This is a genomic window from Kitasatospora sp. NPDC001261, assembly GCF_042896795.1.
In the GTDB taxonomy this organism is placed as follows: Bacteria; Actinomycetota; Actinomycetes; order Streptomycetales; family Streptomycetaceae; genus Kitasatospora.
In genome coordinates this window covers 1-55,990 of record NZ_JBIAXP010000029.1, presented here as the reverse complement: position 1 = coordinate 55,990, position 55,990 = coordinate 1, and the positions used below count along the sequence as shown (strand labels likewise).

Below are 55,990 nucleotides of genomic sequence, written 5' to 3'. Positions count from 1 at the left end.
CCCGGCGCGCTGGTTCGCCGTGCTGGCGGCGGCCTTCGTCGCCGTCTGGCTGGCCTGGACGATCATCGTCAACCCCAACCTGCACTGGGACATCGTCGCCCGGTACCAGTTCGACGGCGTGATCCTGGAAGGGCTCTGGGTGACGGTCCAACTCACCCTGATCTCCCAGGTGGTGGGCATCGTCATCGGCGTGGTGGTCGCGGTGATGCAGCTGTCCGACAGCCCGGTGCTGCGGACCACCGCCGGGGCGTACACCTGGTTCTTCCGCGGCACCCCGCTGCTGGTCCAGCTGATCTTCTGGTTCAACCTGGCGCTGCTCTTCCCGGAGATCAGCATCGGCATCCCGTTCGACGGGCCCAAGCTGGTCAGCTGGCAGTCCAACACCCTGATCACCGGCTTCGTGGCGGCACTGCTCGGCCTGTCGATCAACGAGGGCGCCTACATGTCCGAGATCGTCCGGGCCGGCATCCAGAGCGTCGACCCCGGGCAGCGCGAGGCCGGCGCCTCGCTCGGCATGTCCAACCGGCAGATCCTCACCCGGGTGGTGCTGCCGCAGGCGATGCGGGTGATCATCCCGCCGTTCGGCAACCAGTTCATCTCGATGCTGAAGACCACCTCGCTGGTCTCCGTCATCGCCGGCGCCGACCTGATGACCGTCTCCCAGCACCTCTACCTCGCCAACTTCGAGGTGATAGCGCTGCTGATCGTCGCGTCCCTCTGGTACCTGGTGCTCACCACCATCGCGAGCGTCGCCCAGCACGCGGTGGAGCGGAAGTTCAACCCGGCCGGCGCTCCGCCGGCCCTGCACCGCCGGGTGCTGGCCAACCTGCGGCCGGGGCGCGGCGCAGCACAGAAGCGCGTGAAGAAGGGGGAGGGCAAGTGACGGGTACGGATCCGGCGAAGCCGACCGCCGAGGTGGTCCTGTCGGCCCGGAAGGTGCGCAAGCACTTCGGGGAGCTGGAGGTGCTGCGCGGCATCGACCTGGAGGTCCGGGCGGGGGAGGTGCTCTGCGTGATCGGCCCCTCCGGCTCCGGCAAGTCCACCCTGCTGCGCTGCTTCAACCACCTGGAGAAGATCGACGCCGGGCGGATCGAGGTGGACGGCGAGCTGGTCGGCTACGAGCCGCACGGCGCCTCCGGCAGCAGGCTGCGCGAGCGCCGGCCGCGCGACATCCGCCACCAGCGCGAGCGGATCGGCATGGTCTTCCAGCGCTTCCACCTCTTCCCGCACCGCACCGCGCTGCAGAACGTGATGGAGGGCCCGATCGCGGTCAAGGGGCGCCCGCGCCAGGAGGCCGAGCGCCGGGCCCGCGAGCTGCTCGCCCGGGTCGGCCTGGCCGACCGCGCCGACCACTACCCGGCCCAGCTCTCCGGCGGCCAGCAGCAGCGGGTGGCGATCGCCCGGGCGCTGGCCATGGAGCCGACCCTGATGCTCTTCGACGAGCCCACCTCCGCGCTCGACCCGGAGCTGGTCGGCGAGGTGCTCGGCGTGATGCGCGACCTCGCCCGCAGCGGCATGACGATGATCGTCGTCACCCACGAGATGGGCTTCGCCCGCGAGGTCGCCGACCGGGTCGTCTTCATGGACGAGGGCGCCGTCGTGGAGGCCGGCAGCCCGGCCGAGGTGTTCACCGCCCCGCGGCACGACCGCACCCGGGCCTTCCTCTCGACGGTGCTCTGATGGGAGCGACAGGACTGATGGGAGCGGACGTGACCACGACCCCGGTCGACCTGCTGCTGCGCGGCGGCACCCTGGTGGACGGCACGGGGGCGCCCGGCCGCGCGGCCGACCTCGCCGTCGCGGGGGGCCGGGTCACCGTCCTGCCGCCGGGCACCGCGGTGGCCGCGGCCGAGACGCTGGACGTCACCGGACGGGTCGTCACCCCCGGTTTCATCGACGTCCACACCCACTCGGACGCGCTCGCCGCCCCCTTCGGCGGCGGCACCCACACCGACGGCGACGCCCTGGACGAACTGCGGCTCGCCCCGCTGCTCCAGGGCGTCACCACCGAGATCAGCGGCAACTGCGGGATCAGCCTGTTCCCCGCCCTGCCCGAGCGGCTGCCCGAACTGGCCGGGCACCTGCGGGTCTCCTTCGGCCTCGGGCCGGTGCTGCCCGCCGAGGACTTCGACGCCTTCGCGGCCGGCCAGCGGCCCGAACTGCGCCGCAACCACATCGCCTCGCTGGTCGGCCACGGCACGCTGCGCGCCGGGGTGATGGGCTTCGAGGACCGACCGCCCACCCCCGAGGAGCTGGCCGCCATGTGCGACCTGCTCGACCGGGCGCTGGCCCAGGGCGCGGCCGGCCTCTCCACCGGCCTGATCTACCCGCCCGGCGTCTACGCGGACACCGAGGAGATCGTGGCCCTGGCCAAGGTCGCCGCGCGGCACGGCAAGCCGTACGTGACCCACCTGCGCGACGAGATGTCCCAGGTGGAGAAGGCCCTGGAGGAGGCGCTGGAGATCGCGGTGCGCTCCGGCGCGGCGCTCCAGGTCTCCCACCACAAGACCGCCGGGCGGCACGCCTGGGGCGCCACCCTGCGCACCCTGCCGCGCCTGGAACAGGCCCGCGCCGACGGCGTGGACGTGCTCTGCGACGTCTACCCGTACACCGCCGGCAGCACCGTGCTGCACGCGATGCTGCCGCCGTGGACCAGCGAGGGCGGGCCGGCCGCCCTGCTGGAGCGGCTGCGCAGCAAGGAGGTGCGGGACCGGATCCGGGCGGACATCGCGAACGGCGTCGAGGGCTGGGAGAACACCGTCGGCAACGGCGGCTGGGACCTGATCTCGGTGGCCGCCGCGCCCGCCCGCCGTACCGCCGAGGGCCGCCGGATCGCCGACCTGGCCGCCGAGCGCGGCGCCGACCCGGTCGACTACGTGAGCGACCTGCTGCTGGAGGCGCAGGGCGAGGTGACCATCATCAGCCACTCGATGCGCGAGGACGACGTCCGCCGGGTGCTGGCCAGCCCGCTGTCCATGATCGGCTCGGACGGCGTGCCCAAACCCGGCCGCCCGCACCCCCGTTGGGCGGGCAGCTTCGCCCGGGTGCTCGGCCACTACGGGCGCGAGCAGGGCCTGCTGCCGCTGGAGCTCGCGGTGCACAAGATGACCGGCCTGCCCGCCGGGCGGTTCCGGCTGGCCGGGCGCGGGGTGGTCCGGGACGGCGCCGTCGCCGACCTGGTGGTGCTGGACCCGGCGGCCGTCCTGGACGGCGCGACCTTCGAGCGGCCGCTGCTGGCGCCGGCGGGCGTGGAGACCGTCGTGGTGGCCGGCCGGGTCGCGGTGCGCGGCGGCCGGCCGACCGCGAGCCGGGCCGGAGAGGTGGTGCGGGTCCGATGAGCCTCGCCCAGGTGGCCGCCGCCGCGCGCAGCTCGGCGGCGCTCCCGCTGACCCTCGCGGTGGCCGCCGTCGACGTGGACGGCGGCGAAGCGGTCGGGGTGGACGACACCGTCGTGCTGCCCGTCGCCAGCGCCTCCAAGCTGCTCCTGCTCGCCGAGGTCGCCCGGCGGTTGGACAACGGGGAACTGGCGGCCGGGCAGCCGGCCGCGATCCTCCCCGAGGACGTCACCGGCGGCACCGGCCTGCTCGGCCGGCTCAGCCGCCCCGGCTGGACGGTGGAGGACCTGGCCTGGCTGACCGCCGCGGTCAGCGACAACACCGCCACCAACGCCCTGCTGCGGCTGGTCGGCCTGCCGGCCACCGCGCGGCTGGCCCGCGACCTCGGGCTCGAGCGGCTCACCCTGCACGACCGGGTGCGCGACGAGCGCGGGCCGGACGTCCCGCCGGTCTTCGCCACCGGCACCGCCCGCGACCTGGCCCGCCTGGTGGCCCTCGCGGTCCGGGGCACCATGGCCACCCCGGGGGCCTCGGCCCGGCTGCTCGGCTGGATGCGCGCCAACACCGACCACGGGCTGGTGCCCGCGCTGATCGACCACGACCCGTACGCCCCCGGCTTCCCCGAACCGCTGCCCGGCCGCCTGCTGGTGGCCAACAAGACCGGTACGGACACCGGGGTGCGGGCCGACGCGGGCGTCATCGTGGGCGCCCGGCGGGTGGCCTACGCGGTCGTCGCGCACTGGGACGTGGCGCTCGGGCCCAGCACCGAGCGGGCCGCCGTGCACGCCATCCGGGACGTCGGCGGCGCCCTCGCGGCCTGGGCCCAGCGGCCGGCCTGACGGGCTCCGGGCCGGGGAGGTCAGGGCCGGGCATGGTCCGGGCCGGGGGACGTCCGGGCCGGGGAGGTCAGGCCCAGCGCATGTCGAGCAGCGACCTGATCTCCCCGGCCGCCGCGCCGAGTTCGGCGAGGAAGGACCGCAGCACCGGGTTGCGGTTGGTGGTCCGGGTGGCCACCCCGATCCGGCGGTGCAGCTGCGGGTGGTCCAGCCGGCAGACGTGCACCCCGGCGCTGTCGGCCAGGCCGAGCGCCGGGATCAGCGCGACGCCCATGCCGGCCCGCGCGAGGTTGATGGTCACCTGGTAGTGGTCGCTGCGGCAGCGTACCCGGGGGCGGAACCCCTCGGCCGCGCAGGCGCGTTCGAGCACCGGCTCGCCGGTGCTGCCGCCATGGGTGCCGATCCAGCTCTCGCCCTCCAGCTCGGCCAGCCGCACCAGCGAGCGCCGCCCGAGCCGGTGCCGCAGCGGCACCACGACCAGCTGCGGCTCCTCGAAGTACATCCGCACGTCCACCGCCGCCTGGCGGCACCACGGGTCCAGCGGGTGCTCGAAGACGACGGCCGCGTCCAGCCGGCCAGCCTCCAGGTCCGGGACCAGCTCGTGCGGCTGGCCCATGATCAGCTCCAGCTCCACCTGCGGGTTCGCGGCGGAGAACGCGGCCAGCGCCCGGGGCAGCAGGTCCAGCCCGGCGGAGGCGAAGAAGCCGATCCGCAGCACCCCGGCCGCGCCCTCGGCGTGCGCCCGCAGGTCGTCCTGGGCGACGGCCATCAGATCGGCGATCGCCTGGGCGTGCTCGGCCAGCCGGACACCCGCGGGCGTCAGGCGCAGGGACTGCGGAGCCCGTTCCACCAGCGCGACACCCAGCTCCTGCTCCAGGCGGGCGAGCTGGTGCGAGATGGCGGACGGGCTCAGGTGCAGGGCCTGCGCCGCGGCCACGATGGTGCCCCGGCGGGCGATCTCCAGGAGGACGTGCAGTCGGGCGCTGTTCAGCATCGGCCCAGGTTAGACGGCATGCGACCGCTGCGCAGCCACCGGTTCCCCGAGGCCGTCGCCGGCGGCCACGTCCAGCCGGAGCAGGTCGTGCTCGGTCTCCCGGCGCACCACCAGGCGGGCCTCGCCGTTGCGGACGAAGACCACGGCGGGCCGCGGCAGCTTGTTGTAGTTGGACGCCATGGCGTAGCCGTAGGCGCCGGTCACCGGGGTGGCCAGCAGGTCGCCGACCCGCAGGTCGGCGGGGAGCGCGGCGTCGTCGATGATCACGTCGCCGCTCTCGCAGTGCTTGCCGACCAGCCGGGCGTGCCCCGGCCGGGGCGCCTCGGGGCAGCGCGGCAGGAAGGCCTCGTAGCGGGCGCCGTACAGCGCCGGGCGCAGGTTGTCGCTCATCCCGCCGTCCACGCTGACGTAGGTGCGCACGCCCTCGATCCGCTTGACGGTGCCGACCCGGTACAGCGTCAGCCCGGCCCGGGCGGCGATCGAGCGGCCGGGCTCGACGCCCACCTCGCCGCTCCAGCCCGCGCCGCGCACCGCCGCGCGGACCCGCTCGGCCCAGACCGCGAAGGAGGGGGCGCTCTGCCCGCTCAGGTAGGCCACGCCCAGGCCGCCGCCGACGGTCAGCCGGCGCAGGCCGTGCTCCACCGCGAACCGGGCCACCGCGGCGGCGCCGTCGGCCAGCTCGGCCGGGTCCAGCACCTGGGAGCCGACGTGGGCGTGGACGCCCTCCAGCCGTACGGCGGCGGAGCCCCGGGCCCGGCGCACCGCGGCCGCGGCGGCGCCGTCGGCCAGGCCGAAGCCGAACTTGGAGTCGTGGCCGCCGGTCTGGATGGCCTGGTGGGCGCCGGCCGCGACCCCGGGCGCCACCCGCAGCTGGACCCGGGCCGGGGGCAGGCCCTCCTCGCGGTGCAGCCGCTCGATCCGGTCCAGCTCGTCGAAGCTGTCCACCACGATGTGGCGCAGGCCGACGGTCAGCGCGGTGCGCAGCTCGGCCTCGTCCTTGTTGTTGCCGTGCAGCACGATCCGGTCCGGGTCGACCCCGGCGTACAGCGCGGTGCGCAGCTCGCCGCCGGAGGCGACGTCCAGCAGCAGGCCCTCCTCGGTGGCGAGGCGGGCCATCGCGGTGCAGAGGAAGGCCTTGGAGGCGTAGGCGACGTTGCCCCGGCCGAAGGCGGCCACCGCCTCCCGGCAGCGCCGGCGCAGGTGCTCCTCGTCGTAGACGAACAGCGGCGTGCCGTACCGGCGGGCCGCCTCGTCCAGGAGCACGCCGCCGACGGCCAGGCCCTCGGGGCGGAATTCGGCGGTGAGCGGCAGCAGGCCCGGGTCGACGGGCGGCAGGGCCGGGTCGAGGGGCGGCAGGGCTGGGGACACAGGGGACAAGGCTTCCTCCCGGCAGGCTGGTTGGCCCCGCCCATCCTCGGCCCTGCGGGAGGGGGTGAGAAAGCGCATTCTTCCGGCCCTGAGCAGTACCGAAACCGATGCTCCCGGCCCGGGTCACGGCTCTGTCCCGACTGTTGCATCTAAGCTTGCATCTATGGTGCTACGGTGTGGTCCATGGCCGACACCCCGCCCCCCGCCCGCGTCCCGGCCGCGGACCGCGCGTACGACCTGACCAAGGACCTCATCCTCGGCGGCGGCCTCCCCGGCGGCACGCTGATCAGCGAGGGCGAGATCGCCGAGCGCGCCTCGCTCAGCCGCACCCCGGTCCGGGAGGCCTTCCTGCGGCTGCAGGCCGAGGGCCTGCTCCAGCTCTTCCCCAAGCGCGGAGCCGTCGTGGTGCCGGTCGGCCCCGGCGAGGCCGAGGACGTGCTGGAACTGCGCGAGGCGCTGGAGAGTACTGCCGTCCGCCGGATCACCCGCCGCCCCGACGGCCTCGACGCGCTCGTCCGGCAGCTGTCCGAGCTGATCGACCAGCAGCGCGAACCCGCCCGCCGGGCCGACCTCGGCGCCTTCGCCGACGCCGACGAGGCCTTCCACCGGGGCATCGTGACGGCCTCCGGCAACGAGCTCGCCGAACGGTTCTACGGGGCGCTGCGCGACCGCCAGCGCCGGATGGCCGTCCAGCTGCTCCAGGTGCAGCCGGAGGGGCAGCGGCAGCGGCTGGCCTCGCTGGTCGAGGAGCACACCGTGCTCGTCGAACGGATCGCCGCCCGCGACGCCGAGGGCTTCACCGCCGCCCTGCACGCCCACCTGGACGCCCACCGCGCCGTCACCGACCGCTGACCTTCCCCCATCGCGCGCCGACGCGTTCGCGCACCGACGGGCGTTTCGCGCGCACAGCCCCGACGGACCGCCGGGACCTCCCATCCGACAAGGAGCAGCACCACCATGAGCACCACCCGGCCACCGTCCGCCGGTCCCGTCGCACCGTCCGGCCGGGGGCGGCCGTGGCTGCTCGCCGCCCTGGCCATGTTCTGCTGCGGGTGGGGCGGCAACCAGTTCACCCCGCTGCTGCTGATGTACCGCCACCTCGGCGGCTACTCGGAGGTCACCGTGGACGCCTTCCTGGGGGCGTACGTCCTCGGGCTGGTCCCCGGACTGCTGGTCGGCGGCGCCGCCTCGGACCGCTACGGGCGCCGCCCGCTGATGATCGGCGCGGTGGCCGCCTCGCTCGCCGCCAGCGGGGTGCTGTGCGGCGGTGTGACCGGTGAACTCCCCATCTACGCCGGGCGGTTCCTCACCGGCATAGCCGTCGGCATCGCGATGGCCGTCGGCACCAGCTGGGTCAAGGAGCTCTCCCAGGCCCCGCACGACCCGGCTGCCGACCAGGGGGCCGGCGCCCGCCGCGCCTCCCTCGCCCTGACCCTCGGCTTCGGCCTCGGCGCCGGGGTGGCCGGCGTGCTCGCCCAGTGGGGCCCCTGGCCGATGGTCACCCCGTACCTCGCCCACCTGCTGGTCACCCTGCCCGCGCTGTTCCTGCTCCCGAAGGCCGTCGAGACCCGGGCGCGGGCGACCGCCGCCGTCCGCGGCCTCTGGGCCGACCTCAAGGTCCCGGCGGCCGGGCACCGGCGCTTCGTCCGGGTGGTCCTGCCGATGGCCCCCTGGGTGTTCGGCTCGGCCGGCGTCGCGTACGCGGTGACCCCGCAGCTGGTCGGCGACCGGCTCGGCCACTGGTCGCTGGCCTACGCGACCCTGCTGACCGTCCTCACCCTCGGCACCGGCGCCCTCGTCCAGCCCTTCGCCAAGCGCCTGGACTCGCTCTCCTCGGCGCGCGGCGTCATCGTCTCCATGGTGCTGATGGCCTGCGGCATGGCCGTCTGCGCCGGCGACGCGGCGCTCCGCTCCCCGCTGCTCGGCCTGGCCGGCGCGGTCCTCCTCGGCGCCGCCTACGGCATCGGGGTGGTCTCCGGCCTGCTGGAGATCCAGCGCATCGTCACCCCCGACGACCTGGCCGGCATCACCGGCGTCTACTACGCGCTCTGCTACTCCGGCTTCCTGCTCCCCGCGGTGCTCGCGGCGCTCTCCTCGCTGGCCTCCTACACCGTGATGCTCAGCGTGGTGACGGCCCTCGCCCTCGCCAGCCTCGCCGTGATCACCCTCTCCTCCCGCCGCACCGCCCCCGCCGAAGCCTCCCGCTGACCCCACCCCCCGCCGCCGCCCCCGCCCATCCCCGGGGGGGGGCGGCGGCCTGCTGTCAGACCTTGGCGTCGTCCTTGGGGCGGGCGTGGGCGGGGAGGCCGTTGGCGAGGTCCTCGACCAGGAGGCGCCAGGCGATGGTGTCGGCGGCGGCCCTGAGCTGGGGGCTGCGGGGGCGGCCGGCGTCGGCGTCGAGGCGGGCGTTGAGCCAGTCGGACCAGGCGCCCGCGAGGGTGCGGACCTCGTGGGTGCCGGCCTCGGTGGGGGAGAGGCGGTCGCCGTCGCGGCGGAGGTAGCCCTCGGCGGCCATCCGGTCGAAGACCGGTTCCAGGACCTCGGGCGGGACGCGTTTGCGGGCGGCGATGAGGTCGAGCGAGGCGTGGCCGACGGCCTTCTTGTGGCCGGCCACCTCCATCAGCGCCCAGGCCCCGGCGAGGTCCACCCGGGTGTCGGCGCCGGAGACGATGGTGCGGACGGTGTCGAGGTCGACCCCGCGGACGATCTTGCAGACCGAGTACTCCAGGTGCGGGTCGGAGTCGGCGGTGGTCGGCTGGGCGAAGCCCTCGCCCATGTCGGTGGAGCCCGCCCGGGCGGTGTCGCGCAGCTGTACCTGCTTGAGGAAGAGCGCCACCACGAAGCCGACCACGGCCACCGGGATGGTCCACAGGTACACGGTGTGCAGGGCGTCGGAGTAGGCCTGGACGATCGGCGCGGCCTGGTCGGCCGGCAGGCGGTGCAGGCCCTGCGGGCTCTCCGCCGCGTGGGCGAGCACGGCCGGGTCGGCGCCGGTGAGCCGGGCGGCGGTGCCGATCCCGTGGGCGAGTTCGGTCTTCAGGCTGTTGGCGTAGATGGTGCCGAACACGGCGGTGCCGAAGGAGCTGCCGATGGTGCGGAAGAAGGTCACCCCGGAGGTGGCGGTGCCGAGGTCGGCGTAGTCGACGGTGTTCTGCACGGCGATGGTGAGGACCTGCATGCTCAGCCCGATGCCGGCGCCGAGCACGAACATGTAGAGCGAGGCCAGCGCGGTGCCGGTGCCGGGTTCCAGCCGGGAGAGCAGGTAGAGGCCGACGGCCATCACCGCGGTGCCGACGATCGGGAACAGCCGGTACTTCCCGGTCTTGCTGACGGCGTTGCCGCTGCCGACCGAGGCGATCAGCAGACCGATCACCATCGGCAGCGTCCGGACGCCGGAGACGGTCGCCGAGTCGCCGTCCACGTACTGGAGGAAGGTCGGCAGGAAGGTCAGCGCGCCGAGCATGGCGAAGCCGACGATGAAGCTGAGCACCGAGCAGACCGTGAACACCGGGTTGCGGAACAGCCGCATCGGCAGCATGGGTTCGACGGCCCGGGTCTCCACCCAGCAGAACAGGCCGAGCGCCAGCGCGCCGCCGACGAACAGGCCGATGATCACCCCGGAGCCCCAGGGGTACTCGTTGCCGCCCCAACTGGTCGCCAGGATCAGCGCGCCGGCGCCGACCGCGACCAGCACGATGCCCAGGTAGTCGACGACCGGGCGGGTCGCCGAGCGGACCGAGGGGATGGTCCGGGCGGCCGCGGCGACCACCACGACCGCGATCGGCACGTTGACGTAGAACGCCCAGCGCCAGGACAGGTGGTCGGTGAACAGCCCGCCCAGCAGCGGCCCGATCACCGTGGCCACGCCGAACACCGCGCCGATCGCGCCCTGGTACTTGCCGCGCTCGCGCAGCGGGATGACGTCCGCGATCAGGGCCATGGCGGTGACCATCAGGCCGCCCGCGCCGAGGCCCTGGACGGCCCGCCAGGCGATCAGCAGGGTCATGTTGGTGGACAGCCCGCACAGGAACGAGCCGCCGACGAAGACGATCGCCGAGATCTGGAACAGCAGCTTGCGCCCGTACAGGTCGCCGAACTTGCCGGCCAGGACGGTGGCCACCGTCTCGGCCAGCAGATAGGACGTCACCACCCAGGACATGTGCGCGGCCCCGCCGAGGTCCGAGACGATGGTGGGCAGGGCGGTGCCGACGATGGTCTGGTCGAGGGCGGCCAGCAGCATGCCGAGCACGATGGTGGCGAAGACGACGTTCCGCTGCCGGACGTCCAGCACCGGAGGGGCGGAGGGCGGGGTCTCGGTGGCGACGGTCATGCCGTCAGCCTCCGGGGTGCGGGCGGTGGCCGCGATCCGGTTCGGCCGTCCGGGTGAGGCCGGGTGACGAGGGCCCGGGCGGCCTTCCCGGCCGAGGCCCGGTCGAGGCCCGGCCGGTGACCCGGTGGCGGTCCCGGTGGCGGCCCCGGTGGCGGCCCCGGACGGGCCGGGCGACGATGAGCCGGACGAAGCCGAGCGAATTCGAACGAATCTGATTCGAAGCCGGTCGAAGCCGACCGACGTTCGTCCGGGTGCCACGACGCCCCGGCCCCCGGGAAGGGGCTCCCATGAACGCCGACCCCCCGCGCAGCACCGCGCACCCGGCGCAGCCCGGCGCCACCGCCGTGGGCGGCCGGGCCGCCGCCCGTCGCTGGCGGGCGCTCGCGGTCTGCCTGGTCGCCGGCTTCATGACCCTGCTGGACGTCAGCATCGTCAACGTCGCGCTGCCGACCGTACGGGCCGGGCTGCACATGTCCGACAGCGGCCTGCAGTGGGTGCTCAGCGGCTACGCGCTGGCCTTCGGCCTGGTGCTGGTGCCCTCCGGGCGGCTCGGCGACGCGCGCAGCCGGCGGGCCGTCTTCCTCGCCGGGCTCGCCCTGTTCACCGTGGCCAGCGCGCTCGCCGGGGCGGCGCAGAGCCAGGAGTGGCTGGTGCTGGCCCGGCTGTTCCAGGGCGCGGCCGGCGGGGTGCTGGTGCCGCAGGTGTCCGGCTTCATCCAGGTGCTGTTCCAGGGCCCCGAGCGCGGCCGGGCCTTCGGCGCGCTGGGCGCGACCATCGGGCTGTCCACCGCCGTCGGGCCGCTGCTCGGCGGGCTGCTGATCCACGTGGTCGGCCCGCAGGACGGCTGGCGCTGGGTGTTCCTGGTCAACCTGCCGATCGGCGTCGCCGCGCTGCCCGTCGCCTACCGGCTGCTCCCCGCGCCCCCGCCCGCCGGCGACCGGGCCGGGCACCGGGACTTCGACCCGGTCGGCGTGCTGCTGCTCGGCGCCGGGACGGTCTCGCTGCTGCTGCCGTTCGTCCAGGCGCAGCAGTGGCACGGCCCGACCCGCTGGCTGCTGCTGCCGCTGGCGGCGGTGCTGCTCGCCGCCTTCGTCGGCTGGGAGCTGCACTACGGGCGGCGGCGCGAACCGCTGGTGAGCATGGCGCTGTTCGCGGTGCGGCCGTACGCGGCGGGGGTGCTGCTGTCGCTGGTGTACTTCGCCGGGTTCACCGCGATCTTCTTCATCTTCACGCTCTACCTCCAGGCGGGCCTGCACTACTCGGCGCTGACGGCGGGCCTGGCGATCACGCCGTTCGCGGTCGGCTCGGGGGTGTCCGCGGCGGTGGGCGGGCGCCTGGTGAGCCGGCTGGGGCGGCGGCTGGTGGTGGCCGGGCTGGTGCTGGTGCTGGCCGGGCTGCTGGCCTCGGCGCTCGCGGTGCAGCTGTGGTCGGGGCCCCGGGTGGGCTGGACGACGGCGCTGCCGCTGCTGGTCGCCGGGGTGGGCAGCGGACTGGTGATCGCCCCGAACCAGACGCTGACCCTCCAGCAGGTGCCGGTGGCCCGGGCGGGCAGCGCGGGCGGGGTGCTGCAGACCGCGCAGCGGGTCGGCTCGGCGGTGGGCATCGCCGTCGTCGGCTCGGTGTTCTTCGCCCATGCCGCGGGGCCCCGCCCGGACTGGTCGCTGGCCTTCCAGTTGGGTGTGACGGTCGCGGCCGGGCTGGTGCTGGCGGCGCTGCTGGTGGCGGTCGCCGACCTGGCCTCGGGCCGGGGCGGCCGGCCGTAGGAGCGCACCGGGCGGCCGTGGCGCGCCGGCAGGGCGGCCCGGCGCGCGGATCGGCCGTCAGCGGTCCCGCCAGTGCTTCTGTCAGTGCTTCCGTCAGTGGTCCCGGCGGTGGACGGCGGCCGCCGCGACGGCGACCGAGGCCAGCGCCCACACCGCGTAGGTGGTCCAGGCCCCCGTGACGGTGGCCGGGTACTCGGACGGCCGCATGCCCACCATGGTGGTCCGGGCCAGGCGCTGCCAGGCGGACAGCGGCAGGGCGTGCAGCAGGTCGGCGCTCCACCGGTAGCGCTCGGTGACCAGCGAGGGGATGAAGAACAGCACCACGACGGTGCCCACCACGGCCCCCGCGCCGTGCCGGATCAGCGCGCCGAGGCCGAGCCCGGCGAGAGCGCAGACCGGGCCGAACAGCACCGCCGCCGCGACGTACCGCAGCGCGGCCGGGTCCGTGACGGACTGCCCGATGCCGGTCCCGGACAGGACCGCCTGGCTGATGCCGAAGGAGGCGCCGACGGCGAGCACGCCGTAGCCGGACAGCACGGCGGCCAGCACGCAGGCCTTGGCGGCGAGCACCGCCCGGCGGTCGGGCACGGCCGCCAGGGTGGTGCGGATCAGCCCGGTCGCGTACTCGCCCGTGATGACGAGCGCGCCGAGGCCGCCCGCGACCAGCATCAGGATGTCGGCGGAGGCGGCGCCGAAGGCGTTGTTGAGCGCCACCTGCGCCATCATCACCGGGTCGTCCTCGCCCGGTGTGTAGTGGTCGCGGGTGTACAGCGCGGACTTGAGGCCGGCGGCGACGATCGCCAGGGCGCTGAGGCCGAGCACCCAGGGGACGGAGCGCAGCGACCAGAACTTGATCCACTCGGCGGCCAGCAGGTCGCCGAACCGGGCGCGCGGCTCGGCGGCGCGGGTGCCAGTGCGGGGGTCGGTGCGGGTGTCGGCGGGAACGGTGTCCAGCGGGGTGTTCGAGGAGGTGTTCAACGGGGCTCTCCGGCGGGGTACTCGACGCTGTCGGCGGTCAGGTCCATGAACGCCTCCTCCAGGGAGGCGCCCCTGGGGGTCAGGGCGTGCAGCAACAGGCGGTGTTCCAGGGCGAGTTCGCCGATCCGGGTGGCGCCCACGCCGGTCACCGCGAGGGCGCCGTCCGGGCCGGGCCGCACGGTGGCGCCGGCCGCCGTCAACACGGCCGCCAGCCGGTCGGGTTCGGCGGCCCGGACGGTGACGGTGCCCCGGCCGGCCCGGGCGGCGAACGCGGTCAGGCTCTCGTCCGCGATCAGTCGGCCGCGTCCGACCACCACCAGGTGGTCGGCGGTGTGCTCCATCTCGGCCATCATGTGGCTGGAGACGAAGACGGTGCGCCCCTCGGCGGCGAGCCGGCGGAACAGCCCGCGCACCCAGAGCACGCCCTCCGGGTCCAGCCCGTTCAGCGGCTCGTCGAAGAGCAGCACCGGCGGGTCGCCGAGCAGCGCGCCGGCGATGCCGAGCCGCTGCCTCATGCCCAGCGAGTAGCCGCCGATCCGGCGCCCGCCCGCCTCGGCGAGCCCGACCTCGTGCAGCACCTGCTCGACCCGGGCGGCCGGGATCGCGTTGGTGCGGGCGAGCGCCCGCAGGTGGGCCCGGCCGGTCCGCCCGCCGTGGGCGTCGCCCGCGTCGAGCAGCGCGCCGGCGTGCCGCAGGCCGCGCGGCCTGCCGCGGAAGGGGCGGCCGTCGACGGTGACGGCGCCGGAGGTGGGGGCGCTCAGGCCGAGGACCAGCCGCAGGGTGGTGGACTTGCCGGCGCCGTTGGGGCCGAGGAAGCCGGTGACCCGGCCGGGCCGGACAGTGAAGGAGAGACGGTCGACGGCGGTGCGGACGCGGTGGCCGCGGCCGTAGCGCTTGGTCAGCTCGGTGACTTCGATCATGGGCTCCACGGTGCCCGTCCGGCCCGTACGGCCGCATCGGACCGGCGTCGACAGTGCCCGTCACCCCCGGCCGTACAACCACGGCTGGATGACGGCCTCGCCGGACCGTCGTTACGATCTTGGACCATGTCATCGACGCCCTCCCCGCCGCTGCTCCGGCGCGTCCCGCCCGAGGTCTGGGTCGGCCTCGCCTGGTGCGTGGCCGCCGGCTACCCCGCCGTCCGGCTCGGCGGCGACGCCTCGCAGCACCCCGGCGCCGCCGCGCACGGCGGCTGGGCGTTCACCCTGGCCGACACGGTGGTGGCCTTCGCGGGCGCGGCGCTGGTGCGACGGCTGCCGGTGCTCTCCGTCGTCCTGCTGCTGATCGCCGCGTTCACCGAGACCGACGGGTGGGCCGGCGGCGCCCAGGTGCCGCCCGGCGCGCTGCTCGCCGTGGACGTCGCGCTCTGCCTGATCACCGCGACCCGGCCGCGCCGCACCTCGCGGGCCGCCTTCACGCTGGTGATGGCCCTCCTGGTGGCGCACATCGGCATGGTGCACGGCAACACGGTGGGCATCTTCACCGGCACCCACATCGGCTCGGCCGACGGCGCCGCGCTGCTCGCGCTGGTCGCCTGGCTGGTCGGCCGCTCGGGGCGGCAGAACCGGGAGCACGCGGCGGTGCTCGGCGCCCGGGCGGCCGAGGAGGCGGTCACCGCCGAGCGGCTGCGGATCGCCCGCGAGATGCACGACACCGTCGCGCACAGCCTCGGCATCGTCGCCCTCCAGGCGGGCGCCGCCCGCCGGGTGATCGACCGTCGGCCGGAGCGGGCCAAGCAGGCGCTGGGCGAGATCGAGGCGGCCGGGCGGGACACCCTGGCGGCGCTGCGCCGGATGCTGGTCGCGCTGCGGGAGGCCGACGGCGAGGCCTCGGCCCCGGTGCCGCAGGGCCTGGCCGACCTCGACCGGCTGGCCGGGGCGACCACCGCGGCGGGGGTGCGGGTGGAGGTGCGGCGGCGCGGCGAACCGGGGCCGCTGCCGCCGGAGGTGGACCTCGCGGCCTTCCGGATCGTCCAGGAGTCGGTCACCAACGTGGTGCGGCACGCGGACACCGACGCCTGTGTGGTGGCGGTGGACCACCGGACGGCGGGGGAGCTGTCCGTCGAGGTCACCGACCGGGGGAGGGGCCTGGGTCCGGTCCGGGGGGCCGGCGGCGGGTTCGGGCTGGCCGGGCTGCGGGAGCGGGTCGCCCTGCTGCGCGGCGAGTTCGAGGCCGGGCCGCTGCCCGGGGGCGGCTTCCGGGTGGCCGCCCGGCTGCCGGTGCCGGTGGCGGTATCGGCGTCGGTACCGGGCTCGTCGGGTTCGTCGGGCTCGTCGGCCGGGGAGGTGGGCGCGTGATCCGGGTCCTGCTGGTCGACGACCAGCCGCTGGTGCGCGCCGCGCTGGAGATGGTGATCGCGGAGACGGCGGACGTCGAGGTGGTCGGCGAGGCCGGCACCGGGGCGGAGGCCGTCCGGCTGGCCGCCGAACTGCGGCCGGACGTCGTGGTGATGGACATCCGGATGCCCGGGATGGACGGCATCGAGGCGACCAGGTTGGTGACCGCCGACGGCGGGCCGACCAGGGTGGTGGTGCTCACCACCTTCGACGAGGACGAGCACGTGTACGCGGCGCTGCACGCCGGGGCGTCCGGCTTCCTGGTGAAGGACATGGCGCTGGACGACATCCTCGGCGCGGTGCGGGTGGTCGCCGCCGGGGACGCGCTGATCGCGCCGGGCGTCACCCGGCGGCTGATCGGGGCGTTCGTCGGGGGCCGCCCGTCGCGGTCGGGGACCGGCGGGCCGGGGCCGGGTGCCCGGGGTGTCACCGCTGCTGCCGCCGCCGTCGCCGCCGTCGCAGCTGAGCGGCGGCTGGCGGCGATCACCGGGCGCGAGCGCGAGATCCTGACCCTGGTCGGCCGGGGCCTGTCCAACACCGAGATCGCCGCCGAACTGGTGCTCAGCATCGCGACCGTCAAGACCTACATGACCCGGCTGCTGGCCAAGCTCGACGCCCGGGACCGGGTGCAGCTGGTCATCCTGGCCTATGAGGCGGGCCTGGTCTCGGTGTCCGGCTGACCGGGCCCGCCGCAGAAACGATTCAGCGCTTGATGGCCACGCCCGCGTACATCGCGATGTCCTGGTCGCGGACGGGCGCGGCACCGGCGTCCGGCCGCCAGTGGTGCACCAGCGTGACGCCCGGGTCGAGCAGCTCGTAGCCGTCGAAGAAGGCCTCCGTCTCGGCCTTGTCGCGGATCTGGAGCGGGATGCCGCGCGCGTTGTACTCGCGGCCGACGCCGCCCACGCCCACCGGGTCGGTGTCCCCGGTGAAGACCGTCAGGGCGAGGAAGCTGCCGGGGGCCAGGGCGTCCATGAAGCGGCGCACGATGCCCTGCGGGTCGTCCTCGTCCAGCACGAAGTGGACGATCGCGATCAGCGACAGCGCCACCGGCTGCGAGAAGTCGAGCACCTCGCGCAGCCGGGGGTTGCCGATGATCGACTCCGGGGCGCGGAAGTCGGCCTCCACGTAACAGGTGCGGCCCTCGGGCGTGCTGTCCATCAGGGCCCGCGCGTGGGTCAGCACGATCGGGTCGTTGTCCACGTAGGCGACCCGGGCCTCGGGGTCGACCGCCTGGGCGACCTCGTGCACGTTCGGCGAGGTCGGGATGCCGGTGCCGATGTCGAGGAACTGCCGTACGCCGTACTGCTCGGCGAGTCTGCGCACCGAGCGCTGCATGAACTCGCGGGTGGTGCGCATCGAGGTCGGCAGCGCCGGCCAGGCCCGCACCGAGGCGTGCGCCGCGACCCGGTCCGCCTCGAAGTTGGTCTTGCCGCCGATGAGGTAGTCGTAGACCCGGGCGGAGTGCGGAACGTCCATCCGCAGGTCCACCGACGGGTAGTCCTCGCGCGGACCGTGCTCTGCCCGGACCTCGTTCGCCATGTTCGTTCTCCCGCCGCTGGGCATCCGTCACCAACCGCCCTGGTGGCGGTTCATGGTGCGCATGGTAACGGTCGCCCGCCGCACGGGAATGACAGGGTCTCAGGCGTGCGCCTCCGGGTGCTTCGGGTCGAGCGCGTCGGCGCCCGGCTGGCGGGGGACCACGGCGCTGTCGGCGTCGCGCCGCCCGTGCGCCGCGAGTTCGAGGGCGGCGCCCGTCCAGGCGAGGCCGAAGGCCCAGGTGGCCAGCCACTCGCCCAGGTACAGCGGCCGCACCGGCCAGTCGGAGCCGACGCCCGTCACCCCGGCCAGCAGCGAGAGCGCCAGGGCGGCCAGGATCACCACCCCGGCCACCAGGTACGCCGTGCCCACCCGGGCCGGCTGGGCGGAGCGGGGGTTGCGGAAGGAGTAGAGGCAGAAGACCGCCAGCATGACGAACAGCAGGCCGGCGAAGACCAGGTGGAACACCCCGACGGTGCGGTCGAGGCCGGACCCGCCCCCGGTGTACGTCGGGCAGAGCGCGACCCCGAGCGCGAAGAACCCGGCCGCCGTGCTCCAGCGGTCGTCCCGTCGGTCGAAGCGGTAGCAGATCAGGAACACCCCGAGGGCGCACAGCGCGCCGACGAAGACGTTCCGGGTGTCGGTGTAGTACGCGCCGCTCATCGAGTTCGGCCAGAAGCCGTCGGTGCCGCGCCCCGTCAGCTCGGCGGCCAGCCAGTTGCCGAACGGCAGGGCCACCGGCAGCAGGATGCCGATCAGGCCGACGCCGAGGCGCAGGATCGCGATGGTCCGATCGTCCTGGGTGCTCCGCCGGACAGCGGGGGAGTTCTGCGTGCGCACGTCGTGAGTCACGGACGCCTCCTTGCCTTTCGCACGGGCGCGTGGGCCCGCTCGTCCTCCGGCCGCGCGGGACGGGGTGGGGCGGCGTCGGACGGGCGCCGCCCCACACCTGAGCGACCGTCAACTGGTGTACCCGCATTGGCGTTCGAAGCACCACCGATTTGAGCGGTTTAGACCCCCGATGACCGTCCGGAGCATCCCGGACGACCATCCACTACGGACCCGGAGGGCCCGACGGTTCAACTCCCGTGCGGAGAGCGGGACAGCGGCCCCCACCAGCCCCAACCGTGCCTGGACGAGCCGGGATCGATCTGTACCATTCCCTTCCGATCGGTGATCGGATCTGACAGCATCGTCCGGCGACCGGTCGCCGGTGATCCGTGCGCGGTGCGCGCACGACGCGTCCACCCGCGGCCCCTCCGGCGGCCGCCGTCCTGCTGCGCCTCGTGGAGGAGACGTGACCGCCAAGGCCGGCACCCCCGGGGCCGCCCACCGCCCGGCGCACTGGGTCCGCACCCGGCTGCGCGCCGACCCGGGCACCGCCCTGCTGACGGCGGCCCTCGCGTTCGTCACCGTCCTGCTGTCCGTGGCCGTCCCCCGCGTCACCGACCGGGGCGCGGACGCGGCGCTGCGGGACTACGTGCACCGGCAGGGCATCCACGCGACCAGCCTGCACTTCTCCTCCAAGGCCCGGCCGAGCGACACCGCCGCCGACCTCGACGCCGTCGACCGGCAGCTCGTCGAACGGGTCGGCGGGAAGCTCGCGCTGTCCCCGGCGGGCCTGGCGCACGGCTCCGTGACCGATTCCGTCCCGATGTTCAACCCGGGCTACCGCCGGGTGAGCGACAGCGCCCCGCCCAGGCTCTCCCTGGCCCACCTGGCCGGCCTCGCCGACCGGGTCACCCTGACCGAGGGCAGCCGCCCGGGCCCCGCCACCGCCGGAGCCCCGCTGCCGGTGATGGTCAGCCGGACGGCCGCCGAACTGGTCGGCATCAAGGTCGGTGACGTCGTCGACAGCGGCAGCACCGGCCCCGACAGCCGGCGGACCGCCGTGGTGACCGGCCTGTTCCGGGTCAACGACCCGCTGGACCCGTTCTGGACCGGCCTCGGCTGCCCGGACCGCCCCTGCCTGAACATCGACCTGGAGCACGGCAACTGGCTGGGGGCCACCGGCTTCGTCGACGGCGACAGCCTGGCCGGGCTGACCGGCTGGGGCACGTCCGTCCAGAACTTCTGGCGGGTGGCCGTGGACCCCGCCTCGCTGCGCGCCGACCGGCTGGAGCGGACCCGCGCCGACGTCCTGCCCCTCGTGTCCGGGCCGGGCGTCGCGGCCCTGGCCGACGCGACCGGGCGCGCCGACCTGCGGTCCGTCTCGACGCTGCCCGTCATCCTCGACCGGGCGGCCGAGCGCTACCGGGCCGCGATGGCGCTGAGCGCGATCGGGCCGGCCGGCGTCGCGGGCGTCGCCGTGGTGGTGCTCTGCCTGGCCGCCGCGCTCGGCACCGACCGCCGCGCCGCCGAACTCGGGCTGCTCCGGGCCCGCGGCGGCTCGCGCGGCGGGGTGCTGCTGCGGCTGCTCGGCGAGGGCGCGGTGACCGTGCTGCCCGCCGCCGCGCTCGGGGCGGTGCTCGCCCTGGTGCTGCTGCCCACCCCGCGCTGGGGCCTCGCGGTGGCGGCCGGCCTCGGCACGACCCTGCTCGCGCTGCTCGCCCTCCCGGCCCGCGCCGCCCTGCTGTGGGACCGCCCCCGGCCGACCGGCCGCGGGCGCCGGGTGGTCGGCGAACTCGCGCTGCTGGCCGTCACCGCCGTGGCGGTGGCCGAGGTCCGCCGGCGCGGCGTCGGCCACTCCGGCCGGGGCGTGGACCCGCTGCTGGTGGCCGCCCCGCTGCTGCTCGCCGTCGCCGGCGGGCTGCTGCTGGCGCGGATCGAGCCGGTCGCGACCGGCCGGCTGGCCGCGCTCGTCGGCCGCGGCCGCGGGCTGATCGGCTTCCTCGGCCTCGCCCGGGCCGCCCGGGACGGCTCCGGGCGCCGCCGGCCCTCCGCGCTGCCGCTGCTCGCCCTGCTGATCGCCGTCACCGCGACCGGCTTCGGCGCCACCCTGCTCGCCTCCGTGGACCACGGCAGGCTGCACGCCGGACGGGTCGCGACCGGCGGCGACATCGCCGTCTCCGTCCCGGACTACGCGACCCTGCCGGACCCGTTCCTCAAGGCCGTGGGCGAACTCCCGGAGGCCCGGAGCGCGACCGCGGTCCGGGTGGACCAGCGCGCGCGGTTCGTCGGCGCCGGCCCCAACGACTACACCAAGGTGACCCTGGTGGTCGCCGAGCCGACCGCGTACGCCGCGATCGCCCGCACCCTCGGGGCCGGCGCGTTCGACCCGGCGAAGCTCGCCGGCACCCCCGGCGGCCCGGACACCCCGGTACCCGCGCTGTTCAGCCGCGACCTGGCCGCGCGCCTGGCCGCCGGCGCGCCGACGCTGCACCTGTCCACCGCGAGCGAACTGCGCACCACCGTCGCCGGGATCGTCACCGCGACCCCGGCACTGCCGGAGCCGGAGCAGCCGTTCGTCGTGGTGCCCAGCGGCCCCGCCGTGGAACGCCTGCCGGAACTCGGCCGGTGGACCGGGTGGCTGGCCGTCGGCGACGGCCTCGACCCCGGGCGGATCAGGTCGCTCCTCCTGGAGCGGGGCCTGGTCGAGCCGACCGGCCTCGACAAGCTGATCGCGGACGAGGCCGCGGCGGCCGGCCGGGGCAGCCACGGACTGCCGCCCGCCTACCGGGTCGGCAGCAGCCGCGAGTACGCCGCACAGCTCGCCGACGACCCGTTGCAGCAGGCCGCCGGGCGGCTGTTCTGGTACGCGGCCCCGGCCAGCGCCGGATTCGCCGTCCTCGCGGTCCTGTTGACGCTGCTGCGGGCCACGCCCGACCGTACGGCGGTGCTCGCCCGGCTGCGCACCATGGGCCTTCGGCCACGGCAGGGGCTGGCGCTGATCATCGCCGAGGCGCTGCCGCGGACCCTGGCGGCGGCCGTCGGCGGCGCCGGGGTCGCGGTGCTGGCGGCCGTCCTGCTGGGGCCGGCCTTCGACCTCTCGACCCTGGTCGGGGCCGGGACGGGCGGCTCCCTCGATCCCGCGCCGCTGCCGGTGCTGCTGCCCACCGCGGGCCTGACGCTGGTGGCCTGCCTCGGGGTGGTGCTGGAGACGCTGGTCGCCGGACGGCGGCAGATCGCCACCGAACTGCGCGCGGGGGAGTCCTGAGGGGAGCGGGGGTGAGTGCGGCGAGGGGGCGCGGGAACGGCGAGGCGGCCCGGTCGTGGTGACCGGACCGCCGGGTACCCCGCTGCCGAAACGATTCAGCCGGTGGGCTGCCGGGTGCGGGCGATCAGCGCGTTGAGCAGTGCGGCCCCGCGCTCGGCGTCGTCGACGCTGACCGCGAAGTCCGTGCCCCGACGGGTGCGGACCACCAGGCAGACGCCCGGGCGCACCATCACGGTGGTGCCGAGCCCGTTGATCCGGTAGCCCCAGCCGCCCGACTGCGCGGCGGTGCGCCGCTCGGCGCGGGCGGAGTCGAGCTCGGCGGGGGACCAGCGGCGGGCGGGCCACCCGAACGGGCCGAAGCCGACGGTCAGGCCGCGCTCGGTCACCCGGGTCCGTACCGAGGAGCAGCCGAGGAGCGCGAGGGCGCCGACGGCGAGCGGCAGCACCAGCACCCAGTCCAGGTCGACGACCCCGCTCGCGGTGAGCAGCACCCCCGCCACCGAGAGCAGCCCGAGCACCGCGGCGGACAGCTGCAGCCACGGGTTGGCGGCCTGGGAGAGCCAGACGACCTGCTCGCCCGGCGGCACCTCCAGCGCCGGTGCCCCGGCCGCCGGGTGCCGCTCCGGACGGCCGCCGTAGCGCCGGCCCGCCAGCACCGCCAGCAGCCCGGCGAGGCCGGTGGCCAGCAGGATCAGGACCACCTCGATGCCCATCGGGGCGGCGTCCTGCCAGCGGGCGCGGTCCAGATTGGCGTGCACGATGGAGGCCTGCGCCCCCGTCAGCAGCACCCCGCCGGCCGCCAGCATCGCCGACCCGACCCCGGGCGTCCGGCCGGCCCAGTACCGCCGCAGGACCATCGAGATCAGCACCAGGACCGCCCAGAACGCGGCCGGGAAGACCGTGGCCGCCGTCAGCGACATCGAGCCGTCCGGTTCCCGCCCGCCCCAGTGGGTGGCCAGTGGGTCCGGCAGCCGGTGGCGCGCCACCAGCGGCAGGGCGACCAGCAGCGCCAGCACCCCGACCGACCAGGCCGCCGCGGCCCAGACGGCGCCACCGGGCGCCGGTGGCCGCGCGGCGGCCGGCTCCGTGGTCGGTTCCGTGGTGTTCCCCGAGTCCGTCACGACATCCCCCTGATCATGTCCACGAGATCGTTCCTGCTGTAGCCGGCCCGGGCCGCGTCCTCGACCAACTGCCGTACCCGGTCCACCAGTTCGGAGCGGGTGTCGGCGCCGGTCGCGATCGTGATGCCGCGGCCCCGGCGGAACTCCAGCACCCCCTCGTCGCGCAGCGTGCGCAGCCCGCGCAGGACGGTGTTGGTGTTCACCCCCAGGGCCCGGGAGAGCTCCCGGGCCGGGGGCAGCTTGTCCCCGGGGGCGCACTCGCCCTCGGCGACGGCTCGTCTGATCGCGCCGGCGACCTGTTCGTGCAGTGGTCGGGTGTCCCCGATGTCCAGCTTCAGCAACATGGTGCTAGTGACGATAGCACCATTCACGTCTGGTGCCACGGCCCCGGGACGGCGGAACGGGCAGCGGTGGGGGCGGGTCCCAGGACCCGCCCCCACCGCCGTCAGCGCCGACAGCGCGCTCCGGCTACCTCCGCTCGTCCTCGATCAGCCCGAACTCCTGCATCAGCTCGCCGATCTCGGTGGCCTCCAGCCGGCGCAGCAGCCGCTTGCGCAGGAACTCCGGCCCGGGCAGGTCGAGTTCGGCGCCGTCCCGGAGCCGGGTGGTGGCGGCGAGCAGCTTGCGCACGTCGTAGGTGGAGTTGAACACCTCGGGCACGCCGCGCTCGACGTCGAGCAGCCGGTAGACGGCCTCCATGCCGGTGCGCACGGAGTACTCGGTGGTGAAGATGCAGTCCCGGGTGGTCTCCGCGAACTGGCCGATGAAGGCGAAGTTGACGGCGCCCTCCGGCACCACGTCCGGCCGGTCGCCCGCGTGCCGGGGCAGGAAGAAGGACGTCACGTACGGCATCATCACCGGCACGCAGCGGGCGGCGTTCGCGGCCAGGTCGGGGATCTCGCCGACCGGGACGCCCAGGTGGTACAGCCACTCCTGGGTGATCTCCTCACCCGCGCAGTCCTGCATCGGCTTCTTCACGAAGTCGCCGGGTCGGTCGACGAACAGCGAGTAGACCCAGACCACGATCCGGTCGGCGGGCTGCTGCTTGAAGTGCGGCTGGCGGTTGACCGTCCAGCTCAGCAGCCAGGAGGAGTCCCGGGCGGTGACGATGCCGCCGGTGACCACGCCGCCGCCGAACGGGTCGCGCCGGGCGACCTTCTGGATGTAGCGCGGGATGCGCGGGTCCAGGGTGGTGACGGTCGCCGACTCCCACTTGCTCTCCGGGATGTTGCCGCAGAACACCTCGGGGCGGCCGAAGGCCGGGTCCTTGGCGGCGATCCGGCGCCACAGGTCCCAGGCCGGGGCGGGGCCCTCGTCCAGCCGGGCCGGGGTGTGCTGGTCGCCGTCGTCGGAGTTCTCGGTGAGCGAGCCGATGGTGGTGAACACCAGGTCGTCCGGGCCGAGGTCCACCCCGCCCTCCCGGCCGGCCTCCCGCCAGTGGATCCGGGTGGCCTGCTTGCGGCCGGGGGAGCCGTCGCTGCCGGGGGCGAGGTCGAAGTCGATGTCGGTGACCTCGACCTCGTAGCGGAACCGCACGCCCTGGTCCGTCAGCCAGCGGGTCAGCGGCAGGACCATCGACTCGTACTGGTTGTACTTGGTGAACTTCAGCGCGGACAGGTCCGGCAGGCCGCCGATGTGGTGGATGAAGCGGTGCAGGTAGAGCTTCATCTCCAGCGCCCCGTGCCACTCCTCGAAGGCGAACATGGTGCGCCAGTACAGCCAGAAGTTGCTGTCCAGGAAGTTCCGCGAGAAGACCTCGTCGATCCGCTTGCCCTCCAGCTCCTCCCGGGTCGCGAGGAAGACCCGGACCAGGTCCTTCTGCGCCTTGTCGTCGAGCGCGAACAGGCCGTCGGTGCGCGCGTCCTGGCCCCGCCGTTCGGTGACCCGCTGGAGCGAGAAGTTGGGATCGTCCTTGTTGAGCCAGTAGAACTCGTCGAGGACGGAGGCGCCCTCGACCTCCAGCGAGGGCACCGAGCGGAAGAGGTCCCACAGGCACTCCATGTGGTCCTCCAGCTCGCGCCCGCCGCGGACCACGAAGCCCTTCTCGGGCACCTCGATCCCGTCCAGCGCGCCGCCGGCCAGCTTCAGCCGCTCCAGGATTGTGATCCGCTCGCCGGGCACCTGGCCGTCCCGGACCAGGAACGCCGCCCCGGCCAGTGCGGCGAGCCCCGACCCGACGAACCAGGCCCGCTTGCGGTCGGCCCCCTCGGGCTTCCTCGGCCGGGCGAACGCCTCGTAGTTGCCGCTGCTGTAGTACAAGCCCGTGCTCCCTAGAACGTTCGACATCGAACCGCCCGGCGGGCATGCCGAATCCCGGCGGGCCGTCTCCATCCACCCATCCGGCGGTGATCTTCGCCCGCTGAGTAGGCCGAACGGGTGAGACGCAGGTGGTCCCGGCGGCGCGGGAACCCGGCGGGCCGCGTATGGAGCGCGTTGGGAACGCCCTCCGGGACGTCAGGAAGCCGTCAAGGAGCGCAGGTCAGCCCCGGCACGGCGGTTGGCTGGGGGGCGACGGAGAACACGACCACACGAGGACGGAACATGCACGGCAACGGGCGGCACGAGGACGGCGCGGCACCCAGGGTGGTGGTCGGGGTCAGCGGCTCGCTGGGCAGCCTGGCCGCACTGCACCGGGGCGCCGCCGAGGCCCGCGACCGCGGCGCCGTCCTGGTGCCGGTGCTCGCCTGGGAGCCCCCCGGCGGCGAACACGGCTACCGGCGCTCGCCCTGCCCGCCGCTGCTCGCCGCCGTCCGGGAGGCCGCCGACCAGCGCCTGCGGGACGCCCTCGACGCGGCCTTCGGCGGCGCCGGCCCCGGCGTGCCGACGCGCCCGGTGCTGGTCCGCGGCGACACCGGCCCGGCCCTGCTGCACATCGCCGACCGGCCGGACGACCTGCTGGTCCTCGGCCACAGCGGCGGCCCGCTGCGCCGCCGGCTGCGGCGCGCGGTGCCCGCGTACTGCGCCCGGCGGGCCGGCTGCCCGGTGCTCACCGTCCCGGCCCCCGAGCTGCTGCACGACCTGGAGGCCCTGCACCGCCGCACCCGCTGGCACCTGCCGGTCGGGCCCGCGCCCGAACTCCTCGCGGCGGAGCGGTAGTCCGCGGTGCGGATGTACTCGGCCCGCCCCGGCGGCACCCGCTACCACCCCGTGCTGGAGCGGCTGTCGGCCGGCACCGCGGGCAGCGTGGCGCTGCTCGCGGGCGGCGGAGTGGCGCTGGTGCTCGGCGTCCTCGGCGAACTGCACTCGGGCCCGCTGCCGTACGTCGGCTACCTGGCGCTGTGCGCCCTGGTCGGCCGCCGCTCCCGGCCGGCGGCCGCGCCGCTGATCGGCCTGGCCGCCTGGCTCTGCCGCAACGCCTTCGCCGAGCACCACCACGGCGAACTCGGCTGGGCGGGACCGTGGGTGGAGGCCGGGCACTACGCGGTGTTCACCGCCGCCGCCCTGCTGGCCGCCCTGCCCGCCGCCCTCCCGCGCCACTCGGTGCGGGTGGCGCTGCTGCGCCCGGACCGCCCGGTCTGAGGCGCGGCCCGTGAACGGTCCGCCCGTACGGACGGACCGCGCCGAGAAACCGGGGCTCCGGCCGGTATCCGGAGCCCCCCGGTGAACCGGTGGGGACAGGTGGCCGGGCGCGCGGAGCGGTCGACGGTTCGGACAGCGGGCCCGCCCGTACGGACGGGCCCGCCGCGACCGCCCCGCGCGCCCCGGTCATAGGCGCGTCCCGGTCGGAGACACGGGGGCGCGCGGGGACGCGCGGGGGACGCGCGCCTACAGCGCGAGCATCGTGCGGTGCGCCACGGTGGTGTCCCGCAAGGGTTTGAGCGCGAGCCGGACCAGGGCCAGGGCGTTGTCGTCCCCGGCGATCCGGTTGGCGCTCAACTCGCCGCAGGACAGGCACTGGTGGATGATCATCCACTCGCCGTCGGCGCGGACCGACAGGCTCAGCGCGGTCATCCGGCCGCCGCAGCCGGCCGCCCGGTCGCCGGGTGTCCGGCCGTCGACATGACGGCTGGCCAGGCAGTTCGGACAGTGGTTGCGGTGGGCGGTGCCGGGGGCGTCCAGTGGGACGTCCAACCGGCAGTCCACGCAGCGGAAGGCGTGCGCCCGGTGCCCGCCCTGCCCGTGCAGGACGTCCTTGTACCGCTGCGGGCGGCGGTCCCGCCGACCCCCGCCGCCGGTGTTCTTGCGTCGTGGCATGGTTCGGTCCTCCCTCTTCCGGGCGCGCTTCAGAGGGTGCCGAACGCTTCGAGCGGGAACGGCGGTTGGGCGAGCGGACGGACGGCCATCCGCATCAGGACGAGCTGGTTGTCGTCCGTGCAGACCGGGGTGGACGTCAGCTCGTCGCAGCGCACGCACCGGTGGACGACCGTCCAGTCGCCGGTGCGCAGCACGGCGATGGCGATCGGCGACATCCGGCCCAGGCAGTCGCTCGGCCCGCCCTCGACGTGGTCGAGGACGTGCTGGGAGTGCAGGCAGGACGGGCAGTGGTTGCGCCGCGTGCCGTCGGCGGCGTAGGTGGAGACGGTCAGACCGCACCAGGCGCAGGCGAAGGTGGAGGTCTTCAGAACGGGGGGAGTGCTGGAGGTGCTGGACACCCGGGGTGCTCCTTGCTGGGGGGTTCGTGCAGTGGCAGCAAGAGCAGGCCGAGCGGCCTCGACTGGTCGTCAGGCGATGCTCGTCAGACGGTGGTCGTCGGACGGTGGCGAGGCGCACTCGGCGCGATCCGGGACATCAAGACACCCTCTCCGGTCGGGCGGCAGCCCGGGTCGATCGGTACGGAACGGCGTCAGCCTAATCACGCCGGTCGCCCGGGCGCCAACGGTTTTCTCCCCGCTCCGGCCCTCGCTGCGGCGCCGGACATAAGGGCGCGCACGATGTCGGTATGGAGGTGACCAGGATGCCGTCGGCGCTCGGTCCCGGCCCCGGCCCTGCCGACGGTCCAGGCTCCCGGTCAGTCGTCGGCGGGCAGCTCCGCCGGGACGGCGAGCACGTCGACCAGGGCCTCGCCGCGCAGGACGGTGAGCGGGAGCGGGCGGCCGATCGCGTCGGCCAGCATCAGGCGCTGGAGCGCCTGGGCGCTGCCCATCGGCTCCCCGGCGGCGGTGAGCAGCAGGTCGCCCTCGTGCAGCCCGGCGCGGTCGGCGGGCGCGCCGGGCACCACCTCGACGATCCGCAGGCCGGTGCGCTGCCCGGTGCGGTGGCGCGGGGCGGGCGGCAGGGGCGCGGGCACCCCGGCGAGGCCGAGGTAGGCGCGGCGGATCCGGCCGTCGGCGAGCAGCGCGGCGACGATCCGGCGGCTGGTGGCGTCGATCGGGACGGCCAGGCCGAGCCCGTTCCCGGCCACCGCCGTGGTGATGCCTACCACCTCGCCGTCCGCGGTGGCCAGCGCGCCGCCGGAGTTGCCCGGGTTGAGCGCGGCGTCGGTCTGGATCACGTTGTCGATGACCCGCACCGCGCTGCCGGAGCGGGCCGGGATCGAGCGGCCGAGCGCGCTGACCACGCCCGCCGTGACCGACCCGGCCAGGCCCAGCGGGTTGCCGACGGCCACGACCAGCTGCCCGACCCGCAGGCCGGTCGCCTCGCCGAGCGTCACCGGCGACGGGGTGGGCCCGTCGGCGCGCAGCACGGCCAGGTCGGAGAGCGGGTCGGCGCCGATGGTGTGGAAGGGGGAGGTGGTGCCGTCGGCGAAGGCCAGCGTCCCGGCGTCGGCGTGGCCGACCACATGGGCGTTGGTGAGCAGGAACCCGTCCTCGGTGAAGACCACCGCCGAGCCGGGCGCGGTGCTGAACCAGCCGCCCCGGCCGCGCCGGGGCACCTGGAGCGCGGCGACCCGCGGGGTCAGCGCGGCGGCGACGGAGGTGACGACCCGGGAGTAGGCGTCCAGCGGCGCCTGCGCCTCGGGGACCGGGCCCGGCCCGGGGAGCGTGTCGGCCATGGTGCTCACCCCTCTCGCGGGCGCGGTTCTCACGATGGCACCAGATGGCAACAACGGTGGGGCGCCCGGTCTTCCGGGCCTGCAGCCGGCGCCGTCCTGACGCTTTCTTGACGTGCGGAAAATGCCCAAGAGAAGGAAAAGCGAGCGTATAGTCCGAGTAAAGCCGCAGTCGTGGGAGGGCCGATGGAAACGACCGTGCCGGAGCCGGACCGGCGGGACTCGCCGGTCTCACCGAACTCGTTGAACCCACCGGAATTACCGGATTCGCCGGTCTCGGCGGGCGACCCGGCCGCGCCGGGTGTCCTCGACCCGCTGCTGCGCCCCACCCGGGAGGCGCTGCTGGCCCGCCGCGCCCACCCGGCCCCGCGCTGGAAGCGCCTGCTGCAGCCGGGCCCGTCCGGTCCGGCGGCCTGGATCCGGCCGGAGGCCGACGCCCAGGCCGAGCGCCTCGGACGCCGTACGCCCGGCACCGAGCACGTCCTGCTCGCCCTGCTGGCCGTGCACGAGGTGGCCCGCCACGAGCCGCGGCCGGTGGAGGAGGACGGCGCCGGCGAACTGCTCGCCGGTCTCGGCCTCGACTACGCCCGGGCGCACGCCGCGCTCGACTCCGGCGAGGTGACGCTGCCCGCCGACCCTCGCTCGGTGGAGGCCTACCTGGCCGACGTCGCAGGTCAGGGCACTGATCGGTTGCTCCGGGCGTTGTTGGAGGAGGACACCCGGGCCCGACGCCTGGTCGACGCCCTGCGGGGCTGAGGGCTACGCGCCTGGGGCCCGCGTGGCCGCGACAAGCCGAGAAGCCGAGAAGAAGGGACACCCCGATGCACGTCACCCTCGCCGAGGAGCTGATGCTGCTCTCGCTGGACGACGAGTCCGGCGTGGCGAAGGACGCCGCCACCGCCGCCTGGGCCGCCGCGGGCGGCATCCTGGCCGAGCTGGTGCTGGCCGAGCGGGTCGCGATCGAGGAAGGCCGGCTCACCGTCACCGACCGCACCCCGACCGGCGAACCGCTGGTGGACGGCCGGCTGGCCCGCCTCGACGAGTGGGCCGCCGGACGCCGCTCCGGCAAGGCCAAGGCGGCCGACTGGCTGACCAGGGACCGGTCGACGGTGGTCGCCGACACCGTCGCGCGGCTGTGCGAGCGCGGCCTGGTGGTCGAGGAGCGCCGCCGCGCGCTGGGCATCTTCCCGGTCCGCCGCTACCCGGAGGCGGACGGCGGCGCGGAGCGCGAACTGCGCGCGCGGCTGGCCGCGGTGGTGCTGGACGGCGCCGAACCGGACCTGCGCACCGCCGCCCTGGCGGCCCTGCTGCACGGCTCCCGGCTGCACGGGCTGGCCTTCCCCGAGCTGCCCCGCAAGCAGGTCGAGCCGCGCTTCGCCGAGATCGCCGCCGGTGACGGGGCGGCCGATTCCGTCCGCGAGGCGATCCGGGCCGTGCAGCTCACCATGGCCGCCGTCACCATCGCGACCACCGTGGCGGCGACCACCGCGGCCACCATGTGAGTGCGTCGGGCGGGTCGGGCGCGGCCCACCCGCCCGCGTGCGCCGTACCGCTCAGAGCACCGCGGCGCCGAGGGTGATCGAGCCGAGCACCACCAGCACCCCGAGCGCGAGGAACCCGTACTCCAGTCCGGCGCGCTCCCGCCCGTCCACCAGCACCTGCCGCGGGTCCGCCGGGTCGTAGCGGACCGGGACGAAGCCGCCGTCCGGCAGCGGGTGGCGGGCGGTGGAGGGGACGGGGGAGAAGACCTCGACCACCCGGCCGTCCTCGGTCTCGAACTGGAGCAGCGGCCGCGGCGGCAGCGCGCGGTCCTCCGGCGCCGCGGCGCGCTCGCGCACCAGCGCCCGCACCGGGACGCCGACCCGGCGCAGCCGTCGCAGTTCGCGCAGGCCGACCACCCCGGCGAGGTAGGCGACCACGCCGCCCAGCGCACCGAACACCACCACGGCGAACCCGGCCGTACCGCCGCCCATCGCCGCCTCCCTGTCCGACCCGTCCGACCCCGACTGACCTTGACCGACCCTGTCCGGGGCTCCCCCAGGGCTCCAGTATCGCGCGGGGAGGCACTCTTGACGCCTCGGAATGGTCCAGTCCACTCTGGGCGACGGCATGTTCCTGTCGCCACCGGCCCCGTCCTCCGGCCGGCCCCGACCACCGCAAGGAGCACCGTCCGTGACCAGGCGCCCCGTTCTCCTCGCCGCGCTCACCGTCCTCACCCTCGGCAGCGCCGCCCCCGCGGCCGTGGCCACCGACTCCGCCGCCCCGGCGGCCGTGGTCAAGGTCGGCACCGCCAAGCAGCTCCAGAGCGCGCTCGCCGCCGCCGCGCCCGGCCAGACCATCCAGCTCGCCGACGGTACCTACACCGGCACCTTCAAGGCCACCACCCCCGGCACCGCCGCCGCCCGGATCACCCTCACCGGCTCGGCGAAGGCCGTCCTCACCACCCCCACCGGCGGCGGCTACGGCCTCCACCTCGACGGCGCGAGCTACTGGACCGTCCAGGGGCTGACCGTCACCGGGGCCCAGAAGGGCATCATGGCCGACTCCGCCGACTACGTGGTCCTCGACGACGTGACGGTCCATCACACCACCATGGAGGGCGTGCACTTCCGCAACTCCAGCGCCCACGGCACGCTGCGCGGCTCGCGCATCCACGACACCGGCCTCAGCCGGGACGGCATGGGCGAGGGCGTCTACGTCGGCACCGCCAACACCCTGACCGACCACAGCGACTACGTGCGGATCACCGGGAACACCTTCGGCCCGAACATCGGCGCCGAGAACGTCGACCTCAAGGAGGGCACCGTCGGCGGCCTCGTCTCCGGCAACACCTTCGACGGCGACGGCCTCACCGGGCGCAACTACGACGACTCCTGGGTCGACGTGAAGGGCAACGGCTACGTCATCGAGAACAACACCGGCCGGCGCACCACCGACGACGGCTACCAGGTCCACAGCGTCCGGCCGGGCTGGGGCTGCGGCACCGTCTTCCGGGGCAACCGCTCCGACCTCACCGGCGCCACCGGCCCGGACCGCTACGCGATCGACGTGACCGACTACGACGCGGCGACCTGCACGGTGACGATCGGCGCGGGCAACACCGTCACCGGGGGCCGGGGGCTGGTGAACCCCGGCATCCCGGTGGGCTGAGGCCGGACCCTACAGGTCCCCGAGCGGCACCTTCGGGTCGGCCAGCGCCTTGGTGTCCACCACCCGCCCCGAGCGCACCAGTTCGCGGATCGGGTCGGTGACGTCCCAGACGTTGACGTTCATCCCCGCGAGCACCCGGCCGCCGGAGAGCCAGAACGCGATGAACTCGCGGGTGGCCGGGTCGCCGCGGAACACCACCCGGTCGTAGCCGTCGGGCTCGACGTAGCCGACGTACTCCATGCCGAGGTCGTACTGATCCGTGAAGAAGTAGGGAACCCGGTCGTACACCGCGTCCGGCTGCCCGAGCAGCGCGCGGGCGGCGGTCTGCGGCTGGTTGAGCGCGTTGGCCCAGTGCTCGACCCGGACGTGCCTGCCGAACAGCGGGTGGTAGGCGTTGGCGACATCGCCGGCCGCGTACACGTCCGGGTCCGAGGTGCGCAGGTGCTGGTCGGTCTTGATCCCGTTGTCGACCTCCAGCCCGGCCGCCTCGGCGAGGCCGGTGGCGGGGGCGATGCCGATGCCGACGACCACCGCGTCGGCCGCCACCGTCGTGCCGTCGGCGAGCTTCACGCCGGTCACCGAGCCGCCCTCGCCGGTCAGTTCGGCCACCTTCACGCCGAGGCGCAGATCCACCCCGTGCTCCCGGTGCAGGTCGGCGAAGACCTGGGCGACCTCCCGGCCGAGCACCCGCAGCAGCGGCAGTTCCAGCGCCTCCAGCACCGTCACCTCGGCGCCCGCCTCGCGGGCCGCGGCCGCCACCTCCAGCCCGATCCAGCCCGCGCCGATCACCGCGATCCGGGCCCCGGGCCGCAGCGCCGCCCTGATCCGGTCGCTGTCCTCGACCCGGCGCAGGTAGAGCACCCCGTCCTGGTCCGCGCCGGGCACCGGCAGCCGGCGCGGCACCGAGCCGGTGGTCAGCAGCAGCTTGGCGTACTCGATCCGGCCGTCGTCGGCGAGCGTCACGGTGTGCCCGGCCGGGTCGATCGCGGCCACCGCCGTGCCCAGCCGCAGCGTGACGTCGTGCTCCGCGTACCACTGCGGCGGGTGGACGTAGATCTTCTCCCGGGGCGTCTTGCCCTGCAGGTAGCCCTTGGACAACGGCGGCCGCTCGTACGGGCGCTCGTGCTCCTCGCCGATCAGGACGATGCCGCCCCGGTAGCCGGCCTCGCGCAGCGCCTCGGCCGCCTTCGCGCCGCCCAGGGACGCCCCGACGACGACGATCGGGCGCTGCCGCCCGCCGTCCGCTCCGGTGGTCCCGGTGTCCGTGCCCGCCATGCTCGACTCCTCGTTCTCCGGCCGTGGTCGGGGTCAGCCTGCCGCCGTCCGGGTGGTCTGTCGAGACCGCGCCTGGCGCGCCGCGCCGCGCTCGCCCGTACGAGTGAACGCGGGCGTCGCGAGGGTCCCGTGCGGGCCTCAGGCCGTCATCGCCTCCCTGACCAGCGCGGTGTCGGTGAACTGCTCGAAGCGCACGATCCGGCCGCCGCGCACGGTGAAGTGGTGGGCGACCCGCACCGCGAGCGGTTTTCCGGTGGCCCTGTGGACGGCCGTGTAGCGGGCCAGGACCACGACGTCCTCGCCGTCCACCACGTAGCTGTCGTCGTGCGCCGTCCAGTCGTCCCAGTCGGCGGCCAGCCGCTCCATCACGTTGGTGGTGACGCCCTTCGGAGTGCGGTAGGTGCCGCCCAGCGGGAAGCCGGCCATCTCGGTCCACTCCACGTCCTCGGCCAGGGTGGCGCGCAGCGCGGCCAGGTCGCCCCGGGCGGAGGCCAGGTACTGGCGGCGCACCACGTCGGCGGGGGACTGCGACTCGGCGAAGGAGGCGACGTCCCGGGGGATCTCGATCACCGTCCGCTCACCCCCACGCCATCTCGCCCATGACGACCTTGGTGCCGATGTCCACCGCGATCCGCAGCCCCAGCGTCGGGAAGCGCCGCTCCAGCGCCTCCTTGGCGGCGGCCGCGTCCGCGGCCCGGCCGATCTCGGTCTCGAAGGCGCGCAGGTAGGCCCGGGTGTGGTCGACGGCGTTCAGGTCCGTGGGCGCGCCGGCGATCCGGTGGCCGGCCGCCACCCAGGTCGGGTGGAGCGCCTCGATGCCGTCCAACAGGTCGATCCAGGCGGCCCGTTGGGCGGAGGTCGGGGTGTCGGCGGTCCACACGTGCAGCCCCTCGAAGAGCAGCACCCCGCCCAGCACGGCCCGGTGGTGGTGCTGCCAGAGGTAGTGCCGGTCCGGCAGGTGGAAGTCGGCGCCGCGCAGCTCGAAGCGGTGGCCCTCGAAGACCAGCTCGTCCCCGTGCAGCACCTCGGGCCGCACCAGCCGGGTGGGCAGCTCCGGGCCCAGGTGGGCCCAGGCGCGCAGCTTGGACTCGTACGTCTCCTGGATGTGCTCGACGGTCGTGGCGGTGGCCAGGAAGCGGGCCCGCGGGAAGGCGTCCTGGACCTCCTGGGCGCCGAAGTAGAAGTCCGGGTCGCCGTGGCTGACGAAGACCGTGGTCAGCTCCTTGCCGCTCGCCCTGATCCGTTCCACCAGCCGGCGCCCGTCGGAGCGGGTGAACCCGGCGTCCACCAGCAGCGCGTCCTGCGGGCCGGTGACCAGGACGGAGGTCTTGTTGAGCGAGCTGTCGGGGCTGTCGATGATCTCGAAGTCGAGTGCGCTCATGCTTCTTTCGTCCTTCCTCGGGCCGGTCACGCCTCGCGGTCAGCATCACCGGTCCGCGGCCCGTCCGCATCCGGAAGGCCTAGGGCCTGTCTTCAAACTCCCGGCGTCGCCCCGCAGACGCGAGTTTGAAGACAGGCCCTAGCCGCGGGTCCAGAGCGTGAGGTCGCTGCTGGTGGCCACCGCGAGGGTCCGGCCGGTCGGGGAGAAGCCGGCCGCGCGGAAGGTGGACCAGGAGGAGTCGAGGACCAGCCACCAGCTCTCGCCGTGCTCGCCCTGCCACGGCCCCCGGCCGCTGGCGAGCAGCACCCGGTGGTGCGGCCACTCCGGCGCGACCACCTCGATGTGCCAGCCCCCGTCGGCGGCGGTGTGCAGCCCGCCGCCCCACGTCCCCGCCACCGGGATGCGCACGTCCGCGACCTGGCCGAGGCCGGGGCAGGCGAGGTCCTGGCCGTCCGGGTCCTCGGCGGGCTCGTGGTCGCGGGCCAGCTTGAGGCCGGTCACCGCGTCGAACAGGCCGTGGCCGCTGTGCGAGACCGTCAGCACCAGGTCGTGCCCGCTCTCCGGGTGGACGGCGAAGCCGATGCCGAGCAGCCCGCCGACCGCGATCATCCCCCGGCCGACGGGCCGCCACGGCTCCGGCGGAGCGGTCACCCCGGCGGCCATGATCCGGTCGCGGAGGTGCTGCTGGTGCGGGGTGAGAGCCATGGGGCCGATCATCCCACCGGGGTCGGGGCCACGGCCTTCACCGCGGACCCAGCCGCAGCACCGCCAGCGCCCCCAGCGCCGTGGCGGCGGCGAGCGACGCCCACAGCGCCCCCGGTCCAGCGGCCAGCAGCGCCGTCAGCACGGCCGGCGCGGCCGCCCGCCCCACCCCCGAGGACAGCTCCCAGCGCGCCAGCGCCCGGCCGAGCAGGTGCGGCGGGGCGACGGACGCCACCAGCGCCGTCCCCGAGCCGGTGTAGAGGATCTCGCCCAGCGTGTACAGCACCGAGACCGCCGCGACGCCCGCCGCCCCCGGCACGCCGCCCAGCGAGCCGACCGCCCAGAAGGCCAGGTAGGACACCGCCAGCAGTGCCCCCGAGGCCGCCAGCACGGTGTGCCGCGAACGGTCCGCCAGCTTCAGCACCAGCGCCAGCTGCAGGGCGATCACCAGCACCGTGTTGCCGACGAAGACGCCCGAGGACCAGGCCGGCGAGGCGTGCAGGTGCAGCACCAGCAGCGCGGGCAGCGCCACCTCCAGCACGTCGAAGCAGAACGCGTACGGCACGTTGGCGAGGCTCAGCAGGGTGATCCGGCGCAGCGGCTCCGCCCGCTCCCGGGTGTCCGCCGGCCGCTCCTGCCGTGGGGCCCGCACCCGCAGTGAGCCCACCAGGGCGGCCGCGACCAGGCAGGCCGCGCCCGTCACCCCGGCCAGCAGCCGGATCACACCCGTCCCGCCGCTCACCGCCACGGTGGCCAGCAGCGCGCCCGCGCCCATCCCGGCGTTGCGCAGCGACCGCCCGGCGGCCAGCGCGGCGTCCCGCAGCCGGCCCTCGGTCAGCGTGCTCACCACGGCCGCGTGGGTGGTCGGCCAGGACTGGCTGCCCACCCCGAACAGCACCGCCGCCGCGGTGAACCCCGGCTGGCCGTCCGCGAGCAGCAGCGCCAGCGCACCCGCCGCCCGCACCAGCAGGGTGACGGCGGCGGGCAGGGTGCGGGCGCCGCGGTCGATCCAGCGGCCGGTCAGCGGCACCACCAGCAGGCCCGCCACCATCCCGGCGGACAGCGCCAGCCCGGCCGCCCCCGCGCCGAGGTGCAGCACGCCGATGCCGTACAGCAGCAGGAACGGCCGCAGCAGGCCGCCGCCCACCGCGTCCACCGCCAGCGCGACGGCGTACCGGGGCCCGCCGGCGGCGGTCAGCAGGCCCAGCAGCGCGGACGGCCCCCGGCGGCCCGTGCCGATCGGCGGGGCGGGCGGCTCGCCGTGGCGGGCGGCCGCGTGGTCGTGGACGGACTTCTCCCGGATCAGGCTCATGGCCGGTACCGTCCGCCCAGGTCGGACCGCCTGGCACGCGGATTGACGCTTACCGTCAATCCGCGGCGGAGGCCGTCGGGCGGGGTGACAGGATCGAACGCGTGAGTGAGTTGAGCGAGCGAACCATCAGGAACAGCGTGTGGGCGCATGCCCCTGCGGAGCGCCGGGGGTACCCCCGGCCGGAGGCCGGGGGAGAGGCGGGCGCATGAGCCTGACGATCGACATCACCGGCCTGCCCGACGAGCGCCTGCTCTTCACGCCCTCCCCGCTCGGCGAGCTGAACGCCATGCTGCACGTGCTCGCCGAGCCCGCGCACCACCCCGCGCTGCACGGCTGGGCCGGCTGCACCGCCGCCGTGATCCCGGCCGAGCTGTCCGAACGGCTCCTGGAGGCCGACTTCCTCTGGCGCTCCTCGCGCGCCGACTTCCTCGTCCCCGGCCTGCCCGGCGCCACGCTCGACGAGGAACTCGACGCCATCGACCGGATCGACGACGAGCTGTACGTCGCCGCCGCCCTCATCACCACCTGCGGCTCCTCCCGGCTCACCCGCCGGATGGGCTCCCCGCTCACCGACCCGGACGCCAACGAGCGGGCCCGGGAACTCGCCCTCGCCCGCGGCCCCCGGCAGGCCGCCTTCGCCGACCGGCTGCTCGCCGACCCGCCGGCCGTCCGGGCCCTGGTGCGGCGGATGCTGGAGGACTGCCGGTCCGCGTTCTTCGCCGACGCCTGGCAGCGCGTCCTGCCCGACCTCGCCGCCGACGCCCGGCGCAAGGCCGACCTGCTCGCCCGCCGCGGCCTCGCCGAGGCGCTCGCCGACGTCTCGCCCTCCGTCACGCTCGACCAGGGCGGGGACGGACGGCGCCGGATCGTCATCGACAAGCTCCAGGACAGCGCCACCAGCGGCACCGACTCCGGGGGCGTCACCTTCATCCCGACCGCCTTCGGCCGCCCCCACCTGCTGGTGGTGCACGCGAGCGGCTGGCGGCCCGTCCTCCAGTACCCCGTCGCCGAGGCCGGCCTGCCCGAGCCCGTCTCGCTCGCCCTCGTCCAGCAGCGCCTGGAGGCGCTCGCCCACCCCGTCCGGCTGCGCCTCGCCCGCACCATGGCCCGCGGCCCGCACACCACCGGCGAACTGGCCTCCGCCTGGCAGCTCAGCGCGCCCGAGGTGTCCCGGCACCTGGCGGTCCTGCGCAAGGCCGGGCTGCTGACGACCCGGCGGCGCGGACGGTACATGCTCTACGAGCTCGACCTGGCGGGCAGCGCCCGGCTCGGCTCGGACTTCCTGGAGGCGGTGCTGCGGTGAGGGGTCCCGCTCCGGTGGGAAGCGGTGCTCCGGTGGGCGGGAACAGCGGACGAGCGGCAGGCGTTCGTCCGATCATGACCGACGACGCCGCTCCTGAGATCCTCCGCTACGCCGCCTTCGCGACCCGCCCCGAGGGCGGCAACCCGGCCGGCGTGGTGCTCGACGCCACCGGGCTGACCGACGAGCGGATGCTCGCCGTCGCCGCCGAGATCGGGTACTCCGAGACCGCCTTCCTGACCGCCGGCCCGGCCGAAGGGGCCTACCGCGTACGGTACTTCAGCCCGCTCGCCGAGGTGCCGTTCTGCGGGCACGCGACGGTCGGCGCCGCCGTCGCCCTCGCCGAGCACGTCGGCCCCGGGCGGTACGTCTTCGTGACCGCGGCCGGGGACGTCCCGGTCGGGGTCGAGCGCGGGGCCGACGGGCTGCTGCGCGCCACCCTCACCAGCGTCGAGCCGAAGGTCGAGGAGGTGCCGGCGGCCGACGTCGCGGAGGCGCTCGCCCTGCTCGGCTGGTCCGCCGCCGACCTCGACCCGGCCCTGCCGCCCCGCGTCGCCTACGCGGGCGCCCGCCACCTCGTCCTGCCGGTCGCCACCCGCGAGCGGCTGGCCCGGCTCGACTACGACTTCGACGGCCTCGCCGCCCACATGCGCGCCCGCGACCTGACCACCCTGCAGCTCGCCTGGCGGGAGGCCCCCGAGGTCTTCCACGTCCGCGACCCGTTCCCGGTCGGTGGCGTGGTCGAGGACCCGGCCACCGGCGCCGCCGCGGCCGCCTTCGGTGCCTACCTGCGGGAGCTCGGCGCGGTGACGGCCCCGGCGGTGCTCACCCTGCACCAGGGCGAGGACCTGGGCCGCCCGGGCGTCCTGCGGGTCGAACTGCGGGCCGAGGACACGCGGGTGCGGGTCTCCGGCACGGCGGTGGCGATCCGTTAGCACCGGTTCAGGGCCTCAGGGCGGGGGCTGCGGCAGGACCAGCTCGCCCTCGCCCCGCCCGAGCCGCTCCCAGACCACCTCGTCGATCGACAGCCGCGCGTAGCCCCGCCGGACGAGGCCCATCGCATACGTGGTCTTGCCCGCCCCGGGCAGACCGCACATCAGCACCACCGTGCCCGATCGCCGTGTCACCGGCCCAGGTTAGCCCCGGGTGGGGCGGCTCCGCCCCGCTCCGGGCGGGCGGAAATTCGTTCGCGCCGAGCCGCTCCGGTGGGCGAAGCTGCTCCGATGCAGCGAGCGAGCAACCGGACCGTGACGGTCGATCTCACCTACGGCGACGAGCACTTCGGGCAGTTGGGCCCGTTCGAGGTGGAGGTCGGCTGGTGGTCCTCGGTGGACGGGGTGGTCGCGCGGGCGACCGAGGCGGCCGGGGTGCCGGTGCTGGTGGCTCGCCTGGTCGAAGGCCGGAGCGAGGACCCGGGCCACGGCGGGCGGGTCCGCTACCACGCCGAGGCGCTGCGCCGGCCGACCGTCCTTGACGCCGCAACCCCGGACGACGGGACGGCCGCGCTGCTCGGCCCCGCCGAGCGCCGCGCCGCCTGGGCCACGCCCGACGGCCTGCGGGAGGCGCTGGACTGGGCGGAGGCACGGCTCGCCGCCGTCGGCCGTCCGTCGGCCGGGCCCGCGCGGCAGATCCGGACCTGGAACCTCTCCGGCCTGTTCCGCCTCCCCACCGCCACCGGCGCCGACGCCTGGCTGAAGACCACGACGCCCGCGTTCAACGCCCACGAGGGCGAGGTCATCGCGCTGCTCGGCGGCGTGGACCGCGGGCTCGTGCCGACCGTCCTCGCCGCCGACCCCTCCGCCGGCCGGCTGCTGCTCGACCACGTCCCCGGCGAGGACTGCTGGAGCCCCTCCGCCGGGACGGTGGCCGACGTCGTCCCCCGCCTCGTCGCCGCCCAGGCCGCGCTCGCGGACCGCCCGGCCGACCTGGCCGGCCTGCGCGACCGCACCCCGCGCGCCCTGGCGGCCCAGCTGGCGGCCCTGTCGGACCGGTTCGCCGAGGAGACCGACCTGACGCCCGAGGAACTGGACCGGCTGGCCGCCTTCGCCGCCGACCTGCCCGGGCTGCTGGACCGGCTCGCCGACTGCGGCCTGCCGGAGACGCTGCTGCACGGCGACTTCCACCCCGGCAACTGGCGCTCCGACGGCGCCGGCACGGTGGTCGTCGACTACGCCGACTCCTGCCTCGGCCACCCCGCCCTGGACGGGCTGCGCCCGCGCGCCTACCTCGGCGAGGAGGCCTGGCAGCACCACGTCCGGGTCTGGACGGAGGCCTGGCAGCACCACGCCCCCGGCTCCGACCCGCGGCGCGCCCTCGAACTCGCCGAGCCGCTCTACCACCTGTCCTACGCCCTGCGGTACCAGGAGTTCCTGGACCACATCGAGCAGAGCGAACGCCCCTACCACGAGGGCGACCCGGCCGCCGAGCTGCGCGCCCTGCTGGCCTGCGGAGCGGCCGGGCGGCCCGCGTAGACTGCCGAGGTGGAACGACCGACGCCGGCCCCCGGAGTCTCCGGGACTCCCGTCCTGCCCGAGCTGCCGCTGCAGGAGCTGGAGTGCTTCGCCGTCCTCGTCCACCAGTTGCACTTCGGGCGGACGGCGGAGCGCCTCGGCGTCTCCCAGGGGCGGGTCTCCCAGCTGATCAAGCGCCTGGAGAGCAGGGTCGGCGCACCGGTGTTCCAACGGACCAGCCGCCGGGTCGAGTTGACCGAGCTGGGGCGGGCGCTGGCCGAGCAGGTGGTGCCCGCCTTCGAGCGGCTCCGGGAGGGCTACGACGCGGCGCGGGCCGCAGCGGCCACCGCGCGGCCGCTGCGGCTGGGGTTCCAGTGCGCGGTGTACGAGCCGGTCGCCCGGGTGCTCGCGCGCCTGCCGGAGGGCACGGTGCAGCTGGTCGAACTGCCGTGGGCGGACCCGTTCTCGCACCTCGCCCGGGGCGAGGTGGACCTGGCGATCGTGCTCGCCCCGTGCCGGGAGCCGGGCCTGGACGTGCTGATGGAGTTCTCCCGCCAGCCGGTGTACCTGGCGGTCTCCGCCGAGCGGCGCCTCGGCGGGGCGGACGGCGCGGACGGGGTGGGCGCGGAGGAGCTGGCCGGGGTGCCGCTGATCGAGCCGCGCGGCCCGGCGCCCGAGTACTGGCGGTGGGCGCAGGCGCCCCGGCGGACGCCGGGCGGGCGGGAGCTGGCCTACCCGGCGGGTGCGGCCACCATCCAGGAGGGCCTGTCGATGGTGGCCGGCACCCGTCAGGGGCTGCTGCTGTGCGAGCGCAGCACGGCGTACGTCCGGCGGCCGGACATCCGCTTCCTGCCGGTGCCCGGGCTGGAGCCGACGGCGCTGGAGGTGGTCCAGCACGAGCGGCGGCCGCACCGGCTGGCGGCCGGGTTCGTCGAGCTGCTGGCCGGGCTCCTCGACTGAGCCCGCGGGGAATCAGACGGGCCGGCCGGGCCGGTGATCGGGCCGCCGTCAGGGCCGCCGGTCGTCGGGCCGGGAGAGCAGGGCGATCAGCAGTCCGACGGCCGCCAGCCCGGCCGCGGTGAGCAGGACGGCGCGGTTCCCGGCCCGGTCGACGACCAGTCCGCCGGCGAAGGAGCCGAGCGCGATGCCCGCGTTGAACACGCCCGCCCAGACCGCCGCCGAGGCCTCGATCCGGGCCGGGTCGGCGGTGCGGACCCAGGCCTGGGTGGAGACCGACACCCCGCCGTACGAGGCGCCCCAGACGACCAGGACGAGCAGGACGGTGACGACGCCGCCGGTGTACGCGAGCAGGGCGGCGGCCAGGGCGACCCCGGCCAGGGCGAGGGCGACGGCGGTCTTCGGGCGGCGCCCGGACAGCGGGCCGAGGGTGAAGTTCCCGGCGACGCCCGCGAGTCCGTACACCAGCAGGCAGGCGGCGATCACGCCGCTGCTCAGGCCCGCGTCGGCTTCGAGGACCGGGCGGATGTAGGTGTAGCCGGCGAAGTGTCCGAGCACGACGAAGGCGGTGATCGCGATCCCGGCGGCGACGCCCCGGTGGCGCAGGGCGTCGGCCAGTCCGCCGAGCCGTCCGCGCTCGTGCACGGGCAGCGCGGGCAGGGTGGCGGCGAGGACGGCGGCGGAGGCGGCGCCGAGCAGGGCGAGCGCCCAGAACGCGGCGCGCCAGTCGAGCAGCGCGGCCAGGTAGGTGCCCAGCGGGACGCCGAGGACCGAGGCGATGGAGACGCCGGAGAAGATCAGCGTCATGGTGAGCGCGAGGCGCGGGCCGTCGGCGAGGCGCGGGCCGACGCTCGTGGCGAGGCCCCAGACGATGCCCATGGCGGCGCCGAGCAGGACGCGGCCGGCGGCCAGCACCGCGAAGTCCGGCGCCAGCGCGGTGACCGCGTTGGCCAGGCCGAGCAGCAGCATGAAGGCGACCAGGACGGTCCGGCGGTCGCGCGCGCCGACGAGCAGCGGGGCGAAGGGGGAGAGGGCGGCGGCGATCAGGCCGGTGATGGTGAGGGAGAGGCCGGTGACCCCGTCGGTGACCCCGAGGCTGTGGGACATCGGGGTGAGCAGGCCGACCGGCATCATCTCGGAGGACACCACGGTGAAGGTGGCGAGTGCGACGGCGAGGACCGGGGGCCAGCGGTGCGCGGTGGGTGGGGCGGCTGGTGGGGCGAGGGCTTCGGCGTTTGTCATAGGGCCAGCCCACCAGCGGGCGGAGGGGCCGAACAAGATCGATAAGCTCATCGACCCATGAGCCCGGCTAATCGGTTGACAGTGCCGGGAAGGCCCGGCGGCTTCGGGAAGCGCGCCGGCGGCGCCCGCCGCGAACGACCGCGGTCGGGCGCCACCGGCGCCGGGTCACTCCGCCGGGGCGATCCGGTAGCCGCCGCGCGCCGAGTGGAGGCTGAGCGCCTCGACCGGGCAGTAGTCCACGGCCTCGCTCAGCCCGTCCGTCAACTCAGCGCCGCCGTCCGCGTACCCGGCCAGCGGCGCGGCCAGTCCGTCGGCGCCGAGGGCCAGCGAGTCGGGGGCGCTGAGGGCGCACATCCCGGAGCCGATGCAGCGGTCCCGGTCGACCCGGACGAGCACCGGATCGGTGTCCGCGCGGCCCGTCACCAGACCACCCGCAGGGAGTTCGGGCTGCGGGTGAGCAGGCCGCGCCGCCAGTCGATCCGCTCGACCGGGTCGGCCAGCCGCAGCGCGGGCAGCCGGCGGGCCAGCCGGTGCAGGGCGAGTTCCAGCTCCATCCGGGCCAGCCAGGCGCCCAGGCAGTGGTGCGGGCCGGCGCCGAAGGTGAGGGTGGGAGCGGCCAGCGGGGAGAACAGCTCGGTGCGCAGGTCCCCGGTGAAGATCTCCGGGTCGTGGTTGGCGGCGGCCGCGTCGGCGGCGACCACGCTGCCGGCCGGGATGACCACGCCGCCGATCTCGACGTCCTCGACGGTGCGGCGCATCAGCCCGGGCAGGTGCTCCTGGGGGTCGCCGAGCGGGACGGCGCGCAGCAGCTGCTCGGTCGCGGCGACGGCGCTGGCCTCGTCGGAGGCGAGCCGCTGCCAGGCCTCGCGGTCGTCCTGGAGCAGGTAGACCAGGGCGTTGCCGAGGCTGGTCATGGTGGTCTCGTGGCCGGCCACGACCAGGCCGATGACCAGCGCGACCAGCTGGCCCTCGGTGATCGAGCCGTCCTCGGCGGCGGCCGCGAGCAGGCCGCTGACCAGGTCCTCGCCGGGGGCGGCCCGGCGCTGGGCGATCACCTCGGAGCCGAAGGCGGCGAACTCGGTCATCGCGGTGGCGATCGCCTCGGCGCTGTAGGCGGTGGCGGAGAGCGCGTGGTCGCTCCAGTGCGCGAGCCGCTTGCTGTCCAGGTTGTCCAGGTTCATCAGCCGGCTGATCACCGCGACCGGCAGCGGGCGGGAGTAGCCCGCGATGATGTCGGCGGGGGAGCCGTGGTCGATCAGCTCGTCGATCAGCGACTCGACGGCCGAGGCCACCCACGGCCGCCAGCGCTCGATCGCGCGCGGGGTGAAGGCCCGCTGCACGGTGCGGCGCAGCCGCTGGTGCTCGGTGCCGTCGATGTTCAGCATGCTCTGGGGATCGTCCAGGATGTTGGGCGTGACCGTGACCGGCGGGGCGTCCGGCGCGTAGAGCGGGGCGCGGCCCAGCCGCGGGTCGGTCAGCACCTGGCGCACGTCGGCGTGCCGGCTGACCAGCCAGACCGGCGTGCCGGTGGGCAGCGCGGCGAGGCGGGGCGGGCCGGGTTCGAGCCGGCGCATGCAGTGCAGCGGGGGGAGCGGGGCGGTGCCGGCGCTGGTCGCACTGTTCTCGGTGGACATCCGTACTCCAGACTCCAGGACGGTGGGCCGCGGGGCGCGACCCGACGGGGGGTGAATCCGGGGATGGTGCGGGGGACGGGTGATGCGGCCGGCTGGCGGCTCGACACGGGCCGGGGTTCGGTCGGGCTCCTACGGGGGGAATTGCGGGGGTCTGGCGCGAAATGTGCGGCGGCGCACGGTCGGTACGCATCCGGCGCGGCCGGCGCAGGGTCACGCGCCGACGGGTGGGGCGGGTGTGCTGAGCGTGGTCGCTTGGACCGTCTCAGCTACGACCGTACGTGGCTGGCGGGGCGCCCGTCTGCGGCACTTCCAGCCAACGCCGGTGCTTTCCGGGCACTTCGAGGCGCACGGACGGGCGCTCAGTGCCACCTGTGCGCCCCCACCGCCACGGCCGCGCCGGACTGTCGCCGGGCCCCCGGCGGATACCCGGTCGGCACGTGCCACCTGAGAGGTCGTGAGCCGCTTCCACGCCGGCGGACAGGCCGTCGGCGGGTGGGGCGGGCCCCTAGCACACCGTGCCGCGGAGGATCGCCCCGGGCGCTCCGCCGGTGGTCGGCCGGGTGGGCGATACGCTTCGTGGGCAGTTCGTCTTGCAGTCGTTTGTCGCAGGTCAGACCGGTGCAGAGCCGCACCGGCAGACGGAGGTGGAATCGGATGCCCCAGCAGGTCAAGGCAGTCATCGCGCGCGCCAAGGGCGCGCCCGTGGAGGTGGCCACGATCGTGGTGCCGGACCCTGGCCCGGGTGAGGCGGTGGTCCGGATCCAGGCGTGCGGCGTCTGCCACACCGACCTCCACTACCGGGAGGGCGGCATCAACGACGAGTTCCCGTTCCTGCTCGGCCACGAGGCCGCGGGCATCGTGGAGTCGGTCGGCGAGGGCGTCACCGAGGTCGAGCCCGGTGACTTCGTGGTCCTCAACTGGCGCGCGGTGTGCGGCCAGTGCCGCGCGTGCAAGCGGGGCCGCCCGCAGTACTGCTTCAACACCCACAACGCCAAGCAGCGGATGACGCTGCTGGACGGCACCGAGCTGTCCCCGGCGCTGGGCATCGGCGCGTTCGCCGAGAAGACCCTGGTCGCGGCCGGCCAGTGCACCAAGGTGGACCCGGCGGCCGAGCCGGCCGTCGCGGGCCTGCTGGGCTGCGGCGTGATGGCGGGCCTCGGCGCCGCGATCAACACCGGCAACGTCGGCCGGGGCGACTCGGTCGCGGTCATCGGCTGCGGCGGCGTCGGCGGCGCGGCCGTGATGGGCTCCCGGCTGGCGGGCGCGGCGAAGATCATCGCCGTGGACATCGACGACCGCAAGCTGGAGACCGCCCGCAAGCTGGGCGCCACCCACACCGTCAACTCCCGCACCACCGACCCGGTCGAGGCGATCCGCGAGCTGACCGGCGGCAACGGCGCGGACGTGGTGGTCGAGGCGGTCGGCCGCCCGGAGACGTACAAGCAGGCCTTCTACGCCCGCGACCTGGCCGGCACCGTCGTCCTGGTCGGCGTGCCGACCCCGGAGATGACGCTGGAGCTGCCGCTGCTCGACGTCTTCGGCCGCGGCGGCGCGCTGAAGTCCTCCTGGTACGGCGACTGCCTGCCCTCGCGGGACTTCCCGATGCTCGTCGACCTCTACCTCCAGGGCCGCCTGGACCTCGGCGCCTTCGTCACCGAGACCATCGGGCTGGACGCCGTGGAGCAGGCCTTCGAGCGCATGCACCAGGGCGACGTCCTCCGCTCGGTGGTGATCCTGTGACCGCGCGGATCGACCGGCTGGTGACCGCCGGGACCTTCGAACTCGACGGCGGCAGCTGGGAGGTGGAGAACAACGTCTGGATCGTCGGGAACGACGAGGAGGCGGTGGTGATCGACGCCGCGCACGACGCCGAGGCCATCGAGGTCGCGCTCGGCGGGCGCCGGCTGCTGGCGATCGTCTCCACCCACGCGCACAACGACCACATCGACGCGGCCCCGGCCCTCGCCGACCGCACCGGTGCGCCGATCCTGCTGCACCCGGACGACCTGCCGCTGTGGAAGCTCACCCACCCCGAGCGGCTGCCGGACGGCGAACTGGCCGACGGCCAGCGGATCGAGGTGGCGGGCACCGAGCTGACGGTGCTGCACACCCCGGGTCACGCGCCGGGCGCGGTCTGCCTGTACGCGCCCGCGCTGGGCACCGTCTTCACCGGCGACACCCTGTTCCAGGGCGGCCCCGGTGCCACCGGCCGGTCGTTCTCGCACTTCCCGACGATCGTCGACTCGATCCGCGAGCGGCTGCTGACGCTCCCGGCCGAGACCGTGGTGCGCACCGGCCACGGCGACCCGACCACCATCGGCGCCGAGGCCCCGGCCCTGCCGGAGTGGATCGCGCGCGGGCACTGACGCCGCTGCCCGCACGGCCCCCGGGGAACGGTCGTTCCCCGGGGGCCGTACGATCGCGGGCATGGCCCACGACCCGCGCGACCTCGACGAATCCTTCCTCGCCTTCTGGCGGGAACGGCACATCTCCACGCTGACCACCACCCGCCCGGACGGCACGCCGCACGTGGTGCCGGTCGGTGTGACGTACCAGCCGGAGACGGGGACCGCCCGGGTGATCACCAGCCGCACCAGCCGCAAGGCCCGCAACGTCGCCGTGGCCGGGCCCGAGGGCCTGCGCGTCGCGGTCTGCCAGGTGGCCGGGGCCCGCTGGTCGACGCTGGAGGGCGTGGCGGTCGTGCGCGAGGAGCCCGAGCAGGTCGCCGAGGCGGAGCGCCGGTACGCCGAGCGCTACCGCGAGCCGCGGGTCAACCCGGACCGGGTGGTCATCGAGATCGCCGTCGACCGCGTCCTCGGGCGGGCCTGAGCGCGCCGGCCGGGAGGGACGGGCCCGGGCTGGCCGCCGCTCCGGAGGACGGGCCCGAGCGCGCTTGCTCCGGAGCGGGCCCGAGCGTGTCCGCTCCGGAGGACGGCCCGGGCGCCGCTGTTCCGGAAGCGGAACTCCGGCTTCTGGTACCGGTGTTGCCGCCGTTGCCGGACGGGCGACGGCGGCGTCCCGTCGCCCTCAGCACGGGAATTGCCCCATACGGTAAGGGAATCGTCACTGTCGGTGACGTGAATGCGACATTAAAGATTCCGAACTTGCCTCTGCTACTTCTTCCACGGCGGCGCATTGGTGTGATCTGATTGGCGGTGCACGGTCAATGCGAGGCGATGGGGGAGTACTGCACCCGCCTCGGCAGCTCGGGGGAACGACACCGGGTGCGCGATTCCGCCGCACCTGAATGTGAGCACTCGGGAGGGGGGAATGGATCGGTGTGCGGGTGTGCCGGACGGCAGCCCGACGTTCTCCGGTCGGAGCTACGGTACCGGTAGTCCGCACGTGCGGCCAGGGGTGGCCTGACGGTCCCGGGTAGCGGCTCGTCGACGCCTTTTCGGGCGTTGCGGAGCCGGCCTCTTGGGCTGCCCATTCACTGCCGCCGGTGGCGGAGAACAGCGACACCCCGCCGAACCGTCCTGATGTCGGCCCTTGAACCGGGCCGCGCGAATTCCCTGGCGACCCGGCACGACGACCCCCCGCGGGTCGATGACCGTGTTCTCGGGTCAGAGGTTCTGATCACGATTCAACTTGCCCCGGGGCGACCACGGAACCACGCCGTGGCGCTCCGTCATGAGGAAGGTGCATCGAGTCATGTCTTCTGCAAGCACCGCGCCACAAGAACTGGAATGGACCCTCGAGGAGGGCAAGCCGGCGACCCTGGTCGTCCCTCGATTCGAAGGCGCCGAAGCGGCCTGCGCGTGGCTGAACGCGATCCTGCCCGACCTCCGTACCGCGCTTCAAAGGTACGGCGCGCTGTACCTGCGCGGCCTCCCGGTCGCCTCCGTCGAGGACTTCGCGCTCGTCCGGGACGTCCTCATCCCGCAGCGGACGCCCTACCGGGAGAAGGCGACGCCGCGCAGCAGCTTCGGCAACGACGTCTACTCGTCCACCGACCTGCCGCCGGCCCAGTCGATCCGGATGCACAACGAGAACAGCTACACCCTGACTTTCCCCGGGCTCCTGATGTTCGCCTGCCTCATCGCCCCCGAGGAAGGCGGGGCGACGCCGGTGGCGGATTGCCGGGAGGTCCTGCGGCACCTGCCCGCCCCCCTGGTCGAGCGCATTCGCTCCCACGGCTGGACCCTGCACCGGAGCTACTCCGAACACATCTCCGTGAGCTGGGAAAAGGCATTCGCGACCGAGCGCCGCGAGGACGTCGAGCAGTACTGCGCGGAGAACCTGATCTCCTGCCGCTGGGACGGCGAGGGAAATCTGAAAACGGTGCAGCGGCGGCCCGGTATCGTCCGGCACCCGGCCACCGATGAGGAGGTCTGGTTCAACCACATGGCCTTCTGGAATTCCTGGTCATTGGACGAGGAACTCCGCGAGACGCTCCTGGACGAATTCGGCGCGGACGGCCTGCCGTTCGAAACCGGCGTGGCCGACGGGAAGCCCCTGACCCGGGACGAGCTCGAGCTCATCAACACCGCCTACGCCGAGGCCACGGTGCGTCAGGCCTGGCAACCGGGCGACGTCATGCTCGTCGACAACGTGCTCACGGCGCACGGTCGCGACCCGTTCCGGGGCGACCGGAAGATCGTCGTCGCGATGGGCAACCCCGTCGAGCTCGACGACTGCCGGCCCACCGTGGCGGCCTCGGCGGAGACCGGCGGTGCCGCGTGAGCATCACCGAGGAGCCCCTGGCCCCGGCGGCCCGGACCGCACCCGTCGACCCGATGGTCCGCTTCCGGCGGGCGGTCGAATCGACCCCGGACCGGATGGCCGTACGCGGGACCGACCGCACCCTGACCTTCGCCGAACTCGACCAGGACGTACGGCAGTTGGCCGGACGGCTGGCCGAGCGCGGGCTCGGCCGCGGCGCCCGGGTGGGCGTCAGCATGCACCGCGGCGCGGACCTCGTCGTCGCCCTGCTCGCCGTGTGGCGGATCGGCGCCGCCTACGTGCCGCTGGACCCGGCCTACCCGCAGGAGCGCCTCACCCACATGGTGACGAGCGCCGGCCTGCGGACCGTCCTGGCGGAGCCCGGCAACGGTCCCGCCTGGCCCGCCGGAGTCGACGTCCTCACCCTCGCGGACGCCCTCGCCGCGCCGGCCGCGGACGCGCCGGCGGCACAGGCCTCCCCGGCCGACCCGGCGTACGTGATCTTCACCTCCGGCTCGACCGGGACGCCCAAGGGCGTCGAGGCCACCCGGGGCGGCGTGGCCGCGCTCGCCGCGGACCTCGAGGACGCCGGCTTCTACGCCGACCGGCCGCGCGTGGTGGCCTGGAACGCGAGCATCTCCTTCGACGCCTCCGTCCAGCAGTGGGCCCGGATCTGCCGGGGCGACAGCATCGTGGTGATCGGCGAGAACGAGCGCACCGACCCGGCCGTGCTGCGCGCCCTGCTCGACGAGCACGCCGTCGACGACCTGGACCTGACGCCCTCGCACTGGGAGGTGCTGCGCGAGGCCCTCCTCGCCCCCACCGCCGACGGCCGCGTGCTGCGGCTGTTCATGGGCGGCGAGCCGGTGCCGGCCGAGGTCTGGCGGGAGCTGGGCGAGGCCCGCGCCGCCGGGACGGTCGAGGCGATCAACCTGTACGGCCCCACCGAGTGCACGGTGGACGCCACCGCGGGCTGGATCACCGGCGAGGGCCCGCACATCGGCTTCCCGCTGCCCGGGTTCACCGCCCACGTGCTCGACGAGCACCTGCGCGCCGCGCCCGTCGGCGAGCCGGGCGAGCTCTACCTGGCCGGGCCCTCCGTGACCACCGGCTACGTCGGCCGGCCCGCGCTGACCGCGCAGCGGTTCGTCGCCGATCCGACCGGCACCGGCCGCCGGATGTACCGCACCGGCGACCGGGTGCGGCTGCGCCCGGACGGCGCCATCGACTACCTCGGCCGGGTCGACCGGCAGATCAAGATCCGCGGCTACCGGGTGGAACTGGGCGAGATCGAGGCCGCGCTCGCCGCGCACCCGGGGGTCAGGACCGCCGCCGTCGTCCTGCACGGCACCGCGACCGCCGGCGACCAGCTGGTCGGGTACGTCGTCCCGGAGGGCGGGAGCGCCCCGCACGCCCGGGAGCTCCAGGAGCACCTGGGCGGCCTGCTGCCGTCGTTCATGGTCCCGTCGGCCTTCGTCACGCTGGAGGCCATGCCGCTGAGCGTGAACGGCAAGGTGGACCACCGGGCCCTGCCCGCCGTGGACGAGGCCCTGTGGGCCGACGGCGGACAGGAGGCGGGGGACGAGCCGCAGGGCGAGTTCGAGACCCTGATCGCCGGCGTGTGGTCCGAGGTGCTCGGCCGGCCGCGGATCAGTCCCACCGACAACTTCTTCTCGCTGGGCGGCCACTCGCTCATCGCACTGCGCGTCATCGGCCGGCTGAAGAAGCAGTTCGGCATCACCGTGTCCACGAAGGAGGTCTACCAGCACCCCGAACTGCGCGGGCTGGCGGCCTTCGTGGAGTCCCGTCGGACGGAGGGCAAGTGAACACCGCACAGGACACCACCGTCATCAGCATCCGGCGCCCGGAGGGAGCCGCGCTGACGCTGATCTGCCTGGGCTTCTGCGGCGGCGGGACGGCCTCCTACCACCTGTGGGGCGACGCCGTCCCGGCCGACATCGCCCTGTCGGCGATCTGCTACCCGGGCCGGGAGGGCAGGTTCCTGGAGGACTTCGCCACCGACTGGGAGGAGCTGGCCCAGGACGCCACCGGGGCCGTGCTCTCCGCCGTCGACGGCCCGTACGTGCTCTTCGGGCACAGCATGGGCGGCTGGATGGCCTTCGACGTCGCCGCGCGGATCGAGAGCGCCGGCGGGCCGCTGCCGCTGAACCTGGTCGTCTCCTCGGCCAACGCGCCCGCCCGCGGGCTGACGCCCCGCGACATGTTCCCGTCCCAGCAGGACGACGACGACGGCCTGCTGCTCTGGATGAAGACCCACGGCCTGATGCCGGCGCACGTCCTGGAGGACCCCGAACTCCAGGAGATGGCCGTCGAGTTGATGCGCGCCGACATCCGGGTCCGGGACACCTTCCGGTACACCGAGGGCGCCACCGTCAGCATGCCGGTGCAGATGCTCTCGGGCGCCGACGACGACGTCATCGAGGCCAACGCGGGCGAGCAGTGGCGCGCGCTGGCCCTGGGCGAGTACCGCCACGACGTCCTTCCCGGCGGGCACTTCTACACCCCGGAGGTCTGGAAGGCGCTGCCCTCCAGGATCGCCGCCCTCGACCCGAGCGAGAGGAGCCGGCGGTGAGCACCGACGCCACCCTCGACGTGATCGTCAGCGGCACCGAGTCGGACTCCCACACCTGGAACCTCGTCTTCCTCCAGCTCCAACTGGAGGACTGGGGACACCGGGTGCGCAACCTCGGCCCGTGCCTGCCGGGCGCGGAACTGGCGGCGGAGTGCCGGCGCGAGGCCCCCGACCTCATCGTGCTCAGCAGCGTCAACGGCCACGGCGAGAGCGACGGACTGTCCGCCGTCGCGGAGCTGCGCGCCGTCCCGGAGCTCGCCGACACGCCGATCGTCATCGGCGGGAAGCTCGGCACCGGCCGGCAGCTGCGGGCCGGGGCGGGCGGCGGGGGCGGCGAGTCCATGACGCGCCGGCTGCTGGACGCCGGGTTCTCCGCGGTCTTCCACGAGTCGGCCGGACTGCCGGAGTTCGAGCGGTACGTCTCCGCCCTCGGCGCCGTGAAGGCGGGGCGGACCGGCCGCGTCCTGGAGGAGCTCCGCGCCGCCCCCACGCCATGAACGACGCGCCGGCCAACGCGTTCGCCGACTTCGTCCGACGGTCGCACGCCCGGGGCAACCTGGTGGTGCAGCCGCGGATGGGCTTCGGCGACCCGCTGGCCATGCGGGAGGGGCTGGTCGCCGTCAAGGCGGCCAACGCCACCACGGTCGGCACGATCACCCTCGACAGCTACACCCGGCTCGGCAAGCTCGCCGACGCCCGGCGGGCCGTCGACGGCGGCGGCGACCTCAACGGGTACCCGATCAGGACCCACCCCCCGGCGACCAACCGGGGGGTGCTGGAGGGCGTGCGCGAGCGCGACTTCCCGGTCCAGGTGCGGCACGGCTCGGCCAGCCCCTACGGCATCATCGCCGCCTCGCTGGAAGCGGGGCTCGACACCACCGAAGGCGGCCCGGTCTCCTACTGCCTGCCGTACGGCCGCCTGCCGCTGCGCGAGGCGGTGCGGAACTGGGAACGGTCCTGCGAGCTGATGGTCCGGGCCCGCGACGGCGAGGTCGAACCGCACGTCGAGACCTTCGGCGGCTGCATGCTCGGCCAGCTCTGCCCGCCCAGCCTGCTGGTGGCGATCAGCGTCCTGGAAGGCGTGTTCTTCCGCCAGCACGGACTGCGCAGCATCTCGCTGAGCTACGCGCAGCAGACCAACGCCGAGCAGGACCGGGAGGCGGTGCTGGCCCTGCGCCGGCTCGCCGACGCGCTGCTGCCGGACGTCGACCGCCACATCGTGATCTACAACTACATGGGGGTCTACCCCGGCACCCGCTCCGGTGCCCTGCTGCTGCTCGAGCAGGCCGCCGAGCTGGCGGTCCGCACCGGGGCGGAGCGGCTCATCGTCAAGACGGCGGCCGAGGCGCACCGCATCCCCACCGTCCGGGAGAACGTCGAGGCCCTGGAGATCGCGGCGCTGGCCGCACAGAACGCGGGCGGATCGGCGCCGGCCGACACCGGGGCGGGCAGCGAGGTCCTGGACGAGGCCACCGCGCTCGTGGACACCGTCCTCGGCCTGAACGCGGACGTGGGCGCCGCCCTGGTGGAGGCGTTCGCCCGGGGACTGCTGGACGTCCCGTACTGCCTGCACCCGGACAACGCCGGGCGGGCCAGGAGCTACATCGAGTCCGACGGGCGGCTGCGCTGGTCGCACACCGGCGCCCTGCCCGTCCGGCCGTCCGGGCGATCCGCCGGCGACCGCTCGATGAGCGCCTCGGACCTGCTCCGGGCCCTGTCCCACGTGGCGCGGTCGTTCGACGAGCGCGCCGCCACCACGCTGGACCGGCTCCCCGGGCTCCCCGGCTGAACCCCCTGCCACAACCGCAGAACCAGAGACCGCAGGACCAGAGAACCGAAGGAAGAGACCCCTTGACCAGCGAGTTCGAGTCTGCACGGCCCGGTGCACTGCCGGACCACCTCAAGAACCCCGTGACCCGGTCCGTGCTGCGGATCCAGAACCAGATCGTCCAGGCGGGCCGCGAACTACTCCTCAGCGAGGGGTTCGTGGAGCTGCTGCCGCCGATCATCGGACCGGTGACGGACCCGGGCGGCCGGGGCGCCAAGCAGGTGGACGTCGACTTCTACGGCCACCGCTACAAGCTGATGACCAGCGCGATCCTCTACAAGCAGGCGTCGCTGCTCGCCTTCGACAAGGTGTTCTACGTCGCGCCGAACGTCCGGCTCGAACCCCTGGAGACCGCGAACATCGGCCGCCACCTGGCGGAGTTCCACCAGTTCGACGTGGAGATCGCCGGCGCCACCCAGCAGGACGCGATGGGGGTGGCGCAGTCCATCGTGACCGCGGCGGTCGAGCGCGTGGTGCGGACGCTGGGCGACGACCTGGACGCCCTCGGCCGCGACGCTGACGCCTTCACCCCGCTGCTCACCCGCGACACCCCCTTCGAGCGGATCAGCCACGGCGAGGCGATGGCCGAGCTGGCGCGGCTGGGCCACGAGCAGAACCACGACGCCGAGATCGACTGGCAGGGCGAGGGCCTGCTCTCGCACAAGTCCGACGCGCCGTTCTTCATCGTCGACTACCCCAAGGGCTCACGCGGCTTCTACGACCGCGAGGACCCGCAGCGCCCGGAGGTCCTGCGCAACTTCGACCTCATCGCCCCCGAGGGCTTCGGCGAACTGATCAGCGGCAGCGAGCGGGAGTTCGACTACGCGCGGATCATCGCCCGGATGCGGGAGAGCGGCGAGAACCCGGCCAAGTACGAGTGGTACCTGAAGATGGTCCGCGAGGGCATCCCGGGCAGCGCCGGCTTCGGGATCGGCATCGAGCGGCTCACCCGCTACGTCGCCGGGCTGGACGCGGTCTGGCAGGCCACCCCGTTCCCGAAGGTCCCCGGGGTGGTCTCGCCGTGAGCGGGGTGCTGAGCGCCCCGGGGTTCCCGGAGGCCGCGATCCGGTCCCGGGCCAGGGAGGGCGCCGCCCGCGCGTTCCCCTCGACGGACGGCTACGGCCTGACGCTGTTCGGCGCCGGCGGCACGGGCGGCGACGCACAGTCGGTGGCGCCCCGCGGCGGGGACGCGCTGGACGCGATGCGCCTGGTCCCGCCGGTCTTCGTGCCCCAGCGGCTGGAGAAGCTCACCGACCTGGCCCGCGAACCGCTCTACGGCGACGTCGAACTCGCCACCGACATCGGCGGGTTCCGCTCGGCGCTGCCGGTGTACGTGTCGGCCTTCGGCTCCACCCAGGTCGCCTCCTCCGGGCTGGGCCTGGCGGCCAGCCGCCAGGCCGGACGCCTGGGCATCCCGCTGGTCATCGGCGAGAACGTGGTGCCGACCAACGGCTTCGCCGGCGCCTTCGGCAGCGGTTCCGCCGACGCCTCCGCCGACACCGGCGACAGCATGCTCGCCCGGCTGCGCGCCTACGAGCAGGAACTCCCGGACGACATGGGCGGGTTGGCGTTCCAGCAGAGCACCGAGGACGCGGACGCCGAGGTGTGGAACCAGATCTACAGCGCCCCGGCCGCGAAGGCGCTGCTGGAGTCCGGCCGCCTGGCCTTCGAACTCAAGGTGGGGCAGGGCGCCAAGCCCGGGCTCGGCGGGATGACGGTGCTGAAGCGCTCGGTGGCGGCGCAGCTGGCGGATCGGTACAGCACCGACGAGAGCGTCTTCGCCGACGGGCAGGGCGAGGACGACCGGGTACTGCGGTCCAGCAGCCCGGGCACGTTCACGGCGGAGATCCTGCGCCAGCAGATCCGCTTCATGCGCAACAACTATCCGCGCGCGCGGATCTGGGTGAAGCTCCCGCCCGGGCGCGACATCCACGAGGCGGCGGTCGTGGCCTGGGCGAGCGGCGCGGACTCGGTGACCGTGGACGGCGCCGAGGGCGGCAGCGGCTGGGCGCCCAGCAGCTTCCTCGACCAGGTGGGCCTGCCGCTGGGCGAGTGCCTGCGCCGGCTGGGGCCGCCGTCCAGGTCGAACTGCCTGCTGGCCTCGGGCCGGATGTGGGAGGGCGCCCGGGCCGCGAAGGCCCTGGCGCTCGGCGCCCGCGCCGTCGGGCTGGGCCGGGCGGCCCTGCTCGCGGCGGACGAGGACCCGCAGGACGGCATCGCCCGGCTGGTCACCTGCCTCGCCTTCGAACTGCGGCTGCTGATCAGCGCGTTGGGCAAGTACACGCCCGCCGCCCTGGACCCGGAGGACGTCTGGCTCCCGGAAACGGCCGGGCCGTACCTCCACCCGTAGGACACGGGGCGCCGCCCCTTCGCTTGCGTGAACGTCCGATCCGTCCGATCCGTCCATCCCGCACGTCCTGTGCATCCCGTACCTCCCGTACAGAAGGAGAACCGCTGTGACGAACCCGTTCGAGGACGCCGAGGGCCGCTACCTGGTCCTGGTCAACGACCAGAACCAGCACTCCCTGTGGCCGAACGTGCTCGCGGTCCCGGCCGGCTGGACCACGGCCTTCGGCGAGAACGACCGCCAGGCCTGCCTGGAGTACATCGAGCAGCACTGGACCGACCTGGCGCCGCGCCCGACGACGGTCGGCTGACCCGCGGTCCCGGACCCCTTTTCCTCCATTCCGTTCGCACACCCGCGTGCGGCCCCGGCCAGGTGACGAGGCACCCGGCCGGGGCGGCCGGTCACGCGCATCGATCACCGCCGGATAGGCACCAGAGGGAGATTCCCAATGATGTTGTCAAGCCAGGGCGGTGACGCCTCGTGACTGCCTTACTGCGCTGGGGCGGCGTTCTTGGGCGCAACTGCATCG

53 protein-coding genes (1 of these 53 cut by a window edge) are annotated in these 55,990 nt (G+C 74.9%); 30 read left to right on the top strand and 23 right to left on the bottom strand.

The annotated features are described in order from the left end of the window. The 4 genes in view from ACFY4B_RS32560 to ACFY4B_RS32545 are tightly spaced (at most 29 nt apart) and all read left to right on the top strand, a layout consistent with a single transcriptional unit that may run on beyond the window. A protein-coding gene (locus tag ACFY4B_RS32560) for an amino acid ABC transporter permease (RefSeq protein ID WP_259316988.1) crosses the window boundary here: on the top strand, positions 1-883 show its 3' portion. 98 nt of this gene lie to the left of the window's left edge; the window shows 883 of its 981 coding nt (coding positions 99-981); its start codon lies beyond the left edge, outside the window; it ends in the stop codon at positions 881-883. Beyond that, positions 880-1,680, top strand: coding sequence for an amino acid ABC transporter ATP-binding protein (locus tag ACFY4B_RS32555; protein ID WP_107418955.1), 801 nt, complete (start codon positions 880-882; stop codon positions 1,678-1,680). Before ACFY4B_RS32560 ends, ACFY4B_RS32555 begins: the two co-directional genes overlap by 4 nt. 29 nt (positions 1,681-1,709) lie before the next feature. Then, complete coding sequence (locus ACFY4B_RS32550; RefSeq protein ID WP_375875715.1) at positions 1,710-3,338, top strand: amidohydrolase family protein; 1,629 nt, start codon at positions 1,710-1,712, stop codon at positions 3,336-3,338. Then, positions 3,335-4,174, top strand: coding sequence for a serine hydrolase (locus ACFY4B_RS32545; protein ID WP_074005751.1), 840 nt, complete (start codon positions 3,335-3,337; stop codon positions 4,172-4,174). Before ACFY4B_RS32550 ends, ACFY4B_RS32545 begins: the two co-directional genes overlap by 4 nt. A 67-nt stretch (positions 4,175-4,241) precedes the next feature. Here the strand turns inward: ACFY4B_RS32545 and ACFY4B_RS32540 are convergent, their stop codons facing one another. Both ACFY4B_RS32540 and lysA read right to left on the bottom strand, forming a co-directional pair. Further along, entirely contained in the window at positions 4,242-5,165 is a 924-nt protein-coding gene (locus ACFY4B_RS32540; protein ID WP_049660390.1) for a LysR family transcriptional regulator, read from the bottom strand. Between the two features lie 9 nt (positions 5,166-5,174). Then, complete coding sequence (gene lysA / locus ACFY4B_RS32535) at positions 5,175-6,533, bottom strand: diaminopimelate decarboxylase (protein WP_375875714.1); 1,359 nt, start codon at positions 6,531-6,533, stop codon at positions 5,175-5,177. 183 nt (positions 6,534-6,716) lie between these two features. On the opposite strand from lysA, the gene ACFY4B_RS32530 reads away from it, so the two are divergent. Both ACFY4B_RS32530 and ACFY4B_RS32525 read left to right on the top strand, forming a co-directional pair. After that, positions 6,717-7,385 (top strand): GntR family transcriptional regulator, encoded by a 669-nt coding sequence (locus ACFY4B_RS32530; protein ID WP_387974035.1) that lies wholly within the window; start codon positions 6,717-6,719, stop codon positions 7,383-7,385. Positions 7,386-7,490: 105 nt separating this feature from the next. After that, positions 7,491-8,741 (top strand): MFS transporter, encoded by a 1,251-nt coding sequence (locus ACFY4B_RS32525; RefSeq protein WP_387974032.1) that lies wholly within the window; start codon positions 7,491-7,493, stop codon positions 8,739-8,741. A 55-nt stretch (positions 8,742-8,796) separates the two neighbouring features. Here ACFY4B_RS32525 and ACFY4B_RS32520 read toward each other — a convergent pair whose 3' ends face one another. Further along, positions 8,797-10,863 carry an MDR family MFS transporter gene (locus ACFY4B_RS32520; protein WP_049653800.1) on the bottom strand — a complete coding sequence of 689 codons (2,067 nt, stop codon included), beginning with the start codon at positions 10,861-10,863 and terminating at the stop codon, positions 8,797-8,799. Between the two features lie 287 nt (positions 10,864-11,150). Between ACFY4B_RS32520 and ACFY4B_RS32515 the strand changes: the two genes are divergently transcribed. Then, positions 11,151-12,626 carry an MFS transporter gene (locus ACFY4B_RS32515; protein WP_053112161.1) on the top strand — a complete coding sequence of 492 codons (1,476 nt, stop codon included), beginning with the start codon at positions 11,151-11,153 and terminating at the stop codon, positions 12,624-12,626. Between the two features lie 93 nt (positions 12,627-12,719). Here ACFY4B_RS32515 and ACFY4B_RS32510 read toward each other — a convergent pair whose 3' ends face one another. Together ACFY4B_RS32510 and ACFY4B_RS32505 are read right to left on the bottom strand one after the other, a co-directional pair. Then, complete coding sequence (locus ACFY4B_RS32510; protein WP_387974029.1) at positions 12,720-13,604, bottom strand: ABC transporter permease subunit; 885 nt, start codon at positions 13,602-13,604, stop codon at positions 12,720-12,722. Beyond that, a complete protein-coding gene (locus tag ACFY4B_RS32505; protein WP_387974026.1) occupies positions 13,601-14,524 on the bottom strand; it encodes an ATP-binding cassette domain-containing protein in 924 nt (307 codons plus the stop codon). Before ACFY4B_RS32505 ends, ACFY4B_RS32510 begins: the two co-directional genes overlap by 4 nt. Positions 14,525-14,650: 126 nt before the next feature. Between ACFY4B_RS32505 and ACFY4B_RS32500 the strand changes: the two genes are divergently transcribed. Both ACFY4B_RS32500 and ACFY4B_RS32495 read left to right on the top strand, forming a co-directional pair. Continuing rightward, positions 14,651-15,901, top strand: a complete 1,251-nt coding sequence (locus tag ACFY4B_RS32500) for a sensor histidine kinase (protein ID WP_387974023.1) — start codon at positions 14,651-14,653, stop codon at positions 15,899-15,901. 50 nt (positions 15,902-15,951) lie between these two features. Beyond that, the gene (locus ACFY4B_RS32495) at positions 15,952-16,620 is read left to right on the top strand and encodes a response regulator transcription factor (RefSeq protein WP_117493086.1); all 669 of its coding nucleotides are present in this window, start codon (positions 15,952-15,954) and stop codon (positions 16,618-16,620) included. A 22-nt stretch (positions 16,621-16,642) separates the two neighbouring features. Here the strand turns inward: ACFY4B_RS32495 and ACFY4B_RS32490 are convergent, their stop codons facing one another. After that, positions 16,643-17,482 (bottom strand): SAM-dependent methyltransferase, encoded by an 840-nt coding sequence (locus ACFY4B_RS32490; protein WP_387974020.1) that lies wholly within the window; start codon positions 17,480-17,482, stop codon positions 16,643-16,645. 99 nt (positions 17,483-17,581) lie between these two features. Then, positions 17,582-18,331, bottom strand: coding sequence for a hypothetical protein (locus tag ACFY4B_RS32485; RefSeq protein WP_387974018.1), 750 nt, complete (start codon positions 18,329-18,331; stop codon positions 17,582-17,584). Positions 18,332-18,776: 445 nt separating this feature from the next. On the opposite strand from ACFY4B_RS32485, the gene ACFY4B_RS32480 reads away from it, so the two are divergent. Then, positions 18,777-21,575 (top strand): hypothetical protein, encoded by a 2,799-nt coding sequence (locus ACFY4B_RS32480; protein ID WP_387974015.1) that lies wholly within the window; start codon positions 18,777-18,779, stop codon positions 21,573-21,575. A gap of 95 nt (positions 21,576-21,670) precedes the next feature. Here ACFY4B_RS32480 and ACFY4B_RS32475 read toward each other — a convergent pair whose 3' ends face one another. The 3 genes from ACFY4B_RS32475 to ACFY4B_RS32465 form a co-directional block, all read right to left on the bottom strand. Continuing rightward, on the bottom strand, positions 21,671-22,696 hold the full coding sequence (locus ACFY4B_RS32475) for a DUF1648 domain-containing protein (RefSeq protein WP_387974012.1): 1,026 nt from the start codon (positions 22,694-22,696) through the stop codon (positions 21,671-21,673). Next, entirely contained in the window at positions 22,693-23,040 is a 348-nt protein-coding gene (locus tag ACFY4B_RS32470; protein WP_074005740.1) for a GntR family transcriptional regulator, read from the bottom strand. The genes ACFY4B_RS32475 and ACFY4B_RS32470 overlap by 4 nt, the downstream gene beginning before the upstream one ends. A 124-nt stretch (positions 23,041-23,164) precedes the next feature. Then, positions 23,165-24,955 (bottom strand): oleate hydratase, encoded by a 1,791-nt coding sequence (locus ACFY4B_RS32465; protein ID WP_387974009.1) that lies wholly within the window; start codon positions 24,953-24,955, stop codon positions 23,165-23,167. A gap of 282 nt (positions 24,956-25,237) precedes the next feature. Between ACFY4B_RS32465 and ACFY4B_RS32460 the strand changes: the two genes are divergently transcribed. Together ACFY4B_RS32460 and ACFY4B_RS32455 are read left to right on the top strand one after the other, a co-directional pair. Next, a complete protein-coding gene (locus tag ACFY4B_RS32460) occupies positions 25,238-25,792 on the top strand; it encodes a universal stress protein (RefSeq protein ID WP_387974006.1) in 555 nt (184 codons plus the stop codon). 6 nt (positions 25,793-25,798) lie between these two features. Beyond that, positions 25,799-26,215: a hypothetical protein gene (locus tag ACFY4B_RS32455; protein WP_387974003.1), complete on the top strand. Its 417-nt coding sequence runs from the start codon at positions 25,799-25,801 to the stop codon at positions 26,213-26,215. 246 nt (positions 26,216-26,461) lie between these two features. Here the strand turns inward: ACFY4B_RS32455 and ACFY4B_RS32450 are convergent, their stop codons facing one another. From ACFY4B_RS32450 to ACFY4B_RS32440, 3 genes are all read right to left on the bottom strand, one after another. Next, entirely contained in the window at positions 26,462-26,890 is a 429-nt protein-coding gene (locus ACFY4B_RS32450; protein WP_387974000.1) for an RNHCP domain-containing protein, read from the bottom strand. Positions 26,891-26,919: 29 nt separating this feature from the next. Beyond that, positions 26,920-27,288 (bottom strand): RNHCP domain-containing protein, encoded by a 369-nt coding sequence (locus ACFY4B_RS32445; RefSeq protein ID WP_049655414.1) that lies wholly within the window; start codon positions 27,286-27,288, stop codon positions 26,920-26,922. 356 nt (positions 27,289-27,644) lie between these two features. Beyond that, the gene (locus ACFY4B_RS32440; RefSeq protein ID WP_387973997.1) at positions 27,645-28,628 is read right to left on the bottom strand and encodes a S1C family serine protease; all 984 of its coding nucleotides are present in this window, start codon (positions 28,626-28,628) and stop codon (positions 27,645-27,647) included. A gap of 183 nt (positions 28,629-28,811) precedes the next feature. Between ACFY4B_RS32440 and ACFY4B_RS32435 the strand changes: the two genes are divergently transcribed. Both ACFY4B_RS32435 and ACFY4B_RS32430 read left to right on the top strand, forming a co-directional pair. Beyond that, on the top strand, positions 28,812-29,381 hold the full coding sequence (locus ACFY4B_RS32435) for a Clp protease N-terminal domain-containing protein (protein ID WP_387973994.1): 570 nt from the start codon (positions 28,812-28,814) through the stop codon (positions 29,379-29,381). 65 nt (positions 29,382-29,446) lie between these two features. Beyond that, complete coding sequence (locus ACFY4B_RS32430) at positions 29,447-30,127, top strand: GPP34 family phosphoprotein (RefSeq protein WP_387973991.1); 681 nt, start codon at positions 29,447-29,449, stop codon at positions 30,125-30,127. 51 nt (positions 30,128-30,178) lie between these two features. On the opposite strand, the gene ACFY4B_RS32425 is transcribed toward ACFY4B_RS32430, so the two are convergent. Next, positions 30,179-30,598 (bottom strand): DUF3592 domain-containing protein, encoded by a 420-nt coding sequence (locus tag ACFY4B_RS32425; protein ID WP_117492909.1) that lies wholly within the window; start codon positions 30,596-30,598, stop codon positions 30,179-30,181. Positions 30,599-30,797: 199 nt separating this feature from the next. On the opposite strand from ACFY4B_RS32425, the gene ACFY4B_RS32420 reads away from it, so the two are divergent. Next, positions 30,798-31,775 (top strand): right-handed parallel beta-helix repeat-containing protein, encoded by a 978-nt coding sequence (locus ACFY4B_RS32420; protein ID WP_387973988.1) that lies wholly within the window; start codon positions 30,798-30,800, stop codon positions 31,773-31,775. Positions 31,776-31,784: 9 nt separating this feature from the next. Here the strand turns inward: ACFY4B_RS32420 and ACFY4B_RS32415 are convergent, their stop codons facing one another. From ACFY4B_RS32415 to ACFY4B_RS32395, 5 genes are all read right to left on the bottom strand, one after another. Next, positions 31,785-33,050, bottom strand: a complete 1,266-nt coding sequence (locus ACFY4B_RS32415) for an NAD(P)/FAD-dependent oxidoreductase (RefSeq protein ID WP_387973985.1) — start codon at positions 33,048-33,050, stop codon at positions 31,785-31,787. Between the two features lie 138 nt (positions 33,051-33,188). Continuing rightward, complete coding sequence (locus ACFY4B_RS32410) at positions 33,189-33,620, bottom strand: nuclear transport factor 2 family protein (RefSeq protein ID WP_369808330.1); 432 nt, start codon at positions 33,618-33,620, stop codon at positions 33,189-33,191. 7 nt (positions 33,621-33,627) lie between these two features. Continuing rightward, positions 33,628-34,431, bottom strand: a complete 804-nt coding sequence (locus tag ACFY4B_RS32405) for an MBL fold metallo-hydrolase (protein WP_049655396.1) — start codon at positions 34,429-34,431, stop codon at positions 33,628-33,630. Between the two features lie 138 nt (positions 34,432-34,569). Further along, a complete protein-coding gene (locus ACFY4B_RS32400; protein WP_049655393.1) occupies positions 34,570-35,136 on the bottom strand; it encodes a hypothetical protein in 567 nt (188 codons plus the stop codon). A gap of 37 nt (positions 35,137-35,173) precedes the next feature. Continuing rightward, positions 35,174-36,445 (bottom strand): MFS transporter, encoded by a 1,272-nt coding sequence (locus ACFY4B_RS32395; protein ID WP_375875700.1) that lies wholly within the window; start codon positions 36,443-36,445, stop codon positions 35,174-35,176. A 205-nt stretch (positions 36,446-36,650) separates the two neighbouring features. Between ACFY4B_RS32395 and ACFY4B_RS32390 the strand changes: the two genes are divergently transcribed. Both ACFY4B_RS32390 and ACFY4B_RS32385 read left to right on the top strand, forming a co-directional pair. Beyond that, the gene (locus ACFY4B_RS32390; RefSeq protein WP_387973981.1) at positions 36,651-37,748 is read left to right on the top strand and encodes a DUF5937 family protein; all 1,098 of its coding nucleotides are present in this window, start codon (positions 36,651-36,653) and stop codon (positions 37,746-37,748) included. 74 nt (positions 37,749-37,822) lie between these two features. After that, a complete protein-coding gene (locus ACFY4B_RS32385; RefSeq protein WP_049660217.1) occupies positions 37,823-38,680 on the top strand; it encodes a PhzF family phenazine biosynthesis protein in 858 nt (285 codons plus the stop codon). A gap of 15 nt (positions 38,681-38,695) precedes the next feature. On the opposite strand, the gene ACFY4B_RS32380 is transcribed toward ACFY4B_RS32385, so the two are convergent. Next, positions 38,696-38,872, bottom strand: a complete 177-nt coding sequence (locus ACFY4B_RS32380) for an AAA family ATPase (protein WP_387973978.1) — start codon at positions 38,870-38,872, stop codon at positions 38,696-38,698. A 96-nt stretch (positions 38,873-38,968) separates the two neighbouring features. Between ACFY4B_RS32380 and ACFY4B_RS32375 the strand changes: the two genes are divergently transcribed. Continuing rightward, entirely contained in the window at positions 38,969-40,216 is a 1,248-nt protein-coding gene (locus tag ACFY4B_RS32375) for an aminoglycoside phosphotransferase family protein (RefSeq protein WP_387973975.1), read from the top strand. Between the two features lie 9 nt (positions 40,217-40,225). Continuing rightward, positions 40,226-41,155, top strand: coding sequence for a LysR family transcriptional regulator (locus ACFY4B_RS32370; RefSeq protein WP_387973972.1), 930 nt, complete (start codon positions 40,226-40,228; stop codon positions 41,153-41,155). A 48-nt stretch (positions 41,156-41,203) separates the two neighbouring features. Here ACFY4B_RS32370 and ACFY4B_RS32365 read toward each other — a convergent pair whose 3' ends face one another. The 3 genes from ACFY4B_RS32365 to ACFY4B_RS32355 all read right to left on the bottom strand — a co-directional run bounded on the left by ACFY4B_RS32365 (position 41,204) and on the right by ACFY4B_RS32355 (position 44,028). Beyond that, the gene (locus tag ACFY4B_RS32365; protein WP_387973969.1) at positions 41,204-42,394 is read right to left on the bottom strand and encodes an MFS transporter; all 1,191 of its coding nucleotides are present in this window, start codon (positions 42,392-42,394) and stop codon (positions 41,204-41,206) included. Between the two features lie 165 nt (positions 42,395-42,559). Further along, positions 42,560-42,817, bottom strand: coding sequence for a ferredoxin (locus ACFY4B_RS32360; protein ID WP_074005728.1), 258 nt, complete (start codon positions 42,815-42,817; stop codon positions 42,560-42,562). After that, positions 42,814-44,028 carry a cytochrome P450 gene (locus ACFY4B_RS32355; RefSeq protein WP_049652220.1) on the bottom strand — a complete coding sequence of 405 codons (1,215 nt, stop codon included), beginning with the start codon at positions 44,026-44,028 and terminating at the stop codon, positions 42,814-42,816. Before ACFY4B_RS32355 ends, ACFY4B_RS32360 begins: the two co-directional genes overlap by 4 nt. A gap of 654 nt (positions 44,029-44,682) precedes the next feature. Here ACFY4B_RS32355 and ACFY4B_RS32350 point away from each other — a divergent pair. From ACFY4B_RS32350 to ACFY4B_RS32300, 11 genes are all read left to right on the top strand, one after another. Further along, positions 44,683-45,768, top strand: a complete 1,086-nt coding sequence (locus tag ACFY4B_RS32350) for an S-(hydroxymethyl)mycothiol dehydrogenase (RefSeq protein WP_049652219.1) — start codon at positions 44,683-44,685, stop codon at positions 45,766-45,768. After that, positions 45,765-46,394, top strand: coding sequence for an MBL fold metallo-hydrolase (locus tag ACFY4B_RS32345; protein ID WP_387973965.1), 630 nt, complete (start codon positions 45,765-45,767; stop codon positions 46,392-46,394). Before ACFY4B_RS32350 ends, ACFY4B_RS32345 begins: the two co-directional genes overlap by 4 nt. Positions 46,395-46,455: 61 nt before the next feature. After that, positions 46,456-46,857, top strand: a complete 402-nt coding sequence (locus ACFY4B_RS32340; RefSeq protein ID WP_380780923.1) for a pyridoxamine 5'-phosphate oxidase family protein — start codon at positions 46,456-46,458, stop codon at positions 46,855-46,857. 825 nt (positions 46,858-47,682) lie between these two features. Next, the gene (locus ACFY4B_RS32335; protein WP_117492918.1) at positions 47,683-48,714 is read left to right on the top strand and encodes a TauD/TfdA family dioxygenase; all 1,032 of its coding nucleotides are present in this window, start codon (positions 47,683-47,685) and stop codon (positions 48,712-48,714) included. Further along, the gene (locus ACFY4B_RS32330) at positions 48,711-50,519 is read left to right on the top strand and encodes an amino acid adenylation domain-containing protein (RefSeq protein ID WP_387973962.1); all 1,809 of its coding nucleotides are present in this window, start codon (positions 48,711-48,713) and stop codon (positions 50,517-50,519) included. Before ACFY4B_RS32335 ends, ACFY4B_RS32330 begins: the two co-directional genes overlap by 4 nt. After that, positions 50,516-51,286, top strand: a complete 771-nt coding sequence (locus ACFY4B_RS32325; RefSeq protein WP_387973959.1) for a thioesterase II family protein — start codon at positions 50,516-50,518, stop codon at positions 51,284-51,286. The genes ACFY4B_RS32330 and ACFY4B_RS32325 overlap by 4 nt, the downstream gene beginning before the upstream one ends. Then, on the top strand, positions 51,283-51,783 hold the full coding sequence (locus ACFY4B_RS32320; protein ID WP_380744725.1) for a cobalamin B12-binding domain-containing protein: 501 nt from the start codon (positions 51,283-51,285) through the stop codon (positions 51,781-51,783). The genes ACFY4B_RS32325 and ACFY4B_RS32320 overlap by 4 nt, the downstream gene beginning before the upstream one ends. Next, positions 51,780-53,075 carry a methylaspartate mutase gene (locus ACFY4B_RS32315; RefSeq protein ID WP_387973956.1) on the top strand — a complete coding sequence of 432 codons (1,296 nt, stop codon included), beginning with the start codon at positions 51,780-51,782 and terminating at the stop codon, positions 53,073-53,075. The genes ACFY4B_RS32320 and ACFY4B_RS32315 overlap by 4 nt, the downstream gene beginning before the upstream one ends. Positions 53,076-53,137: 62 nt before the next feature. Further along, positions 53,138-54,139 carry an asparagine synthetase A gene (locus tag ACFY4B_RS32310; RefSeq protein WP_375875693.1) on the top strand — a complete coding sequence of 334 codons (1,002 nt, stop codon included), beginning with the start codon at positions 53,138-53,140 and terminating at the stop codon, positions 54,137-54,139. Next, positions 54,136-55,464: a glutamate synthase-related protein gene (locus tag ACFY4B_RS32305; protein WP_387973953.1), complete on the top strand. Its 1,329-nt coding sequence runs from the start codon at positions 54,136-54,138 to the stop codon at positions 55,462-55,464. The genes ACFY4B_RS32310 and ACFY4B_RS32305 overlap by 4 nt, the downstream gene beginning before the upstream one ends. 106 nt (positions 55,465-55,570) lie before the next feature. Continuing rightward, complete coding sequence (locus ACFY4B_RS32300) at positions 55,571-55,771, top strand: MbtH family protein (RefSeq protein ID WP_049652209.1); 201 nt, start codon at positions 55,571-55,573, stop codon at positions 55,769-55,771. Positions 55,772-55,990 lie beyond the last annotated feature (219 nt).

Bases quoted from the DNA above. Each gene is read 5' to 3' on its own strand.
- ACFY4B_RS32355 (WP_049652220.1), bottom strand. From the start codon at position 44,028: ATGTCCACCGAGAACAGTGCGACCAGCGCCGGCACCGCCCCGCTCCCC.
- ACFY4B_RS32515 (WP_053112161.1), top strand. From the start codon at position 11,151: ATGAACGCCGACCCCCCGCGCAGCACCGCGCACCCGGCGCAGCCCGGC.
- ACFY4B_RS32315 (WP_387973956.1), top strand. From the start codon at position 51,780: ATGAACGACGCGCCGGCCAACGCGTTCGCCGACTTCGTCCGACGGTCG.
- ACFY4B_RS32415 (WP_387973985.1), bottom strand. From the start codon at position 33,050: ATGGCGGGCACGGACACCGGGACCACCGGAGCGGACGGCGGGCGGCAG.
- ACFY4B_RS32545 (WP_074005751.1), top strand. From the start codon at position 3,335: ATGAGCCTCGCCCAGGTGGCCGCCGCCGCGCGCAGCTCGGCGGCGCTC.
- ACFY4B_RS32395 (WP_375875700.1), bottom strand. From the start codon at position 36,445: ATGAGCCTGATCCGGGAGAAGTCCGTCCACGACCACGCGGCCGCCCGC.
- ACFY4B_RS32405 (WP_049655396.1), bottom strand. From the start codon at position 34,431: ATGAGCGCACTCGACTTCGAGATCATCGACAGCCCCGACAGCTCGCTC.
- ACFY4B_RS32390 (WP_387973981.1), top strand. From the start codon at position 36,651: ATGAGCCTGACGATCGACATCACCGGCCTGCCCGACGAGCGCCTGCTC.
- ACFY4B_RS32375 (WP_387973975.1), top strand. From the start codon at position 38,969: ATGCAGCGAGCGAGCAACCGGACCGTGACGGTCGATCTCACCTACGGC.
- ACFY4B_RS32490 (WP_387974020.1), bottom strand. From the start codon at position 17,482: ATGGCGAACGAGGTCCGGGCAGAGCACGGTCCGCGCGAGGACTACCCG.
- ACFY4B_RS32460 (WP_387974006.1), top strand. From the start codon at position 25,238: ATGCACGGCAACGGGCGGCACGAGGACGGCGCGGCACCCAGGGTGGTG.
- ACFY4B_RS32385 (WP_049660217.1), top strand. From the start codon at position 37,823: ATGACCGACGACGCCGCTCCTGAGATCCTCCGCTACGCCGCCTTCGCG.
- ACFY4B_RS32525 (WP_387974032.1), top strand. From the start codon at position 7,491: ATGAGCACCACCCGGCCACCGTCCGCCGGTCCCGTCGCACCGTCCGGC.
- ACFY4B_RS32470 (WP_074005740.1), bottom strand. From the start codon at position 23,040: ATGTTGCTGAAGCTGGACATCGGGGACACCCGACCACTGCACGAACAG.
- ACFY4B_RS32495 (WP_117493086.1), top strand. From the start codon at position 15,952: ATGGTGATCGCGGAGACGGCGGACGTCGAGGTGGTCGGCGAGGCCGGC.
- ACFY4B_RS32365 (WP_387973969.1), bottom strand. From the start codon at position 42,394: ATGACAAACGCCGAAGCCCTCGCCCCACCAGCCGCCCCACCCACCGCG.
- ACFY4B_RS32425 (WP_117492909.1), bottom strand. From the start codon at position 30,598: ATGGGCGGCGGTACGGCCGGGTTCGCCGTGGTGGTGTTCGGTGCGCTG.
- ACFY4B_RS32350 (WP_049652219.1), top strand. From the start codon at position 44,683: ATGCCCCAGCAGGTCAAGGCAGTCATCGCGCGCGCCAAGGGCGCGCCC.
- ACFY4B_RS32520 (WP_049653800.1), bottom strand. From the start codon at position 10,863: ATGACCGTCGCCACCGAGACCCCGCCCTCCGCCCCTCCGGTGCTGGAC.
- ACFY4B_RS32335 (WP_117492918.1), top strand. From the start codon at position 47,683: ATGTCTTCTGCAAGCACCGCGCCACAAGAACTGGAATGGACCCTCGAG.
- ACFY4B_RS32340 (WP_380780923.1), top strand. From the start codon at position 46,456: ATGGCCCACGACCCGCGCGACCTCGACGAATCCTTCCTCGCCTTCTGG.
- ACFY4B_RS32505 (WP_387974026.1), bottom strand. From the start codon at position 14,524: ATGATCGAAGTCACCGAGCTGACCAAGCGCTACGGCCGCGGCCACCGC.
- ACFY4B_RS32450 (WP_387974000.1), bottom strand. From the start codon at position 26,890: ATGCCACGACGCAAGAACACCGGCGGCGGGGGTCGGCGGGACCGCCGC.
- ACFY4B_RS32540 (WP_049660390.1), bottom strand. From the start codon at position 5,165: ATGCTGAACAGCGCCCGACTGCACGTCCTCCTGGAGATCGCCCGCCGG.
- ACFY4B_RS32430 (WP_387973991.1), top strand. From the start codon at position 29,447: ATGCACGTCACCCTCGCCGAGGAGCTGATGCTGCTCTCGCTGGACGAC.
- ACFY4B_RS32400 (WP_049655393.1), bottom strand. From the start codon at position 35,136: ATGGCTCTCACCCCGCACCAGCAGCACCTCCGCGACCGGATCATGGCC.
- ACFY4B_RS32440 (WP_387973997.1), bottom strand. From the start codon at position 28,628: ATGGCCGACACGCTCCCCGGGCCGGGCCCGGTCCCCGAGGCGCAGGCG.
- ACFY4B_RS32500 (WP_387974023.1), top strand. From the start codon at position 14,651: ATGTCATCGACGCCCTCCCCGCCGCTGCTCCGGCGCGTCCCGCCCGAG.
- ACFY4B_RS32435 (WP_387973994.1), top strand. From the start codon at position 28,812: ATGGAAACGACCGTGCCGGAGCCGGACCGGCGGGACTCGCCGGTCTCA.
- ACFY4B_RS32530 (WP_387974035.1), top strand. From the start codon at position 6,717: ATGGCCGACACCCCGCCCCCCGCCCGCGTCCCGGCCGCGGACCGCGCG.